The 56835-nt window shown below is 72.2% G+C and carries 50 protein-coding genes (2 of these 50 only partly in view); 16 read left to right on the top strand and 34 right to left on the bottom strand.

Annotation, left to right across the window (positions count from 1 at the left end; translation table 11 throughout):
- On the bottom strand, nt 1–443 hold the 5' portion of the coding sequence (locus tag E1211_RS00505) for an alpha/beta fold hydrolase (protein WP_132344160.1). Its footprint begins 313 nt before the window's first position; only the first 443 of its 756 coding nucleotides appear in the window; the start codon lies at nt 441–443; its stop codon lies off the left edge, out of view.
- A 222-nt stretch (nt 444–665) separates the two neighbouring features.
- Nucleotides 666–1706, bottom strand: coding sequence for an aldo/keto reductase (locus tag E1211_RS00500; protein WP_132344158.1), 1041 nt, complete (start codon nt 1704–1706; stop codon nt 666–668).
- Between the two features lie 263 nt (nt 1707–1969).
- Between E1211_RS00500 and E1211_RS00495 the strand changes: the two genes are divergently transcribed.
- Nucleotides 1970–3346, top strand: coding sequence for an NAD(P)/FAD-dependent oxidoreductase (locus E1211_RS00495; protein ID WP_132344156.1), 1377 nt, complete (start codon nt 1970–1972; stop codon nt 3344–3346).
- Between the two features lie 4 nt (nt 3347–3350).
- Here the strand turns inward: E1211_RS00495 and E1211_RS00490 are convergent, their stop codons facing one another.
- Entirely contained in the window at nt 3351–3983 is a 633-nt protein-coding gene (locus tag E1211_RS00490) for a hypothetical protein (protein ID WP_132344154.1), read from the bottom strand.
- A gap of 63 nt (nt 3984–4046) precedes the next feature.
- Nucleotides 4047–4961, bottom strand: a complete 915-nt coding sequence (locus tag E1211_RS00485) for a LysR family transcriptional regulator (RefSeq protein WP_132344152.1) — start codon at nt 4959–4961, stop codon at nt 4047–4049.
- A 124-nt stretch (nt 4962–5085) separates the two neighbouring features.
- On the opposite strand from E1211_RS00485, the gene E1211_RS00480 reads away from it, so the two are divergent.
- From E1211_RS00480 to E1211_RS00465, 4 genes are all read left to right on the top strand, one after another.
- Entirely contained in the window at nt 5086–5787 is a 702-nt protein-coding gene (locus E1211_RS00480; RefSeq protein ID WP_132344150.1) for a type 1 glutamine amidotransferase domain-containing protein, read from the top strand.
- Nucleotides 5788–5812: 25 nt separating this feature from the next.
- Complete coding sequence (locus tag E1211_RS00475) at nt 5813–6607, top strand: SDR family NAD(P)-dependent oxidoreductase (protein WP_132344148.1); 795 nt, start codon at nt 5813–5815, stop codon at nt 6605–6607.
- Between the two features lie 144 nt (nt 6608–6751).
- On the top strand, nt 6752–7708 hold the full coding sequence (locus tag E1211_RS00470; RefSeq protein WP_132344145.1) for an NAD(P)/FAD-dependent oxidoreductase: 957 nt from the start codon (nt 6752–6754) through the stop codon (nt 7706–7708).
- Between the two features lie 121 nt (nt 7709–7829).
- Nucleotides 7830–8915: an alkene reductase gene (locus E1211_RS00465; protein ID WP_132344143.1), complete on the top strand. Its 1086-nt coding sequence runs from the start codon at nt 7830–7832 to the stop codon at nt 8913–8915.
- A gap of 2 nt (nt 8916–8917) precedes the next feature.
- On the opposite strand, the gene E1211_RS00460 is transcribed toward E1211_RS00465, so the two are convergent.
- From E1211_RS00460 to E1211_RS00440, 5 genes are all read right to left on the bottom strand, one after another.
- The gene (locus tag E1211_RS00460) at nt 8918–10090 is read right to left on the bottom strand and encodes an alanine racemase (RefSeq protein ID WP_132344141.1); all 1173 of its coding nucleotides are present in this window, start codon (nt 10088–10090) and stop codon (nt 8918–8920) included.
- On the bottom strand, nt 10087–11685 hold the full coding sequence (locus E1211_RS00455; protein ID WP_132344139.1) for an IucA/IucC family siderophore biosynthesis protein: 1599 nt from the start codon (nt 11683–11685) through the stop codon (nt 10087–10089). Before E1211_RS00455 ends, E1211_RS00460 begins: the two co-directional genes overlap by 4 nt.
- Nucleotides 11682–13310: an IucA/IucC family protein gene (locus tag E1211_RS00450; RefSeq protein ID WP_132344137.1), complete on the bottom strand. Its 1629-nt coding sequence runs from the start codon at nt 13308–13310 to the stop codon at nt 11682–11684. Before E1211_RS00450 ends, E1211_RS00455 begins: the two co-directional genes overlap by 4 nt.
- Nucleotides 13307–14476: an acetyl-CoA carboxylase biotin carboxylase subunit family protein gene (locus tag E1211_RS00445; RefSeq protein ID WP_132344135.1), complete on the bottom strand. Its 1170-nt coding sequence runs from the start codon at nt 14474–14476 to the stop codon at nt 13307–13309. Before E1211_RS00445 ends, E1211_RS00450 begins: the two co-directional genes overlap by 4 nt.
- Nucleotides 14477–14648: 172 nt before the next feature.
- The gene (locus E1211_RS00440) at nt 14649–15359 is read right to left on the bottom strand and encodes a siderophore-interacting protein (RefSeq protein WP_132344133.1); all 711 of its coding nucleotides are present in this window, start codon (nt 15357–15359) and stop codon (nt 14649–14651) included.
- A 173-nt stretch (nt 15360–15532) separates the two neighbouring features.
- On the opposite strand from E1211_RS00440, the gene E1211_RS00435 reads away from it, so the two are divergent.
- Both E1211_RS00435 and E1211_RS00430 read left to right on the top strand, forming a co-directional pair.
- Nucleotides 15533–16096 carry a GNAT family N-acetyltransferase gene (locus tag E1211_RS00435; protein ID WP_132344131.1) on the top strand — a complete coding sequence of 188 codons (564 nt, stop codon included), beginning with the start codon at nt 15533–15535 and terminating at the stop codon, nt 16094–16096.
- Between the two features lie 257 nt (nt 16097–16353).
- Nucleotides 16354–17073 carry a VOC family protein gene (locus tag E1211_RS00430; protein WP_132344129.1) on the top strand — a complete coding sequence of 240 codons (720 nt, stop codon included), beginning with the start codon at nt 16354–16356 and terminating at the stop codon, nt 17071–17073.
- A 174-nt stretch (nt 17074–17247) separates the two neighbouring features.
- On the opposite strand, the gene E1211_RS00425 is transcribed toward E1211_RS00430, so the two are convergent.
- The 9 genes from E1211_RS00425 to E1211_RS00385 form a co-directional block, all read right to left on the bottom strand.
- Nucleotides 17248–18273 (bottom strand): LacI family DNA-binding transcriptional regulator, encoded by a 1026-nt coding sequence (locus E1211_RS00425; RefSeq protein WP_207915113.1) that lies wholly within the window; start codon nt 18271–18273, stop codon nt 17248–17250.
- A gap of 125 nt (nt 18274–18398) precedes the next feature.
- On the bottom strand, nt 18399–19904 hold the full coding sequence (gene araA, locus E1211_RS00420; protein WP_132344127.1) for an L-arabinose isomerase: 1506 nt from the start codon (nt 19902–19904) through the stop codon (nt 18399–18401).
- Nucleotides 19905–19920: 16 nt separating this feature from the next.
- Nucleotides 19921–20931: a galactofuranose ABC transporter, permease protein YjfF gene (gene yjfF, locus E1211_RS00415; protein WP_132344125.1), complete on the bottom strand. Its 1011-nt coding sequence runs from the start codon at nt 20929–20931 to the stop codon at nt 19921–19923.
- Nucleotides 20928–22001 (bottom strand): ABC transporter permease, encoded by a 1074-nt coding sequence (locus E1211_RS00410; protein WP_132344123.1) that lies wholly within the window; start codon nt 21999–22001, stop codon nt 20928–20930. Before E1211_RS00410 ends, yjfF begins: the two co-directional genes overlap by 4 nt.
- Nucleotides 22002–22077: 76 nt before the next feature.
- Nucleotides 22078–23622 (bottom strand): sugar ABC transporter ATP-binding protein, encoded by a 1545-nt coding sequence (locus E1211_RS00405; RefSeq protein ID WP_132344121.1) that lies wholly within the window; start codon nt 23620–23622, stop codon nt 22078–22080.
- Nucleotides 23623–23811: 189 nt separating this feature from the next.
- A complete protein-coding gene (locus E1211_RS00400) occupies nt 23812–24819 on the bottom strand; it encodes an ABC transporter substrate-binding protein (protein WP_132344119.1) in 1008 nt (335 codons plus the stop codon).
- 150 nt (nt 24820–24969) lie between these two features.
- Entirely contained in the window at nt 24970–25668 is a 699-nt protein-coding gene (locus tag E1211_RS00395; protein WP_243709244.1) for an L-ribulose-5-phosphate 4-epimerase, read from the bottom strand.
- Entirely contained in the window at nt 25665–27362 is a 1698-nt protein-coding gene (gene araB, locus E1211_RS00390) for a ribulokinase (protein WP_132344117.1), read from the bottom strand. Before araB ends, E1211_RS00395 begins: the two co-directional genes overlap by 4 nt.
- A gap of 345 nt (nt 27363–27707) precedes the next feature.
- A complete protein-coding gene (locus E1211_RS00385) occupies nt 27708–30803 on the bottom strand; it encodes a beta-L-arabinofuranosidase domain-containing protein (RefSeq protein ID WP_243709243.1) in 3096 nt (1031 codons plus the stop codon).
- Nucleotides 30804–31409: 606 nt separating this feature from the next.
- Here E1211_RS00385 and E1211_RS00380 point away from each other — a divergent pair.
- A complete protein-coding gene (locus tag E1211_RS00380) occupies nt 31410–32600 on the top strand; it encodes a cytochrome P450 (RefSeq protein ID WP_132344115.1) in 1191 nt (396 codons plus the stop codon).
- Nucleotides 32601–32630: 30 nt separating this feature from the next.
- On the opposite strand, the gene E1211_RS00375 is transcribed toward E1211_RS00380, so the two are convergent.
- The 7 genes from E1211_RS00375 to E1211_RS00345 form a co-directional block, all read right to left on the bottom strand.
- Nucleotides 32631–33620, bottom strand: a complete 990-nt coding sequence (locus E1211_RS00375; RefSeq protein WP_132344310.1) for a LacI family DNA-binding transcriptional regulator — start codon at nt 33618–33620, stop codon at nt 32631–32633.
- Nucleotides 33621–33870: 250 nt separating this feature from the next.
- Nucleotides 33871–34941, bottom strand: coding sequence for a LacI family DNA-binding transcriptional regulator (locus E1211_RS00370; RefSeq protein ID WP_132344113.1), 1071 nt, complete (start codon nt 34939–34941; stop codon nt 33871–33873).
- Nucleotides 34942–35308: 367 nt separating this feature from the next.
- A complete protein-coding gene (locus E1211_RS00365; protein ID WP_132344111.1) occupies nt 35309–35953 on the bottom strand; it encodes a TetR/AcrR family transcriptional regulator in 645 nt (214 codons plus the stop codon).
- Between the two features lie 12 nt (nt 35954–35965).
- Nucleotides 35966–37330, bottom strand: coding sequence for an MmgE/PrpD family protein (locus E1211_RS00360; RefSeq protein WP_165947116.1), 1365 nt, complete (start codon nt 37328–37330; stop codon nt 35966–35968).
- Between the two features lie 244 nt (nt 37331–37574).
- Nucleotides 37575–38234: an RraA family protein gene (locus E1211_RS00355; RefSeq protein WP_207915111.1), complete on the bottom strand. Its 660-nt coding sequence runs from the start codon at nt 38232–38234 to the stop codon at nt 37575–37577.
- Complete coding sequence (locus tag E1211_RS00350) at nt 38231–38947, bottom strand: PIG-L deacetylase family protein (RefSeq protein ID WP_132344107.1); 717 nt, start codon at nt 38945–38947, stop codon at nt 38231–38233. The genes E1211_RS00355 and E1211_RS00350 overlap by 4 nt, the downstream gene beginning before the upstream one ends.
- Entirely contained in the window at nt 38944–39879 is a 936-nt protein-coding gene (locus tag E1211_RS00345; protein ID WP_132344105.1) for a DUF6282 family protein, read from the bottom strand. The genes E1211_RS00350 and E1211_RS00345 overlap by 4 nt, the downstream gene beginning before the upstream one ends.
- A 334-nt stretch (nt 39880–40213) precedes the next feature.
- Between E1211_RS00345 and E1211_RS00340 the strand changes: the two genes are divergently transcribed.
- From E1211_RS00340 to E1211_RS00330, 3 genes are all read left to right on the top strand, one after another.
- Entirely contained in the window at nt 40214–41230 is a 1017-nt protein-coding gene (locus tag E1211_RS00340) for an ABC transporter substrate-binding protein (protein ID WP_132344103.1), read from the top strand.
- An 18-nt stretch (nt 41231–41248) separates the two neighbouring features.
- A complete protein-coding gene (locus E1211_RS00335) occupies nt 41249–42028 on the top strand; it encodes an ABC transporter permease (RefSeq protein ID WP_132344101.1) in 780 nt (259 codons plus the stop codon).
- A gap of 110 nt (nt 42029–42138) precedes the next feature.
- Nucleotides 42139–43038, top strand: coding sequence for an NAD(P)-dependent oxidoreductase (locus E1211_RS00330; protein WP_132344099.1), 900 nt, complete (start codon nt 42139–42141; stop codon nt 43036–43038).
- A 96-nt stretch (nt 43039–43134) separates the two neighbouring features.
- On the opposite strand, the gene E1211_RS00325 is transcribed toward E1211_RS00330, so the two are convergent.
- The 9 genes from E1211_RS00325 to E1211_RS00285 all read right to left on the bottom strand — a co-directional run bounded on the left by E1211_RS00325 (nt 43135) and on the right by E1211_RS00285 (nt 52702).
- Entirely contained in the window at nt 43135–43515 is a 381-nt protein-coding gene (locus E1211_RS00325; RefSeq protein WP_243709242.1) for a hypothetical protein, read from the bottom strand.
- Between the two features lie 174 nt (nt 43516–43689).
- Entirely contained in the window at nt 43690–44862 is a 1173-nt protein-coding gene (locus E1211_RS00320; RefSeq protein WP_132344097.1) for a 4-hydroxybenzoate 3-monooxygenase, read from the bottom strand.
- 70 nt (nt 44863–44932) lie between these two features.
- A complete protein-coding gene (locus E1211_RS00315; protein WP_132344095.1) occupies nt 44933–46135 on the bottom strand; it encodes an MFS transporter in 1203 nt (400 codons plus the stop codon).
- Nucleotides 46136–46182: 47 nt separating this feature from the next.
- Nucleotides 46183–47643 (bottom strand): benzaldehyde dehydrogenase, encoded by a 1461-nt coding sequence (locus E1211_RS00310; protein WP_132344093.1) that lies wholly within the window; start codon nt 47641–47643, stop codon nt 46183–46185.
- A 44-nt stretch (nt 47644–47687) separates the two neighbouring features.
- The gene (locus tag E1211_RS00305; RefSeq protein ID WP_132344091.1) at nt 47688–49286 is read right to left on the bottom strand and encodes a thiamine pyrophosphate-binding protein; all 1599 of its coding nucleotides are present in this window, start codon (nt 49284–49286) and stop codon (nt 47688–47690) included.
- Entirely contained in the window at nt 49283–50122 is an 840-nt protein-coding gene (locus E1211_RS00300; RefSeq protein WP_243709241.1) for an ABC transporter ATP-binding protein, read from the bottom strand. The genes E1211_RS00305 and E1211_RS00300 overlap by 4 nt, the downstream gene beginning before the upstream one ends.
- Nucleotides 50119–50913, bottom strand: coding sequence for an ABC transporter permease (locus E1211_RS00295; RefSeq protein ID WP_132344089.1), 795 nt, complete (start codon nt 50911–50913; stop codon nt 50119–50121). Before E1211_RS00295 ends, E1211_RS00300 begins: the two co-directional genes overlap by 4 nt.
- Nucleotides 50910–51737: an ABC transporter permease gene (locus E1211_RS00290; protein ID WP_243709240.1), complete on the bottom strand. Its 828-nt coding sequence runs from the start codon at nt 51735–51737 to the stop codon at nt 50910–50912. Before E1211_RS00290 ends, E1211_RS00295 begins: the two co-directional genes overlap by 4 nt.
- Nucleotides 51734–52702, bottom strand: coding sequence for an ABC transporter substrate-binding protein (locus tag E1211_RS00285; RefSeq protein ID WP_132344087.1), 969 nt, complete (start codon nt 52700–52702; stop codon nt 51734–51736). Before E1211_RS00285 ends, E1211_RS00290 begins: the two co-directional genes overlap by 4 nt.
- Before the next feature lie 301 nt (nt 52703–53003).
- Between E1211_RS00285 and E1211_RS00280 the strand changes: the two genes are divergently transcribed.
- The 5 genes in view from E1211_RS00280 to pcaB are tightly spaced (at most 23 nt apart) and all read left to right on the top strand, a layout consistent with a single transcriptional unit that may run on beyond the window.
- Nucleotides 53004–53822, top strand: coding sequence for a CoA transferase subunit A (locus E1211_RS00280; RefSeq protein WP_132344085.1), 819 nt, complete (start codon nt 53004–53006; stop codon nt 53820–53822).
- A gap of 23 nt (nt 53823–53845) precedes the next feature.
- A complete protein-coding gene (locus tag E1211_RS00275; RefSeq protein ID WP_132344299.1) occupies nt 53846–54595 on the top strand; it encodes a CoA-transferase subunit beta in 750 nt (249 codons plus the stop codon).
- A complete protein-coding gene (gene pcaH, locus E1211_RS00270) occupies nt 54592–55344 on the top strand; it encodes a protocatechuate 3,4-dioxygenase subunit beta (protein ID WP_132344083.1) in 753 nt (250 codons plus the stop codon). Before E1211_RS00275 ends, pcaH begins: the two co-directional genes overlap by 4 nt.
- Nucleotides 55337–55906: a protocatechuate 3,4-dioxygenase subunit alpha gene (gene pcaG / locus E1211_RS00265; RefSeq protein ID WP_132344081.1), complete on the top strand. Its 570-nt coding sequence runs from the start codon at nt 55337–55339 to the stop codon at nt 55904–55906. Before pcaH ends, pcaG begins: the two co-directional genes overlap by 8 nt.
- Nucleotides 55881–56835, top strand: the 5' portion of a protein-coding gene (gene pcaB, locus E1211_RS00260) for a 3-carboxy-cis,cis-muconate cycloisomerase (RefSeq protein ID WP_132344079.1). 386 nt of this gene lie beyond the right edge of the window; 955 of the gene's 1341 nt are visible here — the first part of the coding sequence; it begins with the start codon at nt 55881–55883; its stop codon lies off the right edge, out of view. Before pcaG ends, pcaB begins: the two co-directional genes overlap by 26 nt.

The raw sequence follows: 56835 nt of genomic DNA, 5'->3' as shown, positions 1-56835 counted from the left end.
TTGCCGGTGGTGAGGTCAATGATGGCGCGCCGGTTTCCCGGGTCGGCCGCCGCGCCGTCGAAGAGCGTCCAGCTCTGCAGGTCGAAGGGGACCCCGCCGGCGGGGACCGGGCTGATGCCGACGAGGCGCTCCACCCGCTCCGGCGCGTCGGCGAGCACCCGTTGAGCAGCGCTGCCGCCCATGGAGTGCCCGACCACGGAGAAGGTGCTCCAGCCGAGCGAGTCGGCCAGGTCGAGGGCGTCGCGGGAGATCTCCGCGATGCTGTGCTCGCCGGGGACGTCGGCGCGCTCGCCGTACCCGCGGTAGTCCAGGAAGACCCAGGTGAAGCGGTCGCCGTCGATCAGCTCCGGCAGCCAGCCCCAGCCACGGGCGGAGCCGAACCAACCGTGCAGCGCGAGCACCCGCTGCGGCCCGCGACCGACGCTGATGTGGTTGATCGTCATGACGACCCCTTCCGCTGCTGCGGCGCTACGCCGGGAGCTGGTGCACGTGGAAGCGACCGTAGTGCCCTCGGCAACCGAGCGGAAGGGAGCGGTCGCCGGCTGTACAGATCTCCGGTGCCGGATCCGCGACGAAGAGACCGGCCGGGGTCGATCGTCGGATCGACCCCGGCCGAGTGGAGGTTCGCCCTCGGGCGGGTGGTGGTCCCGCCGCGACGGTGGAGGCTACCCCTGGTTGGCGGCCGGGATCCGGACCGGCCCGAAGCTCTCCTGGATCCAGTTCGGGTAGGCCACCGGCGGACGGCTCACCGCGTCGAGTTCGGCGAGGTCCTGCTCGGTCAGCGTCAGGTCGGCGGCGGCGAGGTTGTCGGTGAGCTGGTCCATCCGGCGGGCGCCGACGATGACACTGGTGATCGCCCGCTGGGCGAGCACCCACGCGATCGCGACCCGGGCCGGGCTCACCTCGTGCCGGGCCGCGACGGCGCGCAGCACGTCGACGATCTGGTGGCCCTTCTCCTCGTCGAACTGGACGAAGTCGCCACCGACCTGGCTGCGCCGGGAGACCTCCGCGCTGTCGGTGCTGCCCGGCTTGAACTTGCCGGAGAGGAAGCCGCCGGCGAGCGGGCTCCACACCGTGAGGCTCACTCCCTCGTCCTCGGCCATCGGCACGAGGTCGCGCTCGGCGTCGCGGGACACCAGCGAGTAGTGGATCTGGTTGGCGACGAACCGGGCCCGGTCCTGTCGTGCGGAGATGCCCAGGGCCTTGCTGACCTGCCAGGCCGCGAGGTTGGAGCTTGCGATGTAGCGGACCTTGCCCTGACGTACCGCGTCGTCGAGGGCGGCCAGCGTCTCCTCCATCGGCGTCAGGTGGTCGTAGTTGTGGATGTGGTACACGTCGATGTAGTCGGTCTGCAGCCGGCGCAGGCTGTCCTCCAGCGCGCGCATCACGTGCAGGCGGGTGAGGCCCTGATCGTTGGGGCCGGGCCCGACGGGGGCGAGGAGCTTGGTGGCGAGGACGATGTCGCGCCGGCGCTGCTTGATCGCCCGGCCCACCATCTCCTCGCTCTCGCCGTCGGCGTAGACGTCGGCCGTGTCGATGAAGTTCACGCCGGCGTCGAGGGCCACGCCGAGCATCCTGTCGAGCTCTTCCTGCCCGAGCGCGCCGAGCTTGCCGAAGACCGGGTGTCCCTCGCCGCCGAACGTCATCGTCCCGAGCGAGATCTCGGAGACCCACACGCCCGTACGCCCCAAAAGCCGATACTTCACCTAACGCTCCAATTGGTCGTCTTCCGCCGCGCGCATGTGCCGTGCGCCGAGCACGCGGACACAATGTCGGACATGGTGTCCGGCCGAATGCTACACGCGGCTGACGGTGGCTGCCGAAGCCGACAAAACGACCAATGCTCTGGAAGCTGTCCAAAGGTCGCCGGATCGAGGTCGATGGAATCAGCCGCGCTGCCCGGCGACCTGGTCTGCCATCGGCCCTGAGAGGATGCGGGAGCGCAGCACCCCCACCCTGGAGGAGAAGGATGGCACCCTCCCCGGCCCGGATCTTCGCGGAACTGAACGCGGTACGGCCACCGGAACAGGCACGTCCGATCATGGGTACGGCCGCCGTGGTCGGCGGCAGCGTCGCCGGGTTGCTGGCCGCCCGGGTGCTGTCCGAGCACGCGGAGAGCGTCGTCATCATCGACCGCGACGACCTGCACACGACCGGCGCCCGGCCCGGCGTGCCACAGGGGACCCAGCTGCACGCCCTGCTGCCCGGCGGATTCCTCCAGCTCGAGCACCTGTTCCCGGGCTTCCGCGACGAGGCCCTCGACCAGGGGGCGATCGAGGCGCCACCGGCGAGCAGGCGGAACTACCTCGACGGCCGGAGAAAGGTCGTCGTCCCCGACGACGCGGACAGCCTGGCCGGCACCCGGCCCTTCCTGGAGGGGCTGATCCGCCGTCGGGTGCTCCGGCTGCCCAACGTGAAGACCGCGACCGCCCGGGCCACGGGCCTCGTCTTCGACGGCGCCGCGGTCACCGGAGTCCGGATCGACGACGGCGGCGCGCCCGGCGTCGAGAGCGCCGACCTCGTGGTGGACGCCATGGGACGGTCGAGCCGGCTCTCCGACTGGCTCGCCCAGGCCGGCTGGGAGCGGCCTGTCCTGCGACGGATGACCGTCAACCTGAACTACGCGACGGCGATGTTCCGGCGACGCGAGCCCAACCCGCGGCCCGCCCTCGCCCTGGCGCTGCACAGTCCCCGCGTCTCGTCGGACGTGGCCGGGGCCGCGTACTTCGCCGTGGAGGGCGACCGGTGGATGGCCATGATGGCCGGTTACGGGGAGAACCGCCCGGGACGCACCGCGGCGGACTTCGTCCGCCGGATGCGCGAGCAGTTCCCGCCGGAGTTCGGCGCGGTCGTCGAGAACGAACTGCTCGGTGACGTCCAGACGTACCGCCACGCCGACAGCCGGCGGCGTGACTTCCACGCGCTGGCGCGCTTCCCCGCCCGGCTCGTCGCCGTCGGCGACGCGGTGGCGTCGTTCAACCCGGTGTACGGGCAAGGCATCACCGCCGCCACCCTGCACGCCGCCTGCCTCTCGACGTACCTGCGGTCGGCGCCCGACCTCAGCGAGCCCGCGCGGGCGTTCCTCGCCCTGCAGGAGGTGGTGGTCGACGCCGCCTGGTCGACGTCGACCTCCGCCGACCTCGCGCTGCCGCACGTCGACGGCCCCTATCCGCGCGCCTACCGGCTCCGTAGCTGGCTCAGCGGGCAGATCGTCGCGGCGACCGTGACGGACGTGGCCGTCGCCCGGCGGTTCAACCAGGTCGTCTCCATGCGGGAACACCCGAACTCGCTGATCACTCCGGGCGTGATCCTGGGTGCCCTCCGGGCGAACCGGCGGGCTCGCTGACCGGTCAGCGCGGCGAGACGTACGCCAACGGCAGCGCGGCGGGCTGTCCCTCCCAGGACCCGGTCAGCCGGCTTCCGGGCAGCTCGGTGTGCTCGCCGAGGCGCCGGACCACGGCCAACTCGACCGCCTCGCCGACGATCCGGGTCGGGTCGCCCTCCTGCGCCTGCTCGATCGGGCCGAACTCGGGTACGGCGACCGGTCGCGGGCCGTCCGCGACGATTGTCATGCTCTGCGGCCGTACCTCGCGCACCCCGTCCACCTCGAAGTACTCCTCGACCTGTCCCGCTCCGGTGAGGACGGCCCTCGCGAGGGCCGCGGCGTAGACCGGGTCGCCGCAGGCGTCGTAGACCCACCGGCGTCCGAGGACCGAGTGCTCACACGTGCCGACGAGCCACCGCCGCGCAGCGTCCAGCGGCGCGCCGCGGTAGGTCAGCGGCACCTGGTGGACCGGCCCGGCGCCGGCGCGTACCAGCAGGGTCTCGATCCCGACCTCGCCCGCCGGGTCGTCGAAGCGGTACGCGGCAACCCGCTCCAGCTCGGCGCCCGCCTCCCCCTGGAACCAGGGGCGGTCGGGCAGCCAGGCGGCGAGGAGTTCGAGCTTCGTGGGGCGTACGTCCGCCCGGTGCAGCAATGCCATGTGCCGGATCATAGGGACGGCCGCGCGAGGCGGGTGCACCGCGAGGCAGGGTGTGCCCGGGAGTCACCACTCGCGGGCGGCCTGCCGGATCGCGTCGCGCACCCGGAGCACCTCGGGGCGCAGTGTGGTGGTCGCGCGTTGGGCGATGAATCCGGTGTTGATCGGCGGATCCTCCGGTTCGAGCAGCGCGACAAGCGCCCCCGTGCGCAGCTCCTCCGTGCAGAGGTAGCGCGGCAGCACCGTGACGCCCGCGCCCGCCACGGCCGCGGCCAGCACGCCCCGCAGGTCGGGCACCACGAGAGCGGGCCGCGCGCTCAGCCGCTGGCGGAAGACGTGGCGCCAGTAGCGGCGCAGGATCGGCACGTCCTCCGCGTAGCTGATCAGTGGTACGCCGTCGAGGGCGGTGGCGTCGTCCGGGCCGAGCGGGCCGATCCGTGCGTGCCACGCCGGCGCGCCGACGAGAACGAACTCCTCGTCCATGAGCGGCGCTGCCAGCACGGAGCGCCCGCGCGGCCGGAGAGCGGACAGGACGAGGTCCAGGCGCCCCGCGCGCAGGCCGTCGAGCAGGTCGTCGGCGAGTCCCGGCGTGACACGTAGCCGTACGCCCTCGGCGACGAGCGGCGCGAGCACGGGCAGGATCCGGACGGCCAGCAGCTCGGCGGGGCCGCCCAGGTGCACCGGCTCGGTGGGCGCCGAGGCGTTCCGGTCGGCCACCACTGCGAGTTCGTCCAGCGGAGCCGAGATCCGGGCGGCGAGGTCGGTGGCGACGGCGGTCGGTACGACCCCACGCGGCAGCCGCTCGAAGAGCTGGCGATCCAGTTGCTGTTCGAGCGCGCGGATCTGACCCGTCACGGTCGGCTGCGCGAGGCCGAGACGGCGGGCGGCCTCGGTGAGGGAACCAGCCCGGTAGACGGCCAGGAAGGTGCGCAGCTGGGTGAGGTCCAGCTGGTGCGAGCCATCGGAATTCTTTGGGGCCATGCCGGTAATCCTATTGGCTGACTGAGCGCACGTCGGCCTAGCGTCGAGCCCGTGAACAGGCGCGATCAGCGCCGAGGACAGGACTCCGGGCCCTCGGTCCGGAACGAGCAACGGAGTGAGTTGAGTGGCAAAGATCTTGTTCGTCATGACGGGCGCCGACCACTGGACCCTGGCCGACGGTGAACAGCACCCCACCGGCTTCTGGGCCGAGGAGTTCGCCGCCCCGTACCGCGCGCTCACCGAGGCCGGGCACGAGGTGACCGTCGCCACGCCGGGCGGAGTGGTGCCGACCGTGGACCGGGTCAGCCTGGCCCCCGAGTTCAACGGCGGCCCACAGGGCGCCGAGGCGGTCGCCGCGGTCCTCGACGGCGCTGCGGCGCTGCGCCGGCCGCTGGCGCTGGCCGACGTCCACCCGGCCGACTACTCGGCGGTCTTCTACCCGGGGGGTCACGGCCCGATGGAGGACCTCTCCGGCGATCCCCGGTCCGCCCGGGTGATCATCGAGACCCTGGACTCCGGCCGGCCCCTGGCCCTGGTGTGCCACGGCGTGGCGGCCCTGCTGGCGACCGAGGGCCCGGACGCCGTCTCGCCGCTGCGCGGCTACCGGCTGACCGGCTTCACCCGGGCCGAGGAGACCCTGACCGGGTTCGCCGACCGCGCCGAGTGGCTGCTCCAGGACCGGCTGGTCGCGCTCGGTGCGCACTTCATCGAGGCCCCGGCGTGGTCGTCGCACGTGGTGACCGACCGCAATCTCCTGACCGGCCAGAACCCCGGCTCATCGGCCGAGCTGGCCGCCGCCCTGCTCGGACGGCTCGGCCCGGCCTGACCGTCGCACCCGAAGGACTCGGAACATGTCACTGATCTTGATCACCGGAGCGTCCGACGGCCTGGGCCGTGCCCTGGCCGAGGAGCTCGCGGCCGGCGGCTGGCACCGGCTCCTGCTGCACGGCCGCGACGCCGACCGGCTCGCGGAGGTCGCGCGGGCCACCGGCGGGATTCCGCTGCGGGCCGACTTCTCCTCCCTGGACGAGGTGAAGCGCCTCGCCGCGGAGGTCACGCGGGAGCACGACCGGCTGGACGTGCTGGTCAACAACGCCGGTGTCGGCTTCCACGTGGACGGCAGGACCCGTCAGCTCTCCCGGGACGGGTACGAACTGCGCCTCGCCGTCAACTACCTCGCACCGGTGCTGCTGACCCGGGAACTGCTCCCACTGCTGCGCCGCAGCCCGGCGGGCCGGGTGGTGAACGTGGCCTCGATCGGCCAGCAGCCTATCGACTTCGACGACCCGCAGTTCGTACGCGACTTCCACGAGCCGGCCGCCTACAGCCGCGCCAAGCTCGCGTTGATCTGCCACACCCTGGATCTGGCCGACGAGCTCGCCGGCACCGCCGTCACCGCGAACAGCGTCCACCCGGCGTCGTACATGCCGACGAGCATGTCGACCCGTTCGGGGATGGAGTTCGTCGACACCCTGGAGAAGGGGGTGTCGGCCGTGCGGCGGCTGGTCGACGGAGTCGAGCTGGCCGGCGTCACCGGCCGCTACTTCGACAGCGGGCAGGAGGCGCGCGCCGCGGCGGCGGCCTACGACCCCGAGTACCGGCGGCGGCTCCGGACACTGACCGGCGACCTGCTGGCCGGCCGCTGACCCTGCCCCGGTCGCGTCGGGATAAGGGGGATCTTGGACGGTTCGTGCCCGTCTGGGACCCGGCACGTCCAAGATCCCCTGGGCGATTTGCTGATCTCGCAACTCGGTTTGCAGCTGGGGCCCACGCTGACGCACCGTGGGCGCATGAACGAGATTTCTTGGGACGTGGCCGTGATCGGCGGCGGGAGCGCGGGGCTGAGCGCCGCCCTGATGCTCGGCCGAGCCCGCCGGCGGGTGGTCGTCCTCGACGCAGGCACGCCTCGCAACAGATTCGCCGCACACATGCACGGCGTCCTCGGCCACGACGGCCGACCGCCCGCCGACCTGCTGTCCATCGGGCGGCGCGAAGTCGAGTCCTACGGCGGCACGATCCTCACCACGACGGCGACGCTCACCCGCCGGGACGGCGACGGATTCGCCGTCGAGACCGCCGACGGTGCGATCGTCCGAGCCCGCACACTCCTGGTGACGACCGGCGCTCGCGACGAGCTCCCCGAACTCGACGGCCTCGCCGAACGCTGGGGCCGAGGCGTCGCCGTCTGCCCCTACTGCGACGGGTACGAGGTCCGTGACCGGCGGATCGGCATCCTCGCCACCGGCCCGGCCAGCGAATTCCAGGCGCAGCTGCTGCGACAGTGGTCGCCGTCGATCACCTACCTCGCGGACGCCGTCGGCGCCCCCGGCGGCGAGACCCGGTCCGCGTTCGACGCCCGGGGCATCCGCGTCGAGGAGGGCCCGGTACGGCGGGTCGTCTCCCGTGACGACCGGGTCGCCGGGGTGGAGATGGCCGACGGCCGGCTCATCGAGCTGGACGCGATCTTCACCATTCCGCGTCTGGTGCCCCGGGACGAACCGCTGCGGCAGCTCGGGGCGGAGCGGACGGAGCACCCGTGGGGGTCGTTCGTGACCGTCGACGAGAACGGACGGACCAGCATCGACGGGGTCTGGGCGGCCGGGAACGTGGTCAACGCCATGGCCAACGTCTCCATCTCGATCGGCGCCGGCGCGCTCGTCGCCGGAGCGATCAACCACGCGCTGATCCTCGACGACGTCCGCCTCGCCGTGTCCGCCGCCACTCCCGCCCCCGCCCGACACGAGTAGCACCGCGCGCTGCCGCGCGAACGCCGAGAACCCGCTGCCCCCGCCCGGACGAGGCCGTGTCCGGCCGGTGACCGGTCGGCCGATCCGCCGCGGGGGCACCCTCACCGAGAGACAACGGACCATGAACCTGTTCACACCCACCGACCTGGGGGCCCTGAAACTGCGGAACCGCCTGGTCATGGCACCCATGACCCGGCTCCGCGCCGACGCGGCGGGAGTGCCGACCGACCTCCAGTCCACGTACTACGCCCAGCGGGCCGGCTTCGGACTGGTGATCACCGAAGGCACCTATCCCAGCCCCGAATCACGCGCCTATCCCCACCAGCCCGGCATCGTCACCCCACGGCAGCGCGACGGCTGGAGGCGCGTCGCCGACTCCGTCCACGCCGCCGGCGGCAGGATCGTCCTGCAACTCATGCACGCCGGGCGCGTCTCCCACCCCAGCATCACCGGAACCGACCGCATCGTCGCGCCCAGCGCCGTCGCGGTCACCGGTGAGGTGCACACCGCCCACCGCAAGCGGCCCTACCCGACACCGCACGCGCTCACGCCGTCCGAGCTGACCGCCGTACGCGACGAGTTCGTGGCCGCGGCCCAGCGGGCGATCGACGCCGGACTCGACGGCGTCGAGCTGCACGCCGGGAACGGGTACCTGCTGCACCAGTTCCTCGCGCCCAGCGCGAACCGCCGCACCGACGAGTACGGCGGCAGCCCGCACGCGCGGGCACGCTTCGTCGTCGAGGTCGCCTCGGCCGTGGCCGAGCAGATAGGCGGATCCCGGGTCGGCATCCGGCTCTCGCCCGCGGTGAACATCCAGGGAGCCCTGGAGACCGACCCCGCCGACGTACGCGCCACCTACGACGCGCTCGCCGACGGGCTCGCGCCGCTGGGCCTCGCCTACCTCAGCGTCGTGCACCCCGAGCCGGCGTCGGCGCTCGTGCAGCGGCTGCGTACCCGCGTCGGCGCGCCACTCGTCGTGAACACCGGCTTCTCCACGACGAGCACCCGGGACCGGGCGGCGGCCGTGATCGCACAGGGCGACGCCGACGCGGTGGCCGTCGGGCGGCCGGCGATCGCGAACCCCGATCTCGTCGAACGCTGGCGCGACGAACTGCCCGAGACCGATCCGGACCCGGCGACGTTCTACACCGGAGGCGCCAACGGCTACCTCGACTACCCGCGCTCTCGGGCGGTGGTGCCGAGCTGAGCTCAGGGGCTGCGGCCCGGGCGCCGGGAGTACGGGTGAAGCGGCCGGGCGGACCACCGCGTGGCGAGTTCCCGGGGATCGCCGCTGCGGAACTCGGGTGGGTCGTGGAGCAGGAAGTCGCGGTGGCTGATGTTCCAGGCGTACGCGCCGGCCATGGCGAAGACCAGCACGTCGCCGACGCCGATCACACCCGCCGAGCTGGACCGGGAGAGCACGTCCTTCGGGGTGCAGAGTTGTCCGACGACGGTGACCGCCCCGCCGTCGGTGCGGGGGCCGTCCGCACCGCGTCGCCGGTGCACGGTGAAGGGTTGCGGGTGCCCCTTCGCCGCGGGGGTACGCAGGTGGTGCGTCCCGCCCGCCACGATCACGAACCATTCGCCCCGGGACCGTTTCACCTCGATCACCTCGGTCAGGTACGCCCCGCAGTAGGCGGTCAGCGACCGGCCCGGCTCGATACGCAGCCGCACGTGCGGGTGGGCGTCGAGCAGACCGGCAAGCGTCCGCCCGTACCCGGCCCAGTCGAACCGCGCGCTCGGGCGGAGGTAGTCCACCGCCATGCCCCCGCCGACGTCGACCTCCGTCGCGCCCAGCTCGGTGACCGACCAGCGGACCACGTCGGCGGCGACCGCCCCGGCGAGTTCCGCGTCGAGTCCACTGGCGAGGTGGGCGTGCGCCCCCAGCACCTCGACGCCGGCGGGCGGCCGGCGGGCACACTCGATCGCGTCGTCCGGGTCCATGCCGAACGGGCTCGGTCGGCCGCCCATCACCAGGCTCGCGCCGGGCGCCGTGACGGGCAGGTTGACCCGGAGCAGTACCCGTGCCGGTCGCCGCGCGGCCACGGCCAGCGCGGCGAGGCGTCGCAGCTCGGCCGGCGACTCGACGTGGATCCGGTGCACCCCGGCCGCCAGGGCGGCGGCGAGGTCGTCGTCGGTCTTGCCGGGCCCGGCGTACGCGGCCGCCCTCCGGTCGGGCAGCACCTCGGCCAGTCGCCGCAGCTCACCGCGGCTGGCGGTCTCGAATCCGTCGACGAGCGGGGCCAGGGTGCGCAGCACACCCGGGTCCGGGTTCGCCTTGACCGCGTAGAGCAGCTCGACCTCGCGCGGCAACGCCGCCCGGATCGACCGGAGGTGGGCCGCCAGCGCGTCGAGGTCGTGGACGTAGACCGGCCGGGTCATCGTGGCCCGCCGAACGGGTTCGGCACCGGCACGAACGGGGCGCCCCGATCGGCCTCGCGCCGCCACCGGACGAGCAGGTTCGCCTTGGCGGTCAACGGCTCCCCGCTCAGCAACCGGCCCAGCTCCGGTGGATCGCCGAGGTCGGCGGCGACCGCCGCGACGACCGCCCGCACCTCCCGCCAGAGCTGCGGCTCGATTCCCGTCGACCCGTCGGCGAGCGCGCCGCAGATCCCCGCCAGATGGTTGACGAAGAGGCAGTAGACGACGCGCCGGCGGGCGGCCTGCGGACGGTAGCCGGCCTGCGACGGAACCCCGTCCGGCCAGACCGTCCACCGGTCGGTGTCCAGCTTCACGCCCTCCAGGTCCCGCAGCAGCATCCGCACCGGGCGGTGGTCCCGGTCGAGCACCACGACCACGTTCTGCAGGTGCGCCTCGTGCACCACCCCGTGCGCGAGCCAGCAGCGCAGCACCGCCGGGACGAGCAGCCCGACGTACGCCCGCCACCAGGTCACCGGGTCGGGCGGGGTGAGCGGCGCGGCGGCGAGCGCGGCCGCCAGCACGGGGGTCTCCCCGGGCCGCAGGTGCGGGCGCAGCCCGGTGCGCAGGATCGTCCCGTATGCCTCGTCCGCGCCCGGGGTGTCGACAGTGCGGTAGGCGGGTTCGGTGAGCAGGGCGACGCCGGCCGGCAGCGGTATCCGCGACAGCAGGGCGGTCAGGGCGACCGCGCCGCCGAGTTCGTACCGCGCGTTCTTGCGGAGGCAGTTGGTGATGCGTACGTGCAGGCTGGTCTTGACGAAGAGGTCGGCGGCGGGGGAGTAGAGGGTGCGCACGCTCGCCGTGGGTCGTACCGGGACGCCGGCCGCGCCGAGCCGGCGGACCGGGTAGGGCGCCGGGGGCACGAGCGTCAGCTGCCACGGGTGTACGGGCAGGACCCGGTGCCCGGCCGGCGGTCGGGGCGGGTCGAGGGCCGCCACGAGCGGGTCGAAGGGCCCGGCGTCGGCGACCAGCTCGTCCGGGACCGCGAGCCAGTGCAGCCGGAAGGCGGTGCGCAGCTCCGGTGCGTAGCAGCGCCAGGTGTCCGGATCACCGCTGCGCCACTTCGGGGCGGGATGGTGCGGGTGGCCGAAGACCAGCGACTGTTCGGACTCGACATAGCTGTCGACGGCGGGGTCACCGGTGGGGGCCGGGTCCCGCACCGGCCGTTCGGCCAGCAGGTGTGCCACCGCGTCGCGACTGGCCCGTACCTGATCGAGGAACTCCTCGTTGGCCTGGCCGGTGCGCGCGGCGAGTTCCGCCGCGACGAGATCGGCCAACCGCGCTGTGTCCAGGTCCTCCCACTGCTCGTCACCGACCTGCCGCTGCACCGGACCCGCGTACCGGTGGGCGCCGAGCGGCGAACGGCGCGTGACGGCGCAGCGCAGCGTCACGTCGAGGTGGCGCAGCCGCAGACGTGCCTCGCCGTCGGTCGCGGTCGCGTCGCCGTCGGGCAGCGCGATCTCGCGCAGGAGGCAGCCGAAGACGGCGTGGGCGGCGGAGAGGTCCGCCCGACGGTCGGTGTCCCGGTGCCGCCGGGAGCGCAGCCCCGTGCCGGTCATCGCGTCTCCCGCAGGTAGTTCGGGCCGGTCCGCCGGTAGTACTTGTTGACGTCGGTGCAGCCGAGGCGCTGCTTGGGCAGGAGGGTGCCGGCGGTGACCATCGCCTTGACCGGGAGCCGGGCGGCCCGCAACACCCGCTCGGTGAACATCCGAGCCGTGGACCCGTCGCCCCACCGGTCCCGGGCCGCGGCCAGGCGGGACGTCAACGCCTGCGCCGGTGTCGGTACCCGTACCCCTCGGGCGGCGAGCGCGAGCAGGGGAGCGGCCGCCGCCAGGTGGAGCGTGATGGTGATGAACACGTCGGCCAGTTCCTGTGGGTCACCTGCCCACATCCGTTCGTCGCGCAGCGACAGCCGGCCGGGACCCCGGTGGCGCGGGTCCAGCCGCGCTCCGTCGTTATCCTTGTAGAGCAGACCGACCGTCCCGTCGCCGTGGAGCAGCAGGTGGATGTTCTGCGGGTGGGCCTCGAGGGCCACCCCGTACCGTAGCCACAGGCAGACGTGCCAGTCGAGCAGCAGCTCCAGATAGGACGCGAGCAGCGCCGCGGGGTCACCCGGGCTGACCCGTTCGAGCACGGTGCCCGCGACGGGGTCCGGGGCGGCGAGCGCCGCGACCGGGACCACCTGCACGTCGGCCAGGTCGCGGGGAAAGCGGCGCAGCAGGAAGCTGCGCCGGTCGTCGTCGCCGACCTGCCCGTAGGTCCCCTCGTCGGCGTGCCGGATCCGGCCGGCGAAGGCCGGTTCGGCGGCGGCGGTCCGGTCGAGCAGACCAGCGACCGCGGCGCCGTCGGCGAGGGTGTCCGGGTGCAGCGTCCGGCGGTTGCGCGCGCCGAGGGTCGCCGTCGGCAGCGGCAGCTTCAGGTGCGTGTACGGGTCGTCCGCGAGCGCCACCGTCCGCATGGAGAGGGTGGGCCGTACGTGCACGGGCGGCGGGTCGACCAGCGGCAGGTCACCGCGGGCGGCGGTGAGCGGATGCACCGGCACCAGGATCGTGTCCGGGTGCGGGGATCGCGGCCACCAGGCGGGAAGCTCACCGGTGAGCCGCAGCGCCGCCGCCGGGGTAAGGCTCCAGCACAGCGCGAAGCGGGGCGCGTGTTCGGGGGCGTAGCGGCGCAGCTCGTCGTCGCTGAGCCCGTGCCGGCAGCGGTCGGTGGGGTAGACCGGATGCCCCGCGTACGCGGCGAGCACGTCGTCGAGCAGCGCGGCCGGCATCCCCGTGGGCGCGGCGGCCAGCTCGGCGGCGACCGAGGCGAACACCCGGGGCCGGGCCCGGGCGGCGAGCCGGCGTGCCCGCAGGTCCGCCCGGCACTCGCCGGTGAAGACCGCCCAGCCCGCCTCGGCCTCCGCGTCGTCCTGCGGCGCCAACAACGTGAGCAGCCCGTCCACGGTGTCCACGCGGTAGCCGTCACCGATGGCGGGCTCGACGTGCAGCACGGCGGCGGCGCTGCGGAGAACCTGCTGGAAGCCGTCCGCGCGGACCGGGATCCGGAGCAGCCCGTCGCGGTGCGGAGCCTCCCACCACCGCGCGCCCCGCGGCCTGCCGTTGCTGGTCAGGCCGAGATGGTCTTCGCGCAGCAGCGCGTCGAGCACCCGGGAGAAGACCTCCCGCTCGCTGTCGTCGGTCATCCGTCGATCGTCCACCGGAGGTCGTCTCGGAAGGCCATGAGCGCGGCCCGGACGGTGTCCCGGTCGGGGCCGATGCCGTGCAGCACCGCGAGGTAGTCGCGGTTGGTGCCGGTGCGTTCGGCGATGCTGCCGACCTCGCGCAGCGGCCGGCAGCCGAGTCGGACACCGTCGTGGACGGCGTCGAAGCGCCCGGGGGCGGCGGCGAGCCGTCCCGACCGGTCGGCGCAGACGTACTCGACGCGGGCGTACCTGCCGACGCCGGCCGGGTCGGGCAGGGCGAGGGCGTTCAGGGGCTCACCGAGGTGCAGCCGGATGACGTGTTCGAACAGCGGCACGCCGAGCAGTTCGGCGAGGATCAGGTCCATCCGGTCGCCGATCAGACGGTAGTTCACCTCGATCAGCCGTACCCGGCCGTCCTGCACGACGTACTCGGTGTGGCAGGCGCCGAAGCCGACACCGAGCGCGTCGAGCCGGGCCCGGAGCTGCCGGTCGTGCCGAGCCGGCGGCGGCGACCAGTCGAGGCTCAGCTCGGTGAAGGTCGGCGGCGGGCCGAGGCCGGTACGCCACCCGCCGAGGATCGTCCGTCCGGTCGCGTCGCCGAGGGTGTCGTAGGTGCGCAGCTCGCCGTCGAGGTACTCCTCGACGACCAGCGCGACGTCCGGCCGACGTCCGCGGATCTGTGCGATCCGGGCGGTCAGCTCGTCGCGTCCCGCCACCAGGTACACATCCTCGCTGGCCACGCCGTCGCGAGGCTTCACCACCGCGGGGAACATCGCCTCCGGCGTCGAGGGCAGGGTGCCCGGCCCGACGGCGACGGCGCGTACCACGTCGAGTCCCCGTGCGGCGATCACCTGGCGGGCGGCGACCTTGTCCTTGCAGATCCGGGCGGCCCGTAGGTCCTTGCCGGGCAGCCCGAGTGTGCGCGCGGCCGCCGCGGTGGCCTCCTGGAGATGGTCGCTGTTGGAGAGCAGGGCGAGCGGTCCGGTGGCTGCGGCGACCACGGCCGCCGGGTCGCGGACCGCGCAACGCGCCACCGGCACCCCGGCCGGCCACTGCTCGGGGCGGTCGGTCAGCACGGTGACCGGCAGCCCGAGCCGGGCCGCGGCGGGCAGGAATCCGTCCAGGACCGCGTCGGTGGGGTTCAACGCGGTGAGGTACAGCGGCATCCCGCCTCCGTCGATGCAACGAGTCGCTGATGGGTTCACCTAGCGTGCCCGTCCGGACCAGCTCACGCGGCGACCGCCGGGTCACCGGCCGGGGCGGCTACCACCCGCCCGCGGCCGGACGGATCGTGAGGGCGGGTGGCGCAACGGGTGCGGCGAGCGTCGCAGCCGTGCGTCACGCGGCTCTCCAGTAGCCGAGCGAGGTCAGTTGCCGCTTGTCGACGCCGAGGGTGCGCCGGATGTGCCGGGTGATGCCGCGGGTGCTGGCCGCCTCGCACGCCACCCAGTAGTGGGCGGTGTCGCTTTTGGGCAGGGCGGCGCAGACGGTGTCCACCAGGTGCTGACCACCGTCGCGGCGCGGCACCCAGGTGACGTCGTGGTGCGCGCGCGCCCGGGGCGTGAGCGTCTGCTCGCCCTCGTGGGCGTACTCCAGCCAGATCGTCGCCGGGATGTCGGCGGCCGTGTCGAGCAGGCTGTTCACCGCCGGCAGGGAGGCGGCGTCCCCGACCAGGTAGAGATGTTCGGGCGCGGGGTCCGGGAGTTGGAAGGCGCTGCCCTGCACGGTCGCGTCGATGGTGTCGCCGATCTTCGCGGTGGTCGCCCACCGGGCGGCGCAGCCGTCGTGCAGCGCGAACTCGAGACCGAACCGGCCGGTCGTGGGGTCCGGGTCGACCAATGTGTACGCACGCTGATGCGCCCGGCCGCCGTCGTCGAACCAGAGGCGGATCCACATGGTGGGGTGCACACCGCAGGCCTGCAGCAGCCCACCGTCGTCCACGATCAGTCGCTGGTAGTGCCCGTGGACGGACTCGGTGGCGCGCACGGTCAGCCGAAAGTCCCGGCCGCCCATGGCCCGGAGCACCACAGCTTCCCAGTTACGTTTCACGCGCCCTCCAGTTAAGGTCAGCCTTAGTTAGGCCAGGCTAACCTAATACCGCGCCGGACGGAACGTCGGCCCACACCTCGGCACCCGCGCGACGACGACCCGGCCTCGCGGACCACCCGAGCCGGCGTCGACCGCCAGCCGATCCACCTCACCTCACCCAAGGACAGGGCACCATGACCTACCAGGAGAAGATCCCCGACCTCGGCGAGCTGTCGCTCGTGACCGTGAACCCGGACGCGCACGCGGACCTGCTGCACGCCTGGGTCAGCCAGCCCCGTAACTCGTTCTGGGGGATGGGCACGCACAGCGTCGACCAGGTACGCGAGATCTACGAGTTCATCGACGGCCTGCCGACCCATCACGCGTACCTGATCACGATCGACGACGAGCCGGTCGGGCTGTTCCAGACCTACCAGCCCGACGCGGACCCGGTCGGCGAGCGGTACGACGTCCAGCCCGGTGACATCGGCATGCACCTGCTGCTCAGTCCCACCCGCCGCTACCTGCGAGGCCTCACCACCGCGATCGGGCCCGCCCTCGCCCGGTTCCTGTTCGCGGATCCGACCGCCCGGCGGATCGTCGTCGAACCCGACGTACGCAACCATCGGGCCCTGCACCGGCTGGAGATGGAAGGGTTCGTCCTCGGCCCCGAGATCGACCTGCCGGAGAAGCGCGCCCAGCTCGCCTTCCTCGACCGCGCCCGCTTCGAGGCGACGCAACGCCCGCAAGCCGGGTGACGCACGGGGGCGTGGTGCGCACCCTAGCCGGTCGTGCACCACGTCCGCGTGGTCACCGCCGCACCGCCGTCCGCGCAGTGTTGTCTGCGGCAGATCCGGGCACCTGATCCTGACGAGCCGTATGGCAGGCAGGAATGCACCGCCGATGGCTCGGGCGGGCAGCGGGGCGTTCTGGGACATCAGCCGATCGGATGGCCGAAGGTGATGATCGGCTATTTCCATGTGCGACGGACCCCCGCGATGCCTAGAAAGGGGGCATGACCAACGAGGTGACAGTTCCCCTGCTGCCGTGCGCATCCATCGACGACATCGAAACCTTCTACGGAGTTCTCGGTTTCCGCACCACGTACAAGCAACGCAAGCCCAACGCGTGTGTGGCGGTGCAGCGGGAAGACCTGCATCTGCAATTCTTCGAGATCGCCGGATTCGACCCGGAGCAGTCCTATGGCTCCTGTCTCGTAATCACCGCGGACATCGAGGGACTACATCGGGCATTCGCAGCCGGTATGCGCGCCGCGTACGGCAAGGTGCTGGTGTCCGGAACGCCGCGGATGACCCGGCCCAGGGTACGGAAGAACGCCGACGGGTTGGGCGGATTCAGCGTCATCGACCCGGGCGGCAACTGGATCCGCGTCTTTCGGGACGCCGCCGCCGCGCCCATGCCGGCCGCCACGCCTGCCGGGCGGCTGGCCAAGGCCCTGGCGAATGCCGTCGTGCAGGCCGATTCCAGGGGAAGCGTCGGACAGGCCGTCCGGATCCTCGACAGCGCGTTGGCCCGCCCGCAAGCCGACGACGACCCGGTCGAGCAGGTAGAGGTCCTGGTCTATCGCGCCGAACTAGCGATGGTGCTGCACGATCCAAAGACCGCAGCCGAGATGCTGGCCCGCGCTCAGTCCGTCACGCTCACCGAAGACGAATCCGAAAGGGCGGCATCCGCGTTCGACAACGCCGCCGAACTCGCTGCGGCACTGAGGTGAGTTCCCATACGAACGCCTCCGTCATCTCGGCCAGATCCGCGCACTGCCGTGCGGCAGCGCCCGGAGGACCGGACCGGCCGCGGGATGCCCTGGCATGGGGGCTGGGAAGTGCGGCGTGCCTTCCAGGCCGGGGAATCCCCCCCCCCCCCCGGCTCGGCGAGGCGAACTCCTCGCTCAGGAGGGCCGGGCGCCGCTGCTGGCCCGCACGACGAGGATCGGCTCCACGGGCGACGGGCGCGAGGCCTCCGCCGAGCCATTCAGCAGATCCAGCAGCGCCGCCACGCACCGGTGGCCGACCTCGTCGAAGTCCTGACGCACGGTGGTCAGGGGTGGGGTGAAGTACTCGGCCTCGGGAATGTCGTCGAAGCCGACCACGCTGACCTCCTCCGGCACCCGTACCCTGCGCTGGTGCAGGGCGCGGAGCAGGCCGAGCGCCTGGTGGTCGTTGGCGCAGAAGACCGCGCTGACGTCCCGTCGCTCGGCGAGTGACTGGCCGATCTCGTAGCCCGCCCGCGGGCTCCAGTCGCCGGTGATGACCGGTGGCACCCGCCGCCCGGCGGTCTCGAGGGCCAACCGCCACCCCTCGAGGCGGTCGCGGGCCTCCAGCCAGTCCCGCGGCCCGGCGATGTGCAGGACCGTCTCGTGCCCGAGGGAGAGGAGGTGCTCGACGGCCAGGCGGGCGCCGGCCACCTGATCGACCGAGACGCTCGGAAGCTCGCCGTCGACGCCCGGCTCGACCAGCACGGCGGGTACGCCGGTGGGCAGGCCGTGCACGGCCACGGCGGCGCTGACCATCGGTGCGATGAGCACGACCCCGGCCACCGACTGCTCGCTGAGGGCGTCGATCGCGGCGGCCACCCCGGAGCGGTCCAGCCGTTCGAGGGTGACGATGTTGATGCCGTAGCCGGCCGCGCGGGCGGCGCGCTCGATGCCGAGGAGGGTGGCGGCCGGGCCGTAGAGGATGGTGTCGAAGCTGATCACGCCGATGACCTTCGACCGCCGGGCCGCCAGCCCCCGGGCGAGGGCGTTTGGCCGGTAGTTGAGCTGGTGCACGGCGCGCAGGACCCGCTCGCGGGTCTCCTGGCGGACGCTCGGATGGTTGTTCAGGACCCGGGACACGGTCTGGTGCGAGACGCCGGCGAGCCGCGCGACATCGCTCATGACCGCGGCGCGAGCGGCCGGCTGGTGTTGCATCGTCATGTCCCCCTCATGGTCATCGTAGCCCCGCCACCGTCGACGGAATCGGCCTCCTGCCAGGGGCGGAACCGTCGGTGCGCCCCCGTCACGGGGGCGCACCGACGGGCGATCGACGGCAGCGGATCCGCTCAGAAACCCTTCGCCAGCCGGTAGTAGGCCTGGTTCCAGCGGATCTCGTTCGCCAGCTGCCGAGGGGTCGTCCCCGCGTCGATGACGAGGAGCTCGGTGCCGGTCATCTCGGCGAGGTCGTGCAGCTCCTCGGTGCCGACGGCCTGCGAGAGGACCGTGTGGTGCGGCGCACCGGCGGTGAGCCACGCCTCCGCGGAGGTGGCGAGATCCGGGCGGGGCCGCCACACCGCACGGGCGACCGGCAGCTTCGGCAGCGGCTGCGTCGGGGCCACGACGTCGATCTCGTTGGCCACCAGGCGGAACCGGTCGCCCATGTCGGCCAGCCCCAGCACCACACCCGGACCCGGCTGGGCGTCGAAGACCAGCCGTACCGGGTCCTCGCGTCCGCCGATGCCCAGCGGGTGGATCTCCACGTTCGGCGTCCCGGCGGCGATGCTCGGGCAGACCTCGAGCATGTGGGCGCCGAGCACGACCTCCTGCCCGGGGGTGAGGTCGTAGGTGTAGTCCTCCATGAAGGAGGTGCCGCCGCTGGTGCCCACCGACATGGCCTTGAGCGTGTGCACGAGCACCGAGGTCTTCCAGTCGCCCTCGCCGCCGAACCCGTAGCCGTCGGCCATCAGCCGCTGCACGGCGATGCCGGGCAGCTGCCGGAGCCCGCCGAGATCCTCGAAGTTCGTGGTGAAGGCCCCGAAGCCGCCGTCGGTGAGGAACTGCCGCAGCCCGGCCTCGATGCGGGCCGCGTAGCGGAGCGAGTCGTGCCGGTCGCCGCCAGGCCGCAGCACGGCGTCGAGACGGTAACCGTCCTCGTACTCCTTCACCAGCTCCTCGATCCGGGCGTCGGCGACCGCGTCGACGGCGGCGACCAGGTCGTTCACCCCGTACGTGTTGACCGAGACACCGAAGCGCAGCTCCGCCTCGACCTTGTCGCCCTCGGTGACCGCCACGTCGCGCATGTTGTCGCCGAAGCGGGCCAGCCGCAGCGACCGCATCGCCGTGTACCCGACGGCGGCCCGGGTCCACGCCGCGATCCGCGAGACGACCTGCGGGTTGCTGACGTGCCCGGCGACCGTCTTGCGGGCGACCCCGAGCCGGGTCTGCACGAACCCGAACTCGCGGTCGCCGTGCGCGGCCTGGTTCAGGTTCATGAAGTCCATGTCGATCTCGGACCAGGGCAGCGCGACGTTCGCCTGGGTGTGCAGGTGCAGCAGGGGCGTGCGCAGGGCGTCCAGACCGGAGATCCACATCTTCGCCGGCGAGAAGGTGTGCATCCAGGCGATCACCCCGACGGCGCCCTGGACGGCCGCGTCGCGGCAGACCGCCAGGATCTCCGCGCTGGAGGTCAGCACGGGCTTCCAGACCACCCGGGCCGGGATGGCCGGATCGGCGTCGAGCTGCGCGGCGATCTGCTGCGACTGGGCGGCCACCTGCTGCAGCGTCTCCGGGCCGTAGAGCCCCTGGCTGCCGGTGAGGAACCAGACCTCGGGGGCCGGTGATGGGCGAGTCATGCGGTTTGCCTTCCGATCAGCGAGTGGAGAGCGACTTCTTGCGGAAGCCGAGGAGCCGTTGGAGCACGATGAACGCGAACAGCAACCCACCGATCACGATCTTGGTCCACCAGGAGTTCAGGGTGCCGTCGAAGGTGATCAGGGTCTGGATCACGCCGAGCACCAGCACACCGAGCACGGTGCCCAGGACGTAGCCGGCGCCGCCGGTGAGCAGGGTGCCGCCGATGACCACGGCGGCGATCGCGTCCAGCTCCATGCCGACGGCGATCAGCGGGGCCCCGGAGAGGGTGTAGAAGGACAGCAGGATGCCGCCGATGGCCGAGCAGAGCCCGCTGATGGTGTAGACGGCGATCCGGGTACGGCCCACCGGCAGGCCCATCAGCAGCGCGGACTGCGGGTTGCCGCCGATCGCGTACACGTTGCGCCCCAGCCGGGTGTACGCCAGCGTGTACGCGGCCACCGCGACCACCGCGACCGTGATGAGAACGCCGACGGTCAGGAAGTTCTCGCCGATGCGGATCCGTTCCTGGGCCGCGCTGGTCCAGAAGCCGTCGGTGATGGGGATCGACGACGAGCTGATCCAGGTGCAGAGGCCGCGGGCGAAGAACATCCCGGCCAGGGTGACGATGAAGGGCTGGATCTCGAAGAAGTGGATGACGCAGCCCATCACGAACCCGAGCGTCGGGCCGATAAGCAGCGCGATCAGCAGGACGAGCGCGGGCGGAAGTCCGTCGCGCAGCAGCGCGGCCGACACCATCGCGGTCATCGCCACCACCGAGCCGACCGACAGGTCGATGCCGCCGGTCAGGATCACGAAGGTCATGCCGACCGCGACGACGAGCAGGAACCCGTTGTCGATGAAGACGTTGAAGACGACCTGGATGTTCGAGAACGCCTGGTACTGCGAGACGCCGATGCCGTACATGACCAGGAGCAGGGCGAGGCTGACCAGCACCGGTAGCTGCCGGCGTGGCAGCCGCCACCGTGTCGTCCGGTCCGGTCGCTCGACCAGTTGGCTGGTGCTCATGCCGCCACCTGCTCCTTCCGCTGCTCGCCGGTCGGGGCCGTCGGCCCCCCTGTGGTGGCCCGCCGCCGCCGGAACTTGGCGCGGAAGGCGGGTGCCTGGACGAGGCACACCGCGATCACGACCATCGCCTTGAACAGCAGGGCGGTCTGCGGGTCGATGTTCATGGCGTAGACGGACGTGGTCAGGGTCTGGATGAGCAGCGCGCCGACGATCGTGCCGCCGAGGTAGAACCGGCCGCCGGCCAGTGACGTCCCGCCGATGACCACGGCGAGGATCGCGTCGAGCTCGACCCAGAGGCCGGCCGCGTTGCCGTCTGCGCTGGAGACGTTCGCGGTCATCATGAAGCCCGCGACGGCGGCGCACGCGGCACTCACCACATAGGCGAGGAGGGTGATCCGCCGGGCCCGGATCCCCGCCAGCCGGCTGGCCTCCGCGTTGCCACCGACCGCCTCGACGATCATCCCGAGGGCGGTGCGGCGGGTGAGCACGGCCACGAGCAGGGTCACCGCCAGGGCGAGGACGATCGCGAACGGCAGGGTCAGCACGTGCCCGACCCCGATCATCCGGTAGGGGTCACTGTTGATGGTGATGATCTGGCCCGAGGTGATCAACTGGGCCAGGCCCCGCCCCGCGACCATCAGGATCAGGGTGGCGATGATCGGTTGAATGCCGATCACCGCGACGAGTGTGCCGTTCCAGAGGCCGAGCAGCAGCGACACCCCGAACGCCATCGCCAGCGCGACCAGCACGCCGCCGAGGCTGTTCTGGTCCGGCTGCCGGCTGATGTGCAGGCAGGCCACCGCGCCGCTGACCGCGACGACGGAGCCGACGGAGAGGTCGATCCCGCCGGTGGCGATCACGAGCGTCATGCCCAGGGCGACCAGGATGAGCGGAGCGCTGAGCCGCACGATGTCGACGAGGCTGCCGTAGAGGTGACCGTTCTTGATCTCGACGGTCAGGAAGCTGGGCCGGTAGATCGCGTTCGCCGCCACCAGCAGCACGAGAACCACCACGGGCCAGAAGAGCCGGTGACCGGTGACGGCCGGGAGGCGTGTTCGCCAGCCGCTCATGCGCGTATCCCCTTCCCCGCGACGCTGTCGGGTGGTGTCGACGCGACGTGTGCCACGGCGCGTGCGCTGCGTTCACTCATTGCCTCGTCCCGTCCTTCTGCTCCGCTCCGCCGGCGATGACACGCATGACGCGGTCGGCGTCGAGGTCGTCGTCGTTGGCGAGCTCGGTGACCAGCTGCCGGTCCCGCATCACGGCGACCTTGTGGCTGAGCCGCAGCACCTCCTCCAGCTCGGCGGAGATGAACAGCACCGCCATGCCGCCGTCGGAGAGCTGCACCACCAGGCGTTGGATCTCCGCCTTCGCGCCGACGTCGATGCCCCGCGTCGGCTCGTCGAGGATCAGCAGCCGCGGCTCCGTGATCAGCCACCGGGCGAGCACGACCTTCTGCTGGTTGCCCCCGGAGAGGTTGCGCACCGGCATCTCCGGATCGGCCGGGCGGATGCTGAGCGCGTCGATGTAGCGCCGGACCAGCTCGTCCTGCCGCCGCCGCGGCACCGGCCGCAGCCAGCCGCGGGCGGCCTGCAACGCCAGGATGATGTTCTCCCGCACCGACAGCTCGCCCACCAGGCCCTCGGTGCGTCGGTTCTCCGAGCAGAACGCGATGTCGTGCTCGATGGCCGCGACCGGTCCGCGGATGGTGACGGGGCGGCCGTCCACCGCCAGCCGGCCGTGGTCGGCCCGGTCGGCGCCGAAGAAGAGGCGGGCGGCCTCGGTACGTCCCGAGCCGAGCAGCCCGGCCATGCCGACCACCTCACCGCGGTGGATGGTCAGGCTGAACGGCTCGACCGACCCGGACCTGCCGAGGCCGGTCGCCTCGACCACGGGGGTGCCCGTCTCGACGGCGGCCAGGTCCCGCCCGGCCTGCTCGTCGAGGCGCTCCAGCGCGTCGAGATCCTTGCCGATCATCTTCTCCACGAGCGCGAGCTGGGGCAGCTCCGCGGTGGGGTACTCGCCGACGAGCCGCCCGTTGCGCAGCACCGTGATCCGGTCGGCGATCTCGTACACCTGGTCGAGGAAGTGCGTGACGAAGACGATGGCGATGCCCTCGTCCCGCAGCTGGCGCATGATGCGCATCAGCTGCTTCACCTCGTCGGTGTCCAGGCTGGAGGTGGGCTCGTCGAGGATCAGCACGCGGGCCCGCACGTCGACGGCCCGGGCGATCGCCACCATCTGCTGCACGGCGAGCGACTGGTTCCCGAGCAGCTCGCCGACGTCGAGGTCCGGGTTGAGGCGGGCGAGCACCGCCGACGCGCGGCGGCGCATGTCGCGCCAGCGCACCGCGCCGAGCCGCCGCGGCTGGCGTCCGATGAAGATGTTCTCCGCCACCGAGAGGTTCGGGCAGAGGTTCACCTCCTGGTAGACGGTGCTCACCCCGGCCTCGGTGGCCTGCATCGGGCCGGAGAAGGAGACCGTCTCGCCGCCGAGGGTGATGCTGCCGCTGTCGTGGCCGTACACGCCGGTCAGCACCTTGATCAGGGTGGACTTGCCGGCGCCGTTCTCGCCCATCAGGGCGTGCACCTCGCCGGGGAAGAGGCGCAGGTCGACGCCGTCGAGGGCCCGCACCCCGGGGAAGAACTTGCTGATCGCGGTCATCGTCAGGACCGGATTCGTATCCGACATCCCACCAGACCTTTCGTGATTGTCGTCAGGCGCGCGGCCGTCGGAGGCCGCGCGGCGCTCCCGCAGCGGGGGTGCGGGGGAGAGGACGGAGTGGCCGGGCCGGCGGTGCTGTGGACACCGCCGGCCCGCTCCCTCGCGCCGGGCGACCGCTCGCCGCGAGGCACGACACTGCCCGAGGGCTCCGGCCCGTCAGTACTTACGGTTGGGCAGGGCCTCCTTGGCCGTCTGCTGGGTGAAGGTGGTCTCCTCGGTCTCGATGCGCGCGGGGACCTCCTCGCCGGCGTGCACCTTCTTGGCCAGGTCCATCAGCTGGGGGCCGAGCAGCGGGCTGCACTCCGCGATGAAGTTGAACTTGCCGTCGGCCAGGGCCTGCATGCCGTCCTTGACCGCGTCGATCGTGATGATCTTGATGTCCTTGCCGGGCACCTTGCCGGCGGCCGTGATCGCCTCGAGCGCGCCCAGGCCCATGTCGTCGTTGTGCGCGAAGAGCACGTCGATCTTCGGGTTGGCCTTGAGGAACTGCTCCATCACGGCCTTGCCGCCGGCCCGGGTGAAATCGCCGCTCTGCGAAGCGATGATCTTCAGGTTCGGGTTGGCGGCGATCGCCTCCCCGAAGCCCTTCTTCCGGTCGTTGGCCGGCGCCGAGCCCGTGGTGCCCTGCAGCTCCACGATGTTCACCGGACCGGTCGCGGACTTGGTCTCCTCGAGCAGCCACTCGGCGGAGAGCCGGCCCTCCTTCACGAAGTCCGAGCCGAGGAAGGTCTTGTAGAGCGTCTTGTCGGCCGAGTCGACGGCCCGGTCGGTCAGGATGACCGGGATCTGCGCGTCCTTGGCCTCCTTGAGCACGGTGTCCCAGCCCGACTCCACCACCGGCGAGAAGGCGATCACGTCGACCTTCTGCTGGATGAAGTTGCGGATGGCCCGGATCTGGTTCTCCTGCTTCTGCTGGGCGTCGTCGAACTTCAGCTCGATCCCGGCCTCGGCCGCGGCCTCCTTGACCGAGGTCGTGTTCGCGGTACGCCAGCCGCTCTCCGCGCCGACCTGCGAGAACCCGAGAACGATCTTGTCGTCGCCGGCCGCGCCACCGGCGTCGCCGGTGTCGCTGTTGGCGCACGCGGTCAGCCCGGTCGCGAGCAGCCCGGCGGCCAGGACGGCGCCGAAGCCGCGGCGGGTGAGGGTGTTGCCCGTGATTCGCATGTGCGGACTCCTTGTCGGGGGTGAGATGGGCCTTCCTTGCGGTGCCTGCGCCGCCGGCGGGCCGCCGGGGCAGGCGATCGTGGTGCGTCACGGAGGTGCGTTCCACCTGCCGGCGCCTGGGGGAGCGAGCCGGCCGGGGTGTCGGGGGCGCTACCGGCGCGGGGACGGGACGGTGGTCTGCCCGTAGGCGTTCTGGTAGCGCGCGTGGAGCGAGTCGATGTCCTCGGCGGCGATCGGTAGCGGCTGGCCGAGCGCCCGCGCCAGGTGGGCGGTGCGGGCGACGTCCTCGCACATCACCGCCGCCTTGACGGCCGCCTTCGCGTTCGAGCCGATGGTGAAGACGCCGTGGTTGCGCATCAGCACCGCCGGCGAGCGGTGCCCGGAGAGGGTGGCCACGATGCCCTTGCCGATGTCGTCGCCGCCGATGAGTGCGAACGGCCCGACCGGGATCTCACCGCCGAACTCGTCGGCCTGCGCGGTGAGGTAGCAGGGGATCGACTCGCCGCACGCGGCCCAGGCCGTCGCGTAGCCGCTGTGGGTGTGCACGACCCCACCGACGTCGGGCATCGCCCGGTAGACGTAGGCGTGCGCGTCGGTGTCGCTCGACGGCGACAGGTCGCCCTCCACCACGACCCCGTCGAGGTCGCAGACCACCATGTTGTCGGGCCGGAGGTCGTCGTAGGAGACCCCACTCGGTTTGATCACCATCAGGTCGTGCCCCGGCACCCGCGCCGACACGTTGCCGGAGGTCCAGGCGACGAGGTTGTACCGGACCAGTTCGGCGTGCAGGGCGGCGACCGTTTCGCGCAGCCGCGCCACCGCGTCGTCCCTGCTGTGCTGTCCGCTCACGCCATCACCTCCAGAGAAAGCGCCGCCTCGCCGGCCGGCGCGGGCACGGCCGCCGAGCGGGCGGCGTTACGGATGGAGCGCAGGCGCAGCAGCACGTCGTCGCCGCCCCTGCCGAAGTGGTCGTGCAGCCGCCGGTACTCGGCGTACAGCGCGTCGTAGGCGCGGACCCGCTCCGGGTCCGGCAGGTACGCGTCGCGGATGACCCGGCCCATCGCCGCCGCGGCCGCCGGCACGTCGGCGTGGACCCCGGCGGCGACCGCCGCGTGGATCGCCGAGCCCAGCGCCGGCCCCTGCGTCGAGCCGATGATGCTCAGCGGCCGGTTGGTGACGTCCGCGTAGATCTGCATCAGCAGCCGGTTGCCGGTCAGCCCGCCCGCGACGACCAGCTCGTCCACCGGTACGCCCGCCTCGGCGAACGCCTCGATGATCATGCGGGTGCCGTACGCGGTGGATTCCAGCAGCGCCCGGTAGATGTCGGGTGGACGGGTGGCCAGGGTGAGTCCCACGATCACCCCGCTCAGGTCGTGGTTGACCAGCAGCGACCGGTTGCCGTTCCACCAGTCCAGCGCCACCAGCCCGTGTGCGCCCACCGGCTGCGCGGCGGCCTGCGCGGTCAACGACTCGTGGGAGGCGTAACCGTCGGGCGCGGCGTGCTCGACGTACCAGCCGAAGATGTCGCCCACACCGCTCTGGCCGGCCTCGTAGCCCCAGTGGCCCGCGCTGATGCCGCCGTCGACGACGCCGCACATGCCGGCCACCTCGGCCAGCTCGGTGCCGTTGACCACGTGGCAGGTGGAGGTGCCCATGATGGCGACCAGCCGGCCCGGCTCGAGCGCCTGCGCGGCCGCGGCGGTGACGTGGGCGTCCACATTGCCGACCGCCACGGCGATCCCCTCGGGCAGCCCGGTCCACGCCGCGGCCTGCGCGGTCAGCCCGCCGGCGCGCTCACCGAGCGCGACCAACGGGCCGTCGATCTTCTGCACGAAGCCGGCGAAGTCCGGGTTGAGCGCGGCGAGGTAGTCCTCGGACGGGTAGTGCCCGTCCTGGCGGAGGCCCTTGTATCCCGCCGTGCACACGTTCCGGGTCTCGACGCCGCAGAGCTGCCAGACGATCCAGTCGGCGGCCTCGATCCACCGCTCCGCCCGGGCGTAGATCTCGGGATCCTCCTCGAGCAGCTGCAAGCCCTTCGCGTACTGCCACTCGGCGGAGATCTTGCCGCCGTAGCGACCGATCCACGGCTCGCCCCGTTCGTGCGCGAGGGCGTTGATCCGGTCGGCCTGCTGCTGGGCGGCGTGGTGCTTCCAGAGCTTGACGTAGGCGTGCGGGCGGGTGCGCAGGTCGGGCAGTTCGCACAGGGGCGTGCCGTCGGCCAGCGTGGGCAGCACGGTGCAGGCGGTGAAGTCGATCCCGATGCCGACGACCTGGTCGGCGTCGACGCCGCTGGCCGCGAGGGCCGCGGGCACCGCGTTCCGCAGCACCTCGCGGTAGTCGTCGGGGTCCTGCAACGCCCAGTCGGCCGGCAGCGGTTGGCCGTCGGCGGCCAGCGCCGAGTCCATCACGCCGCTGCGGTAGGCGTGTACCGCAGTGCCCAGCTCGGCGCCGTCGCGGACGCGTACCACCAGGGCCCGCCCGGACAACGTTCCGAAGTCGACGCCGATGACGAACCGGTCGTCCGGCTCCGCCGAAACGCTCATGACATCCTCCGCTCACATCCTGGCCATAGTGTTAGCGCTCACATAAACATCCGTCAAGGCCCGGGTGGAAACATGCGGGTAACGGTCTGGCACACACCGCTGACCGGCCATGATGGCCCGCCGCACCGCCGTGGTCGAGGTGTGGACGTATCCGTGGTCGCGGGCGACGTGCTCCGAACCCGGCCGGGCCGTACCGAGGTGTGCCACCTGTTAGCGCTCACAGCCGCAGCGCGCCGACCCGGGCGGCGCGAGGTGCCGGGCACGGTCGCGGGGCGGCGGCCCGGTCGTCGACCGGACCGCCGCCCACGGGTGAGACTCTCGTGCGTCAGTCGCCGGTACGCCGGCCTACGGCTCGAGCTCCCGGTTGGCCCGGGCCGCGCCCGAGACCACCCGCGCCAACTCCACCGCCGTGAAGACCCCCGCCCGGCGGAACGACTCGGCGATGAGGGTCACCGTCGACACGAACTGACCGTGGTTGGCGAAGGGCGCCCGGTCCCACACCAGGTCGAGGAAGGTCGGGCCGTCGGTGCCGGGCGAGGTGATCCCGTCCACGGGCACGTCGTAGTTGGGCAGCCCCTCGTTGCGCTTGCGGTTCGGCACACCGGTGTCGACGGACCCGAACACGATCGTCGGCTCGACCCGGCGGAAGTACGACGAGACCGGCTGGGTGTCGCTGATGTAGTACGGACGCAATGTGAGGTCGTGCGTGGTGAAGAGCGGGTCTCCCGCCGCCGTGGTGCTCGCGTGCGTGATGGCCGAGCGGGCGTAGTCGCCGTCCCGCTTCAGCTGGCCGTAGAGGGAGAGCTCGCGGTAGGTCCCGTTCCCGGGGTTGCCGAGGATCTGGAGCAGGACCGGTCCCCAGAAGATCGACTGGGTGTCCGGACGGTCGATCGCCCGCTCGATCCGGATGCTGAACGGCATCCGGATGTCGATGGTGTCGCCGCGTCGCCAGGTACGGCTCAACGTCAGGTAGCGCCCCGGCTTGGCGTCGACCTTCTGCGCCTTGCCGTTGATCGAGACGAAGAAGCCCTTCTCCACCCAGCCCGGCACCCGCAGCTTGATGTCGAGCCGGCCGCTGCCGTTGACGGTCAGCCTGGTGTGGTCCTCCCGCGGGTAGTTCGTCTCCTGGACGACGGTGAAGCCCTTCTCCGCCCAGGTCAGCGTCGAGGCCGCGTAGAGGTTGACCCAGAGCGTCCGGCCGTCGGCGGACTTGAAGTAGATCGTCTCCTGGTACTTGGTGTGGTTCTCCAGGCCGGTCCCGCCGCAGCAGGTTCCGGTGTTGCCGTAGCTGCGGTTGGCGCCCGGGGTCAGCGGCTGGAAGTAGGTGACCTGCGGGTTGCTGACGCTCGTGCTGTCGGCGCGGGAGCCGGTGATCATGTTGATCAGGCCCCGCTCGTAGTAGTCCATGTACGCGGCGTCGTGCTCGTGCAGGAAAAGGTTGCGGGCCAGCTTGATGAGGTTGTACGTGGTGCAGGTCTCCGCGCCGCCCTGCGCCATCGCGTTCGCGATGTTGCCCCGGTTCTGGAACATCTCGATGTTGTTGTTGGAACCGGGGTAGTTCCCGCCCGTGCCGCCGTGGGCGAACATGCGGTGCGGCACGACCATCCCGAAGAAGTTCTTCGCCGCCTGGAAGTACTCCCGGTCGCCGGTGTGCTCGTAGACCCGCATGTACCCGATGAACTGCGGCACGTGCGTGTTGGCGTGCAGCCGGTCGGGCCGGCGACGACCGGGCCGGTTCGCCGGGGTCACCACGAGGATGTCGCGGTTCTGCACGCAGGCGTCGAAGAGCGACTCACGGTTGTCGAAGCACTTGGCGGTCTCCAGGTGCTTCGCGTCGCCGGTGAGCGCGTAGATCTCGGGGAACACCTCGTTCGCGCCGCCGGACTCGCCGGCGATGTAGAGGTCCCACATGTAGTTCAGGTTGTCCCGGGTGATCGGGCCCGTGTAGTCGGGGTGGTTCTTGTCCCCGACGGTCAGCGCGAGATGGGCCCAGTTGGCCATCTTCACCACCACGTCGAGCGCCTTCTGGTTGTCCGTGTGGTAGTAGGCGTCGAGCAGGCCGCGCATGATCTTGTGTTGGGTGTACCAGGGGGCCCAGGTGTTGGTGTCCTTGTTGCCGCCGTAGACCGCCCACCTCGGCGGGCCGAGGCGGAGCACGGCGTCCTCCGGAATGGCGCCCACGTAGCCGGGGTAGGTCGGGATCCACAGCTCGGTCTCGTTCCGGGTCGCCACGACGCCCGCGTCCCGGCCGTTGGGCGAGGAGTCCTTGAGGGTGGAGCCGCCCTCCTCGTCGAACCGGTACCAGGCGATCGTCCCGCCGCCGGTGGTGCCCGCCGCCGAGTCCAGCAGGGACTGGACCTCCTGCTGGCTCAGCGCCCGGTCGAAGATGTGGAACTCGTCGAGGGTCGCGTCCAGGAAGGCGTCGCCGTACTGGGACCGCCCGATCCACCGGTTCCCGGGGTTGCCGAGGTGCGACGGGTTGAGGGTCATGTTCGAGTTCGTGCCGGCCGCCCGGCCGTTCACGTAGAGCGTTCCGGTGTTCTGCGTGAGCGTGACGGCCAGGTGCACCCACTCGTTCGTGGGCAACGCCGCGTCGCCGTTGATCTGCTGCTCCCCACCGGAGCCGCCGGTCGTGATGGCGAACCGCGGGGCGTTGCCGGTGACGCCCGCACGCGCGGTCAGGAACATGTTGACTGTGGTGTTCTGGCCGAAGTCGAACACCCGGCTCCAGTTCTGGGTGGAGGCGAGGTTCACCCAGGTGGCGATCGTGAAGTCGGTGAGCTGGCTGATCGCCTCCTGCGGGAGGGTCACGTGCTGCGCCGCGCTGGGGCCGTTCAGCCGGAGCCCGCTGCCGAACCTGCCCGGCGTGCGGCCGATCTCCGGCTCCTCCGGATCGCCACCGCCCGGGCCGCCGCCGCTGCCCATCCGAGCCGTGATCGCCTCCTGACAGGCGGCGATCTCGTCGACCATCCAGTCGAGCTTGGTCTTGAAGATCGGCTCGCCCTGGTCGGCGTACGCCTGCGCCAGGCCGGTCATGAAGTGGCCGGCCCAGTGGCCGCTGAGCAGCCCGCCGTCCTCCCAGCCGCCGGGAACCGCGACGCCCGCGGGATTCGGGCGGCCGGCCTGGTTGTTGAAGAGCACCAGGAAGCGCCGCTCGTCGTACTGCCGGAGGTAGTCCTTCATCCGGTCGCGCTTCTCCTGGAGCAGGCCGTTGCCCAGCTTCACGTCGCGCAGCTGGAAGGGCCGGACCGGAGCGGTGCCGCCGGGGCCGGGATCGGGCGCGGCCGGGCCGGAGGGCGCCAGGCCGGCTGCCGGTGCGGCCTCCGGCGCCGCGGCGGCCGCTTCCGGGAGCGCGGCGACGCCGGCCACCGCGGCCGCGCCGACCGCCGAGGCCTGGAGTAGCTGACGTCGATTGACGGAGAGCTTGTCGGGTTGGGCCACTGAAGATCGTCCTTCCGCGTGGGGTGGCTGGGCAGACCACCTGGGCAGGGGTCTGCGCGGTGTCTGGATCCGCGGGACCGGTTGGTCTCTGCTCGCGTCGGCGCCGGCGGTTCGCCGGCTCGGGGCAAGTCGGGGTTCGGTCAGCTCCACGGCGATCGCCCGCACTGACACCTGTGCGGGCGGGGCGGGATCGGCACGAGGTCCGTGGCCGGTAGCGGACATCCCGCTGCGCCGCGCCTGGTCCGGGCGACCCGGGGCCGCCCGTCGTATCGGCTCTCTGGTGCACCGTCAGCCCATCGGGGCTCCTCCATCTGGGGCGTTGGCGGGATCCGTGGAAGCCGGTGTCGCAGATGGTCTCGCCCGCGGCGGCGCGCTGCCGCAGACGAGACCACCGTTGCCAGGGAGTGTGAACGTTCACTTACGCGACCGTCAATCCCTGCGCGCAAGTAAGTTCGATGTTTGACACGTTCCAGAAACGTATCTATGTTAACGCTCAACCAGCTGGTTCCGGCGGGCCCGACGGCATGTCCACACTGCTGCGAACAGTCGACGCGACGCCGCCGCGGCTGCGGTCGCCGGAGTGGACGCTCGGATCGAGGAGGCAGCGTGGCCGCCGGTTTCGACCTGTCGGAGCTGTGGGATCCGGCGGTCCGCAACGACCCGCACGGCTTCTACGACCGGGTACGCGAGGCCGGACACCCGGTGCTCCAGATCGACCCGGCGGGCAACCGGCTCTGGGTGGTGGCCGGACACGCGGACGTGCTGGCGGGCCTGCGCCACCCGGCGATCGGGCACGAGATCCACCGGCACCGCCCCGTCGCGCACCAACCCGACCGGCACCGCTCGGACGAGGTGGCCAGGATCGAGGCGCGACAGCTGATCAGCCTGGATCCGCCGGACCACACCCGGCTACGAGGGCTGGTCAGCGCCGGCTTCACGGCACGCGCGGTGGCGCGGCTCGAGCCCTGGATCCACACCCTGGCCGATCGGCTCGTCGACGACGCGCGACGGCGCGGCCGGATCGACGGCGTGGCGGACCTCGCCGACCCGGTGCCGGTGAACGTCATCGCGGAGCTCGTGGGTGTGCCCGAGCCGGACCGGTGGCAGTTCCGCGCCTGGTCCGCCGCGATCGTCTCGGCCAGCCCGGACGGTCCCAGAGCCACCGTCGAGTTCGGCGCCTACCTCGACGAACTCGCGGCGCGGCGGCGCGTCGAGCCGACCGGCGACCTGATCTCCGAGCTGGTGGCGCTGGAGGAGCAGGAGGACCGCCTCGACCGCGACGAGCTCGTGGCCCTCGTCCAACTCCTGCTCATCGCCGGGCAGGAGACCACCGTCGACCTGATCGTCAACGGAATCCGGCTCCTGCTCACCCACCCGTCACAGTGGCAGTCCCTGCGCGAGAACCCCACGCTGGCGGAGCTGGTGGTCGAGGAGACGCTCAGGTTCCGGGGACCAGTCGAGATCGTGCCGCCCCGCTTCGCCTTCCGCGACGTCGAGCTGGGCGGGGGAGTGGTGCCCGCCTTCGACCGGGTGGGGCTCTCGCTCTGGGGCGCCAACCGCGATCCGGCGGTCTTCGAGCGACCGCACGAGTTCGACATCCACCGCCCGGATGCCCGCAAGCACATCGCGTTCGGGCACGGCATCCACTTCTGCCTCGGCGCCCACCTGGCCCGGCTGGAGAGCCGGATCATGTTCGAACGGATCGCCCAGCAGCTGCCCGACCTGCGGCTCGCCGTGGATCCGGGCGACGTCGACGCGTTCCGGCTGCACCGCAACGAACTGCCGCTGCGCGTCTGAGCCGCAGGGCGGGACGCGCCGCGCCGCCGGTCAGCCGCGGGGCGGGCCGGAGCTCTCCCGCCGGACCAATTCGGGGGCCAGCAGCGTGTGCTCCCGCGGCTGACCTGCCGAGCCGATCTTGCGTAGCAGCATGTCGATGCTCCGGCGGCCCAACTCGGCGAAGTCCTGACGAACGGTGGTCAGCGGCGGCAGGAAGTACTCCGAGTCCGGCATGCCGTCGAAGCCGACGACGCTCACGTCCTCGGGCACCCGCCGCCCCGCCTCGTGCAGCGCACGCAGCACCCCCAACGCGATCTGGTCGTTGGCGCAGAAGATCGCTGTCACGTCCGGATCGGCGGCGAGCTGCCGGCCCTGCTCGTACCCCGATCGGGCGCTCCACTCCTGTGGCCGTACCGGTGGCACGACCGCGCCGGCCGCATACAGGGTGTCGCGCCAACCGTCGACCCGCTCCACCGCCTCCGGCCAGTCCGCCGGACCGGCGACGTGATGCACCGTGGCATGGCCGAGCTCCAGCAGATGCCGGGTGGCCAGCGCCGCGCCGACCCGGTTGTCGACCCGGACCGTGGGCACGCCGTCGTCGTCGCCGCCACCGCCCACCCCGACGCACGCCAGCACCGGCGACACCTGCACGAGCGCGTGGGTGACGGCCTGCTTCGGCGCGATCGCGATGATGCCCTCCACCGACTGCTGGGCGAGCCGGTCGACGGCGTCGAGCACCGACTGCCGGTCCAGGCTGCGCACCGTGGCCACGCTGACGAAGTATCCGGCGGCGCGGGCGGCGTCCTCGATCGCGTACAGCATCGACGCCGGACCGAACAGGGTGCTCTCGAAACCGACGATGCCGAGCGCCCCGGAGCGTCGGGTGACCAGCGTGCGCGCGGCGAGGTTGCGACGGTAGTTGAGCGCCTCCATGGCCTGGACGACGCGATCGCGGGTCTCCTGCCGGACGTTCGGATGGTTGTTCAGCACCCGGGAGACGGTCTGGTGCGACACCCCGGCGAGCCGCGCGACGTCCCGCATCACAGTGGCGCGGGGCCGACCCACGCTGCTGGTCCCCGCCTGACTCGGTGAGCCTCCCCGTGGCACCTGGTCCCACCTTCTGCTCGATGACACCGATCACTCTAACGGTGCGTGGCCGACCCTTCGTCGGCGTGCCTGCGACGAGCCACGGCGAGTCGGGCCGGGCCGGTGACCCCTCGGCGCCGCCGACCCTCTCACGGCCGCGCCCGGTCTGCAGCCGCCTGTGGCGGGCGTCGTCGCGGCGGCGGTGTCATGGCTGAGCCCGGTGTGCGTCCGGCTGCGGCGGGCGTCGCTGCACCGGTGGTGTCGCGGGGCCGGTGGACTCGCGGACGACCAGGCGGCAGGGTTGCCGGAGGACGCCGCGCGACGGCGTCCCGTCGAGCGCGGAGAAGAGGTGCTCGACCGCGCTCGCCCCGAGCTGCTCCAGGTCGACGTCGACGGTGGTCAGCGGCGGGCGGCAGTCGGTCGCGAAGTCCTCCCAGTTGTCGTAGCCGACGATCGCGACGTCCTCGGGAATGCGCCGGCCGAGGTCGAGCAGCGTCTGCGCGACACCTGTCGCGATCTGGTCGTTGCCGCAGAAGACCGCGTCGATGTCGGGGTCGGCGGTCAGCAGCAGGTGAGCCGCGTGGCGGCCCCACCGCTGCGACCACTCGCCGTACAACGGCTCCCGGCCGGCGAGCGGCAGCCCGTGCTCGGCCAGCACGGCGCGCAGCCCGGTGACTCGGTCGCGGGCCGCCCGGTAGCTGTGCGGCCCGGTGACGTGTGCGATCCGGCGGCGGCCCAGGGCGACGAGGTGCTCGGCGGCGAGGCGGGCGCCGCCCTCGTCGTCCGCCAGCAGGGAGACGTCGTCCGGGTCGGTGGACTCGCCGTAGACGTAGACGACCGGGACGGGGATGTCACGGGTCAGCGACGGCCGTACGTCGTTGCTGTCGCCCACCAGGATGAACCCGTCCACCCGGCGGGCGAGCAGCGTACGGATGTAGTGCTGCCGGCGGATGGCGTCGCCCCGGGCGTCGCAGAGCAGCACCGACATCTGCTCGTTGCCGAGGGCGTTCTCCGCGCCGAGCAGGATCGGGATGGAGAAACGGCCCCCGAGCTCGTCGGTGAGCAGGCCGATGGTGCGGGTGCGACCGGAGATCAGTCCCCGGGCGAGAGCGTTCGGTTGGAAGGAGAGCTCACTCGCCGCCCTGAGCACGCGTTCCCGCGTCGCCGGCGCCACCTCACCGCGGTCGTTGAGCGCCTTCGAGGCGGTGGCGACGGAGACGCCGGCTCGACGCGCGACGTCGCTCAACGTCACCGCCTGCGTGCGATGCCTTGCCATCGAAACCCTTTCGACGTGCTGTTTCGGGACCAATGCAGAGCTTAACGGTCCACAGTACGCCTTTCAGGTGGCTTGGTTGTCACCCGACAGGCCTCTTCTCGAAAAGGTTTTCGTAGACCAGGCCGGGCACGGCGTCCACTCGCCGCGTGGGCTGCGGGTGTGCGGCTCGACGCCCCGACCCGGCGACCGAACGCGGTGACCCGGTACGGCTCGCCGGACGGCGGGATCAGCGCGCCGGACGGTCCGGGCGCCGGGTGGGCCGGCGAGACGTCACCACAGGCCCGGCATCGTGCGCATGGTGAGGAGCACCGAGGCCTCCTCGAGATCGAGGTGCTCGAGGGCCGGCGGGTACGGTCGGCCGTCACGTTCAGTGAAGTCGCGGCGCTGTCGACCTTTCCTCCACGGCTTGCTTCGGCAGTGAGAGGGTGACCGATGCTGCCGGCGCGGTGGGAGAGGGGCCGCGCAGCCCGGCGAGCACGTAGCCGAGGTGTCGCCGCCAGGCGTCCGGCGCGGCCTCCCCGGCGGTGTGGATGATGCCGCGCAACGCCCAGATGGTCGCCGCGATGTCGGCGAGGGTGACGGATTGCTGGATCCCGCCGCCGCGCTGGGCGCGTTCGAGCAACTCGCCGGTTCGGGCCTCCAGTTCGGCGACGAGCTGGGCCGGCGCGAGCTCGCCCCACATGCCGTGCATGAAGCCACGCTTGCAGGCGAGCTGGTAGCCGACGGTCTCGAAGTAGACGTCGAGGCAGCGCTGTGGTGGCTCGCTCAGGGCCTGCCCGGCCAGCCCGACCAGTTGGCCGAAGAACGTGGCGAGGACCTCCCGAACCAGTGCGTCCTTGGTCGGGAAGCGCCGGTAGAGGGTGGCCGGGCTGACCTCCGCCGCGCGGGCGATCTCCTCCATGCTCGCCTCGGGCCCACGTTCGGCGAACACGCGCTCGGCGGCGTCGAGGAGGCGCCTCCGGTTGGCGGCGGCGTCCCGGCGCAGTGCGCCGGGAGCGGGTGGAGACGGCATGATCAACCCTTTCTACGGTCGCCGGAGCAGCGCCGTGAGCGACGGTACGGAATCCCCCTCGTGCAGCGTCGCGACGGTCCTGACGATTGCGGCGGCGGCCTCGTCGCCGAGCACACCCGCGACGTTGTCGGTGAACTTGCGTTCGATGTCGACCGAGGTGGCCGGGCGGGTCGGGTGGCCGCGGAAGCCGGCCTGGTAATGCTCCAGGTGGACGCCGTCACGCAGCTCGATCTCGACGCGGGCGCTGAACACCGGGTCACCTGCCGGGATGGGCATCGCGTACGGCTCGATCAGATCGCCGACGGCCAGGATCGCGGGGTCGTTCCACCGGTCCGGGTCGAAGTAGTCGGCGGGCGCGTTGCGACCGGTGACGAACTGCAGGCCGGCGCCGAACGCCAGGCTGAACTGGGCGGAGATCGCGTCGGTCGGCCGGGTGATGGCGGCGCCGTGGCCGACCGCGAAGTCGACGAGCCCGATCCGGATCCGCTCGATCTGCCGTGGGTCGATCGGAGTGCTCTCGCGCAGGTGACGGATCGCGTCGAGCGGGGCATGCACGGTGGCGACGGCCGGGTAGAAGCGGAAGATCGTGTCCAGTACCTGCCAGTGCTGCCACGCGGCCTCCGGGATGTCCGCACCCTCGGCGCCGCCGAAGAGCCCGAAAACGCCACGATGCCCCTCGAAGATCGTCGGCGGGCCGGTCAGACCAAGCTGGGCGAGTTGCGCCGCCTCCGTGCCGGCACGGGCCGCGGAGCCGGCGTGCAGGCGCTTGACCTCGCCGCCGCTGCGGTCGTACTCCATCGTGCCGGAGGCGTCGCTGCCGACGATCCCGAATGCCTGGGTCAGCTCGGCCGGGCCGAGCCGCAGGATGCGGCCGGCTGCGGCGGTCGCGCCGAACACCCCGAGAACCTTGGAACCGTGCCAGCCGGTGGCCAGCATGCCGCTGGTGGTCACCGCGCCCAGCAGTCCCATCACCTGGATCCCGGCGGCCACCGCGGTGATCAGTTCGCGGCCGTCGGCGCCGTCACGCTCGGCGAGCGCCAGCGCGGCCGGCACCACGGCCGAGGAGGTGTGCCAGGCGGCGCCGTGCGCGTCGTCGTACTCGCAACTGTGGCCGAGGGTGCCGTTGACGTACGCGGCCTGCGCTGCGGTGGTCTTCCGGTCGCCGCCGGTCACCGTGCTCTCGGGTGCGCCCGATGCCGCTGCGGCCAGCCGGCGCACCGGCTGGATGTTGGGCAGGGTCGTGCCGAGCACCTGCACCCCGAGCTGGTCGAGGATCACCTGCTCGGTGCGCTCGACAACCTCGGCGGGCAGATCCTCGAAACGCAGGCGGCTCGCCCAACCGGCCAGGCGTCCCGCGACAGTGTCTTCATCAGCCATAAATGACAGCATGCCCTCTCAAGTGAGAGATCGTCCTGTCACTTACATCACTCGGGCTAACAGATCTTGCTCAAGTCGTCGCCGCCGAACCGCCGTACGCCGGGGCGATACGCGCCGCCCAGGAGACCCTGGAGCGGGAACTGAGCACCGACGGCGCCGTCAGCCACCCACTGATCGGCTGAGCCCGTACCCGGCCTTCCGAACTCCTTGAGTCATTGATGTACCGACCTCGGGGTGCCCCGCGTCACCCGGCGGACTCGTCCTCGGCCCGCATGCCGTGCAGGTCGTAGCTGTGCGCACCGGCCTCCAGTCGAGCTCGCAAACCGGACTCCCGCCCGATCCGGGCGGTCGCCGCGGCCGCCACCTCGGCCGCCCGCTCCCGCGCCACCACCACGCCACCGTCGGCGTCGAGCACCACGACGTCCCCCGGTCCGACCGTGACGCCACCGACCCGTACCGGGACGTCGAGCGAGCCCCGGTGGCGCTTGGTGGCACCGCGCACCCGGCGCCACCGGGCCCAGACGGGCAGTCCGAGTTCCCGTAGCTCGGTCACGTCCCGCACCGCGGCGTCGACAAGTACGCCGGCCGCGCCCGCCACCCTGGCCTGGGTGGCCAGCAGCTCGCCGATGAGGGCCACCGGGGCCGGCTCCGGCATGGTGAGGACGAGCACCTCGCCGGGGCGCAACACCGTCATCGCCTCGTGCACGGCCCGGTTGTCGTCCTGGCCGCACAGGACGGTCCGGGCCGCCCCGGCGACCCGGGTGCCCGGCACGATCTGCACCAGGTCGACGTCGATCAGACCTCGCCGACCGGAGGCCTCGTAGACGGTGGCCACCCCGCCGGCGGCCAGCGTCTCGACCACCACCGGGTCGACGGCAGCCGTCGCGTCGTCGACCCCGCTCACAGCGAACCCACCACATTCGGGATCAGCCGCTGGAACGCCTCGGCCTGCCGGATGGCGGCGTCGCCGGTGACCCGGCGGGCGTGGTTCCCCCGTTGCTCGGCCCGCTGCGTGTAGTACTCGCGGAGGTAGTGCTGGGCGCTCATCGCCGCCATCGCCTCCTGTTTGGCGGCCATCACGTCGGTGATGTCGACGAAGACGGTGGGAACGAACCCGCAGAGCTCGGGCTGGTGCGGCTCGAAGACCAGGAACTCCGAGGGCGGCGCAGTCTTGAAGCCGCTCGACACGCCGGCGCCGGCGGTGAGCTGGCGCGCGGTCGCCGCCGCGGCGTGCGCCACCGGGTGATCGGGGTTGAACGGATCGCGGTCCGGATGGGTGAGCACCACGTGCGGGGCGTACTCCCGCATCAGCGCGGCCAGCCGGTCGACGTCCTCGTCGCCGATCCGCAGCGGGTAGTCGCCCAGGTCGAAGGCCTCGAACGTGGCGCCCACCGCGGCCGCGGCACGCGCCGCCTCGGCGTGCCGGAGTCGCTTGACGTTCTCGACCGTCTGGTTCGGGTCCTTCCAGAGCTCGCCCGATTCACCCCGCTCCCCGTAGGAGAGCGCCAGCACGACGGCCTCGCCCCCGGCCGCGGTGTGTTTGGCGACCGCTCCGGCGGCCCGCCACACGAAGTCGGCCGAGTGGGCGCCCACCACCAGCATCCGTCGTCCGCTCATGCCGGCACCGCCGTTCCCGGCATTGCCAGACGGCGGGAGTTGACCACGGCCATCGTGTGGATCTCCTCCTCGGTGAAACCGGCATCGAGCAGCCGATCGGCGAACAGAGCGAGGCCGTCCTCGACCGGTGGGTTGAAGGGCTGGCCCAGGTCGCTGGAGAGAACCGAGTGCTCCACGCCGGCCGCCCGGATGTTGGCGAACAGGTCCGCCCAGGCGACCTTCCCGCTGTGCGGCGTGGTGAAGCAGCGTTCCAGCAGCGCCCCCGCCTCGGCCAGCGACCGCTGCTGCGCAGGCGACAGTCGCTGCGAGGTGAACTCCGGATGGGTGACCACGATCCGGCGTACCCCGGCCTCGGTGGCGGCGCGGACCACGGCGAGGATCTCGGCGCCGCTCAGGTGGCCGGTGGCGAGCGCCATGTCGTGCCGTGCGATCACCCGCAGCACCTGGCGGACCCGGTCGAGCACCACCCCGTCGTCGTCGACGACCTCGACCACGTCCGGGACGATGCCCTCGGCGTGCAGGTCGGCCTGGAAGGCCCCCCACATCGCGGGTGTCGCACCCGGCAGATCGGCGGCGGTGCTGCGCCGCTGGTTCCCCGAGTCGACGGTGGGCAGCCAGACGATCCGGGCGCCCTGCCGTCCGGCGACCTCGACGGCGACCGGGTTGATGCCGCCCATGGCCCCGTTCAGCGTGATCGCACCGAGGACGTCGACCTCGGGCACCACCTTGCGGACCACCGCCGCCCGCTCGGCCGTCGCCACGTAGTGGGACTTGAGGACGAAGCCGGCGAGCCCGACGTCGGCGCAGCGGTACGCCAGATCGAGATCGTCGATCCGGCGCGCCATCACATCGGGGGCCACGTGCACGTGCGTGTCGTACGCCCCGGCGACCAGGGCGCGTGCGCGCGCGGACGGGGTGGGGTGATCAGACATCCGGCTCCTTCGAGGGCTCGCCACCGGCGCCGGCGCAGGAGGGCGGACCGAGCCGGTCCGGCCGGCCGCTCGGGAACCGATCCGCTCGGCCCGGGTGGCGCCACATACGACAGGGTCGTCGCCCGGATATCCGATGTCAACGATGACCTGTCGGCGGAATCCGTTGCACGGTAAGGGATTTCATGCCCCCGTGCTGCTTCTCGCGGTGACACCCGAGGCCCGGATAATCTACGATGCTCAATCAACGCGAGCCGGCCACGAAGAGGCTGCCACCGGATTCCGCCGACGCCGAGGTGCCGGCGACGGATCGACACGTCGAAGCTGGAGGCTTCACATGACCAAGCGCACCCGCGCGCTGGCGGCGGCCCTGTTGGCCACGGTGCTGGTCGTGACCGGCTGCGGCGACTCCGACGCCGGCAGCGGCGACCCGACCGGCAGGGACGCCGACCAGGTCGCCTACATCACCGCCTTCGGCGCCGTGGGCCGGGACGCCTTCGCGTGGGTGGCGAAGGAGAAGGGCTACTTCGCCGAGGCCGGCATCGAGGTCGACATCAAGGAGGGCGCCGGCAATCAGCAGAACCTGACCGCCCTCAAGGCCGGTCAGGTCCAGTTCGCGGCGCTCGACTTCACCGGCGCCGTCATCCAGGCCGGCAGGGGTGAGTTCACCGACTGGCGGGCGGTCGCCGCCGTGCACCAGCAGACGCTGATCTCGGTGATGACCACCAAGGACACCGGCATCAGCACCCCGAAGGACCTGCAGGGCAAGACGATGGCGACCGGCGCCGGCTCCGTGACCGAGCTGCTCTTTCCGGCGTACGCCCAACTGGCCGGCCTCGACCCGAAGACGGTGAAGATCGAGGGCGTGCAGGCCACCGCGCTCAACGGGCTCATGGCGAGCCGGAAGGTCGACGCGCTGGGCACCTTCCTGCTCAGTCGAGGCGCTCTCGAGACGGCCTCCCGGAAGGAGGTCGTCGTCCTGCCCTACAGCGACTACCTGAAGGACCTCTTCGGCAACGCCGTCATCACCACCCCGTCGCTCATCGAGAAGGATCCCGACCTGGTGCGGCGGTTCACCACCGCGCTGCTCAAGGGGCTCGCGTACAGCATCGAGCACCCGGAGGAGGCCGCGACGATCCTCAACAAGGTGAAGCCGACCTACACCGTGGCGGCGGGCAGGAGCGAGATCGAGGCGATGACTCCGCACGTCCGCCCCGCCGACGGCGCCCCGATCGGATTCCTCGACGAGTCACGGGTGAGCCGTACCATCGGCGTCCTCCAGGATTCCGGTCTGATCCGGCCGGGTCTCACCCCGTCGCACGTTGTCGACTCCAGCTTCGTGTCGAAGCCCTGACGACCCGGCGGAGTCGACGTGACCGACAACGTCCCGCCCCCGCGGCGATGGCGAAGTGCCGGGCTGCCCACCCTGGGCGCCGTCCTGGCGATAGCCCTCTGGTGGCTGGTGACGTGGGTCTTCGACATCGACCCCTTCTTCCTGCCCGCGCCCCCGGACGTGGTCGACGCGTTCGTCCGGCTCCCCGGCTACCTCGCCGAGCAGGCCTGGGTGACCCTCCTGGAAACGCTCATCGGGTTCGGGATCGCCGCGGCCGGTGGACTGCTTCTCGCCGTCCTGCTCGCCGCCTCGCGGACGGTCGAGCGGATGGCCCTCCCGTTCATCGCCGGGATCAACGCGGTGCCGAAGGTGGCGCTCGCGCCCCTGCTGCTGGTCTGGATCGGCTTCGGGTACGAAACCAAGATCGTGATGGTCGTCCTGCTCTGCTTCTTCCCGATCCTGGTCTCGACCATGGCCGGCCTGACCTCGACCCCCAGCGACCTCGGCGAACTCGCTCGCTCCCTCTCCGCCAGCTGGTGGCAGACCTTCCTGAAGGTTCGCCTTCCGTGGGCCCTGCCGCAACTCTTCGTCGGGCTGAAGGTGGCCAGCTCACTGGCGATCATCGGCGCGATCATCGGCGAGGTGATCAACCCGGAGGCCGGGCTCGGCTCGGTGATCGCCAGCTCCGGCCAGTCCGCCGACACCCCCCTCGCCTTCGCCGCGCTGACCCTGCTCGCCGTCATGGGCACCGTCCTCTTCTACCTGATGGCCGGCCTCGAACGACTCCTCGCGCCGTGGGCGAAGGCGATCTCGTCCTGATCCGCCACCGACGACGCCCGAACCGGCAGCGGCGGTTCCGCGGTGACCACGAACCGGGCGGGGCCGGACCCGGCGCCGGGTGAGCCAGGCGGCAGGAGAAGGATGGCGGCATGACCGACTCCGCCCCCGTACCCGTACCTCCCCGGCGCGTCGTCGTCACCGGGGCCACCGGCAAGCTCGGACGTGCCGTGGTGGCGCACCTGCGCGACGTGGGCGTCGACGTGCTCGCCGTCGACCGGACCGCCGGGAGCGACCCCCGCGACGTCGCCGGCGAATTCCTCCTCGCCGACCTGACCGACTACGGGCAGGTGCTGGAGGCGCTGCTCGGCGGCACCGACGAGCACGGCGGCCGGGTCGACGCGGTCGTGCACCTGGCCGCGATCCCGGCCCCCGGGCTGCTGCCCAACGCGACGACCTTCGCGAACAACTCGGCCGCGACGTACAACGTCTTCGCCGCCGCGCGGGCGGCGGGCGTCAAGCGAGTGGTGTATGCGTCGAGCGAGACCGTGCTCGGCCTGCCGTTCGACACCCCGCCGCCGTACGCGCCGGTCGACGAGGAGTACGCGCCGCGCCCGGAGACGACGTACTCGCTGAACAAGGCGCTCGAGGAGGAGATGGCCCGGCACTTCTGCCGCTGGGACCCCGAGCTGACCATGCTGGGCCTGCGCTTCTCCAACGTCATGGACGTCGAGGACTACGCGCAGTTCCCGTCCTTCGACGCGGACCCTCGGCTACGCCGATGGAACCTCTGGGGCTACATCGACGCCCGGGACGGCGCCCAGGCCGTCGAGCGGGCGCTCGCGTACGACCGGCCCGGCGCGGAGGTGTTCGTCATCGCCAACGCCGACACGGTGATGAGCAGGTCCAGCGCCGGCCTCATGCGGGAGGTGTACCCGGGCGTGGAGATCCGCAAGGAGCTCGGCGAGCACGAGACCCTGCTCAGCATCGACAAGGCCCGCCGGCTGCTCGGTTACGAGCCCCGGCACACCTGGCGCAACCACGTGAGCTGACGGCGGGCCGGGCGGGGGAGTCCGGCGAGAGGACGCCGGCCTCGGACGAGTGCCGGCGTCCTCCGTCCAGCTGTCACACCCGGGACGCGGGGTGGATCAGAGGTTGGTCTGGTTCGGGCACCACTTGCCCGATCCGTAGTCGTTCAGCAGGTCGTCACGGATCCAGCCGCCGACCTTCGTCTGGACGTTGACGACGTAGGTCCAGGTGTCGACACCGTTGATGTCCAGCGCGTAGCAGTGGTAGTCGAGCGACTGGCTGGGGTACGAGACGCCACTCTCCGCGCAGCGGGTGCTGGATCCCACCCGCATGTTGGCGGCATCGACGGTGTGGTGACCGCCGCTGGTGTCGATGTCGGGCGGGGCCGCCCTGCCGCAGCTCCAGTGGGCCGAGGCGGGTGCGGGGGCGACGATCGCGCCGGCGGCGACGAGCGCGATGGATGCCGCGGCGACGGTCAGGGGACGACGGGTTCTGCCCACTGCCTCTCCTTTGCCGGGTAGCTCGGGTGACTCGGTCCAGCCCAGCCAACGCCCCCTCTATTAACTTATGTTTATCGATACCTTGCGCCGAGGCGTCAGGTGACCGTCCGAATTTGTCCCGTCGCATAGTGTCGCTCATGCCGGGTCCGTGCCGACGGGTCGGTGCAGCGGCGTTCACATCTCGGGGAGCCCCACGTAGTTCTCGGCGAGGCTGGTGGCGTAGGCGGGGGAGGAGACGGCGTAACGCAACGTCGCCGCCTGCAGCTTCGTCTCGTACGGGTCGTCCTTTTCCAGCCGATGCAGCATCGAGGTCATCCACCAGGAGAAGTGCTGGGCCCGCCACACCCGGCGCAGCGCGGTGGCCGAGTAGGCCTCCAGCAGATCGGTCCGCTGCCGGCCGTACCAGGCGGCGAAGGCGTCGCCGAGCAGCGCGACGTCGGCGAGCGCGAGGTTCATGCCCTTCGCCCCGGTCGGCGGGACGATGTGCACGGCGTCCCCGGCCAGGAAGAGCCGCTCCCACTGCATCGGCTCGACCACGAAGCTGCGCATCGGAGTGATCCCCTTCTCCAGGATCGGTCCCTCGTTCAGCGACCAGCCCGGCACGGTCTCCAGCCGCGTCCGCAGCTCCGCCCAGATCCGCTCGTCCGGCCAGGCGGCGATCTCCTCGTCCGGGGCGACCTGGAGGTACAGCCGGGAGATCTCCGGCGACCGGAGGCTGTAGAGGGCGAAGCCCCGCTCGTGGTTGGCGTAGACGAGTTCGTCGACCGCCGGGGCAGCGGCGGCGAGCACGCCCAGCCACGCGAAGGGGTACGTCCGCTCGTAGGTCCGCAGCACCCCGTCCGGCACCGCGGCCCGGCTGACGCCGTGGAACCCGTCGCAGCCGGTCACGAAGTCGCAGTGCAGCTCCTCGTCCCGTCCGTCGCGGCGGAAGTGGATCACCGGCGAGTCCGAGTCGAGACCCGCCAGTCGTGCGACCTCGGCCTCGAAGAGGATCGAGCCGCCGGCCGCGAGCCGGGCGGCGATGAGGTCCTTGACCACCTCCTGCTGCCCGTAGACGGTGATCGCCCGCCCTGTCAGCTCCGTCATCGGCACCCGGTGCGACTCGCCGTCGAACCGTAGCTCGATTCCCTCGTGCCGCATGCCCTCCCGCTGGAGCCGCTCGCCGATCCCGGTGCGGCGGAGCAGGTCCACCGAACCCTGTTCGAGAACTCCCGCGCGGACCCGGTGCTCGACGTACGCCCGGCTGCGGCACTCCAGCACCACGGACTCGATGCCGTTCAGGTGCAGCAGGTGCGACAACATGAGTCCCGCCGGTCCTGCCCCCACGATGCCGACCTGGGTACGCATCCTTCGTCTCCTCCTCGTCCGAGATGTTCCGGTGCCGTCGCCGGTCGCCCCGCCGTCGGCCCTGGACAGGTCACACCTGCCGGTCGCGTCCGGCGGCGAGCGCGGCCACCGCCATCACCGCCACCGCGACGCACAGGGCGGTGAGCGGGAGCACCCAACCGCCGGAGCCGTCCCGCAGCAGCCCCACGAGCACCGGCCCGGTCGCGCCCAGCAGGTAGCCGACGGACTGCACCGTGCCGGAGAGGTCACGCGCCGACTCCGGCGTACGGGCCCGCAGCACGAGCAACGTCAGCGCCAGACCGATCCCGGCCCCCTGGGCGAGCCCGCCGACCGTGGCCCAGACCGGATACCACGCGGGCGCCGCGAGCAGCCCGAGCAGGCAGACCGCCCAGGTGACGCAGACCAGCAGGCCCAGCCCGCGCTGGTCGCGCAGCCGGGTCGCGAGCGCCGGCGTGAGCACCGCGGTCGCGATGCCGAGCAGGTTGAACAGGGCCAGCGCCCACCCGGCGTCGGCCGCGGAGACCCCGCCGTCGCGCAGCATCGTGGGCAACCAGGCGAGCGCCGCGTAGTAGGTCAGCGACTGCGCCCCCATGAACGCCGCGAGCGCCCAGGTGACCGGAGAACGCAGCACCGCCGTGCCGCCCACCCGGAGGGCCGGCACGACGTGCCGGCGGCGCAGCTGCGGCAACCAGACGGCCGCCGCGACGGCCGCCGGCGCGCCGACCACGAGCAGGGCGCCTCGCCAGCCCAGCCCGGTGTGCGCCAGCGGGGCGGTGACGGCGGCCGCGAGGGCCGCGCCGCCGGTCAGCGCGGCCGTGGTCGCGGCGGTCACCGCGCCCTGCCGCCGGGGGAAGTGCTGCTTGACGGCGCTGGGCACCAGCACGTTCCCGACCGTGATGCCGGCCCCGATCAGCACGGTGCCGGCGACCAGCCACCAGATCCCGGGCGCCGTCCGCACCAGACTCCCGGCGACGATGCCGAGCATCGCCACCAGGAGTGACCGCTGCACGCCGATCCCGCGTCCGAGCAGCGCCGCGACCGGGGAGATCAACCCGAAGCAGAGCACCGGCAACGTGGTGAGCAGCCCGGCCGTGCCGCTGCCCAGCCCGAGCTCGAGCCGTACGTCCGGCAGCAGCGGGGCGAGCCCGGCGATCGCCGCCCGGAGGTTGAGCGCCAGCAGCACGATGCCGAGCAGGGTGAACGACCCGGCCGGCGGACCCGGTGCGCTGGTCCCGGCCGGGTGTCCGCCCACATTCGACTGGCTGCGTGTCATCGGTCGGTGCTCGTCCCGCCCACCGCGATCGTCCTCTTCGTCCGGCGTCAGAACGGGTACCGGCTGATGTCGCCCCGCACCGTGAGCCACTGTGTCTCGGTGAACGCCTCGACGTTGGCGGCGGGCCCGCCGAACCGGGAGCCGGTGCCGGAGGCTCCGACGCCGCCGAACGGCGCCACCGCCTCGTCGCTCACCGTCTGGTCGTTGATGTGCACGATCCCGCTGGGGATCCGCTCGGCCAGCGCCATCGCCTTCATCACGTCGCGGCTGAGGATGCCGAGCGACAGCCCGTACTCGGTCCGCCCGGCCAGCGCGGCGGCCTCGTCGAGGTCGGAGAAGGCGAGCACCGGAGCGACCGGACCGAAGACCTCCTGGGCGTACGCCGGGGTGGTGGGGGTGACGTCGGCGAGGACGGTCGGGCGGTAGAAGAGCCCGTCGTAGGTGCCGCCGGCGGCGAGCCGCGCGCCCGCGTCGACGCTCGCCGTGACCAGTGACTGGATCTTGTCGCGCTGGTGTTCGTCGATGATCGGTCCGAGCGCCACCTGCTCCTTCGCCGGGTCCCCGACCGGCAGGTGGTCCGCCTTCTCGGCCAGCCGCTGCACGTACCGCTCGGCCAGGCTCTCGTGCACCAGGTGTCGGCCGGTGGTCATGCAGATCTGCCCCTGGTGCAGGAAGGACCCCCAGGCCCCGGCGGAGGCGGCGAGTTCCAGGTCGGCGTCGTCGAGCACGATCAGCGCCGAGTTGCCGCCGAGCTCCAGGTGCGCCCGCTTCAGGTGCCGGGCGGCGGCCTCGCCGACCCGGCGACCGGCGGCGGTGGAGCCGGTGAAGCTGATCACCCGTACGTGCGGGTCCGCCACCAGCGCCGCGCCGGCGTCGACGCCGCCGGGCAGGACGTGCAGCAGCCCCTCGGGCAGGCCCGCCTCCTCGAAGACCCGGGCGATCGAGACGCCGCCGGAGACGGCGGTGCGGGCGTCCGGCTTGAGCACCACCGCGTTACCGAGGGCCAGCGCGGGCGCGACCGAACGGATCGCCAGGACGAGCGGGAAGTTGAACGGCGCGATCACGCCGACGACGCCGACCGGCAGCCGTCGGGCCAGGCTGAGCCGCGGCTGCGCGCTCGGGACGATCTCGCCGAGCGGGTGCGAGGTGAGCGCCGCCGCCTCGTAGCACTCCTGCGCCGCGGTGTCGGTCTCCACGGCGGCCTTGGGTGGGATGGAACCCGCCTCCCGGACGAGCCAGTCGCCGATCTCCGCCGCGTGCTGCGCGAAGAGCTGCCCGGCCCGGCGCAGCACTGCGGCGCGCTCCGGATAGCTGGTGGCGGCCCAGGCGCGTTGCGCCTCGGCGGCCCGCCCGCACGCCCTCGCGACGTCGTCGGCGTTCGCCACGCCGACCCGCCCGATCTCCTCACCGGTCGCGGGCGACCGCACGGCCCCCGTGCCGCCGGTCGCCTCCGTCCAACCGCTGCTGTAGAGCGTGCCCTGCCACGTTGCCGCGTGCAGCAGTGTCATGGTGGTCCTCCCGTGAGGCGTGCGGCGCGGGGGCGCCGGAGGGGTCAGGGTTCGAAGTGCGGTTCGGCGCGGACCGGCACGTCCAGCAGGAGCGGCTCGGTCCGCCCGGCGAGGGTGGGGACGACCTCGTCGAGGATCGCGACGAGCTCCGGAAGATCGGTCACCCGGCGGGCGGGGCAGCCCAGGGCGCGGGCCAGTCCGTGGACCGACACGTCCTCGAAGGCGGGCCAGGGTGCCTTGCCGCCGACCCGGTCGGCGAGCCGGTCCATGACGGCGTAGCGGCCGTTGGAGAGAACGACGAAGAGCACTCCGCAGCCGTACCGCGCGGCGCTCCACAGGCCCTGGATGCCGTAGAGGGACGACCCGTCGCCGAGTACGGCGACGACCGGCCGGGTCGGGTCGCCCATCCGCAGCCCGGCCGCGGCGGGCAGCCCGAAACCGAGGCCGCCCATGGCCGCGCTGACGAACCCGCGGGGTTCGCGGGCGGGCAGCAGCCGGTGCAGGTCCGGCCGGGTCGACGGGGTCTCCTCGACCAGTACGACGTCCCGGGGCAGCCGTTCGGCGAGCGCGGCGAAGACGTGTGCGGCCCGCATCGGCTCACCGGCGGCCGGTGGTTCGACCGCCGGGGCGCGCGTCGCCGGCGGCGTGACCGGGCGCTGCGCCACCTGACCGGCCACGGCGGCGCAGAGCGTCGCCGGATCGGCGAGCACGGCGAGGCCGGCGCTGCTGTGGTGCAGTTCGTCCGGGTCGTCGGAGACCACCACGACGGTGAGCCCGGCCGGCACCAGCGGGCCGGGCTCGTACGGGTACTGCCGGAACGCGCCGGTGCCCACCACGAGTGCGACGTCGTGGCCGGCCAGCACGGACCGCAGCCGGGCACGACCGGCCGGCAGGTGTCCCACGAAGTGGGGGTGGTCCTGAGGGAAGCCGGCGCGGGCGCCGAACGCCTCCTGCCAGACCGGCGCGCCGAGCCGCTCCGCCAAGGTGACCAGCGCGTCCCACGTCTGCCGGTCGTCGGCTCCCGACCCGACCACGATGACCGGGTTCGTGGCGCCGTCGAGCAGGCCGGCCAGCTCGACGGCGACGGAACCGGGAGCCGACCCGGCGCTGCGGACGGTCGCCGGTGCGGCGAGCCCCAGCGCCGGGTCGACCCGCGCCGACCAGTCGTCCATCGGCACCACCACGATCGCCGGGCCACGATGCCGGTTCGCCTCGTGCCACGCCCGCCGCACCGCCGCGGGCACGTCCTGCGGCAGGACCGGCTGGTTCACCCAGACCGGGTACGGCCCGGCGAGCCCGTCGAGGCGACCGGCGAGGAACGGCTCCAGCGCCAGGTGACGGCGGTCCTGCTGACCGACCACCACGACCAGGGGAGCCCGGTTGACCCGCGCGGTGGCGAGGGCGCCGACGGCGTTGCCGAGTCCGGCGGTGGTGTGCAGGTTGACGAAGGCCGGCCGGCCGGTCGCGATCGCGTGGCCGGTGGCCATGCCGACCACCGAGCCCTCGTGCAGGGCGAGGACGAACTCCAGGTCGTCCGGCAGGTCGGCGAGGAAGGCCACCTCGGTGGAGCCCGGGTTGGCGAAGACGCGGTGCATCCCGCACTGTCGCAGGACGTCGAGGGTGGCCTCGCGGACGCTGGTCATCCGGCCACCGACGCCCCGCTGTGTCTCTTCGCCCGCTGGATCTGCGCGAACACGTGCCCGCGCAGCTCGGTGAAGCGGGTCGACGCGCGGGTGGTGAGCTGATCCCGCTGCGCCGGCAGGTCGATGGTCACGTCGTCGAGCACCACTGTCGGCGACGAGGAGAGCACCAGCACGCGCTGGCCCAGGTAGACCGCCTCGTCGATGTCGTGGGTGACGAAGAGCGTGGTGACGCCGAGCCGCTGCCACAGCGACCGCACGAGGTCCTCCAGGTCCGCCCGGGTCTGCGCGTCCACGGCGGCGAACGGCTCGTCCATCAGCAGGATGTGCGGCTCGTAGGCGATGGCCCGGGCGATGGCGACCCGTTGCTGCATTCCGCCGGAGAGCTGCCACGGGTACGCGCCGTGCACGTCGTCGAGGCCGACGGCGCTCAGCGCCTGGTGGACCAGCTCCGCCCGCCGCGCCTTCGGCAGCTTCTTCTGCTTCAGCGGCAGCTCGACGTTCTTCCGCACCGTCATCCAGGGGAAGAGGCTGCGGCCGTACTCCTGGAACACCACCGCCATGCCCGGCGGGGGACCGTCGACCGGCTCGCCGTCGAGGACCACCTCGCCGGCGGTCGGCGCCAGCAGGCCGGCGATGCACTTGAGCAGCGTGGTCTTGCCGGCGCCGGAGGGGCCGACCACGCAGACGAGGTCACCCCTGGCGACGGAGAAGGTCAGGTCGCGTACGGCCTCCACCGAGCGGCCCTGTCCCTCGTACACCTTGCGCACGGCACGGACGTCGAGCAGCGCCTCGGTCCGGGTACCGGCCTCGGTCCGGGTCTGGCTCATGGCACTCATCGACTCCCACCTCGCTGGGCCTGGCGCAGGCCGAAATACCAGTTGAGGACGTGTCGCTCGAACAGCCGCATGAGGGTGGCGAGCAGGAACCCGAGCAGGCCGAGCAGCAGGATGCCGGTCCACATCTCGGTGACGGCGAAGGTCCGCTGGAACTGGATGATGCTGAACCCGAGCCCGTTGCTGGCGGCGAACATCTCGCTGATGACCATGAGGATGATCCCGATCGACAGGCCCTGCCGCATGCCGGTGACGATCTGCGGGCTCGCCGACCGGACGACCAGGTGCCAGAGCCGGGCCGGGCCGCGTACGCCGTAGCAGCGCGACGTCTCCACCAGTACCTCGTCCACGGCACGCACCCCCTCGACGGTGTTGAGCAGAATCGGCCAGAGGCAGCCGGAGACGATCACCAGCACCTTCATGGCGTCGCCGATACCGGCGAAGAGCATCAGCACCGGCACCAGCACCGGTGGCGGGATCGCCCGCAGGAACTCCAGCACCGGCTCGCAGAACGCGCGCAGCCGGCGGGACGATCCGATCGCGACGCCGAGTGCGACGCCCAGCAGCACGGCCAGGAGGAAACCGCCGGTCAGGCGCAGCAGGCTCGGCGCGACGTCGACGCTCAACCGGTCGGAGCGCAGCCACACGTCGTCGACGTCGGCGAGGATCTCCGACAGTGGTGGCAGGTAGTAGCTCTCGCTGTCGGCGGTGAGCACCCACCAGAGAGCGAGCAGAACGGTGGGCAGCGCGAGGGCCGCCACGAGGGTGCGGACGATCCGGCCGGCGAGCCTCATGCCGCCGCCTCGCGTCGCAGCGACGGGTGCCAGGAGAGCAGCCACCGTTCCAGCCGCCGGGCCAGCGCGTTGACCGCGACGCCGAGCAGCCCGGTCACGACGACCAGCGCGTACATCCGGGCGACGGCGCCGCCGGACTGCGCCACGCCGATCTCGTTGCCCAGGCCGGGCGCGCCGATGACGAGTTCGGCGGTGATGGCGAGGATCAGGGCCACGGCGGCGGCGAGGCGGACCCCGGTGAGGACGTAGGGGAGCGCGGTGGGCCAGGTGACGTAGCGGATTCGGGCCCAGCGGCCCAGCCCGAAGGTGCGTGCGGTCTCGGCGGCGACGGGGTCGACGTCCTGCACGCCGTAGAGCACCTGGACCAGGACCTGCCAGAACGCCGCGTACCCGACCAGCAGCAGCACGGACCGCAGGTCGGTGCCGAATACCAGGACCGCCAGCGGGATGAGCGCGACCGACGGGATGGGGCGGAGGAACTCGATGGTCGAGGCGGTGAACTCGCGGAGCACGGGGACCGTGCCGACGACGAACCCGACGGCGACGCCGAGGGTGACCGCGATGGCGAGGCCGAGGAACCAGCCCCGCACGGTGTCGCCGAGCGCCGTCCAGAAGGCCGCCTCGGTCGCCAGCTCCGCCAGGGCGCCGGTGATCCGGCTCAGCGGCGGCAGGTACTCCTGCGAGACGATGCCGGCGCGCGGCACGGCCTCCATGAGCAGGAGGAAGGTCGCGAAGCCGAGCCCGCCGAGCAGGAGGTTCCCGCCGGCCCGCCGACCGGCCCGGGACTGCCGGGCCGGTGCGGCGAGCGTGGACGGTGTCGTCACGGGAGCAGTTCTCCGAGGTCGACCTTCTCCTTGACCAGACCGTCGGTGAGCATCAGGTCGGCGAGAGTCTGCACCGACGCCCGGTTGATCTGACCGGTCCAGGCGGGCAGCGTCATCTTCTCGGCGACCGTCGGGTCGATCTTCGCGTAGCTCGGCAGCACGGCTCGGGCCTCGTCCGGGTGCTGCTGCGCGTAGGCCAGGGACTTCTCGATCGCTGCGGTGAAGCGTTTCGCGAGATCGCCCTTCTGCTGGAGCAGCTTCTCGCTGGTGAAGTAGGCGGCGATGGTCAGGTTCGGCGCGGTGTCGACGAAGTTCGACGCGATCACCTTGGCGCCCTGGTTCTGCGCGACGGTGAAGAAGGGCTCGACGATCCAGGCCGCGTCGACCCGCTTGCCGTCGAGCGCCGCCGGCATGTCCGGGAAGGGCAGCTCGACGAACTTGACGGCGGCCGGGTCACCGCCGGCCTGGCGGACGGAGGCACGCACCGTGGTGTCGCCGATGTTCTTGAGGTTGTTCACGGCCACGGTCTTGCCGGCGAGCTGGGCGGCGCTGGTGATCGGGCTGTCCTTCGGCACGACGATGCCGCCGAAGTCCTTGCCCTGCTGGCCCGTCGAGGAGTTTCCCTCGGCGAGCACCTTCAGCGGCAGATTCTCGGCGCGCGCGACGATGAGCGAGACCAGGTTGCCGAAGGCGAAGTCGAACTCGCCGCTGACCACGCCCGGCACGGCTGCCGCGCCGCCGGTGGTGTTGACGACCTCGACGTCGATGCCCTGCTCGGTGAAGAAGCCTTTCTGGATGCCGAGGTGCAGGGGTGCCACGTCCACGATCGGGATCGCACCGACCTTGACCTTGGTGGTGCCTCCGGCCTGCCCACCGGAACCACCGGCGTCGTCGGAGGAGCCGCAGGCGGCGGTGGCCGTGAGTAGCGCTGCGGCGGTTATGGCGCTGATGACGAGACGGCGCATGCAGGTACTCCCGCGTCCGGCGGTCCCGCGCGGGGACCGGGGGGTGGTGGGCGTCCGATCCGGAGAGGCCCCCGGGGGGTGTTCGCTTACCGAACGGCTGTTCTCATTTAGAACGTTGGCACGTGACCTGACTCACGTCAACGGGTCGCCGCAACATTTCTACGCCGGTCCGGACGCCGGGATCCCGCGCGCCGCGGCCTCGTTGACGGATCCCACCGACGGGGATTACGTTCGGATTCAGTACGGCAGTCCGCATAGCGAACAGTTGTAATCGAGGAAGCTCGCAGAAGGCGGGGAGGCCATGGCGAAGCTCGTCTCGCTCTCGGACGGCGTGGCGGACCTGGTCCGTGACGGTGACGTGGTGGCCCTGGAAGGGTTCACGCACCTCATCCCGTTCGCCGCCGGTCACGAGATCATCCGTCAGGGACGGCGGGAGCTGACCCTGGTACGGATGACACCCGACGTCATCTACGACCAGCTCATCGGCGCCGGCTGCGCCCGCCGGCTGATCTTCTCCTGGGGCGGCAATCCGGGAGTCGGATCCCTGCACCGCTTCCGCGACGCGGTGCAGAACTCCTGGCCGGGACCGCTCGAACTCGAGGAGCACAGCCACGCGGGCATGGCGAACCGTTACGTCGCCGGGGCCTCCGGGCTGCCGTTCGCCGTGCTGCGCGGCTACACCGGCACCGACCTGCCCCGGCACACCGACAACATCCGGACCATCACCTGCCCCTTCACCGGGGAGACCCTCACCGCCGTCCCCGCCTTGCGCCCCGACGTGACAGTGGTGCACGCCCAACGCGCCGACCGGGCCGGGAACGTGCAGATGTGGGGCATCGCGGGCGTCCAGAAGGAGGCCGTGCTCGCCGCGCGGCGATCGCTGGTCACCGTCGAGGAGGTCGTCGACGAGCTCGAACCCGTGCCCGGTCAGGTCGTGCTGCCCGGCTGGGCCGTCACCGCGGTCGCCGAGGTCCCCGGCGGGGCACACCCCTCCTACGCGCAGGGCTACTCGGTGCGCGACAACGACTTCTACGTCGAGTGGGACGCGATCAGCCGGGACCGCGACACCTTCCGCGACTGGATCGAAGGGCACGTGCTGAAGGTCGAGGTGCAGGCGTGAGCCCGGACTACACCGCCGACGAGATGATGACCGTCGCCGCCGCCCGGCAACTGCGCGACGGCACGGCGTGCTTCGTCGGGATCGGGTTGCCCAGCACCGCGGCGAACCTCGCCCGGGCCACCCACGCCCCGAACCTCGTGCTCGTCTACGAATCCGGCTGCCTCGGCGCGAAGCCCGACCGGCTCCCGCTCTCCATCGGCGACGGTGTCCTCGCCGACACCGCCGACGCCGTGGTGTCCGTGCCCGAGGTGTTCAACTACTGGCTGCAGCCGGGCCGGATCCACGTCGGATTCCTCGGCGCCGCCCAGCTCGACCGGTACGGAAACATCAACACCACTGTCGTCGGCGGCGAGTACGACGACCCGAGGGTCCGCCTGCCCGGTGCCGGCGGCGCCCCCGAGATCGCCGCCTCCTGCGGCGAGGTCGTCGTGATCGTCCGGCAGAACCTGCGCACGTTCACCGAGCGCGTCGACTTCGTCACCTCCGTCGGATACGGTGCGGGCCCCGGCGACCGAGAGCGGCTCGGGCTGCGCGGCGGCGGCCCCCGCGTCGTCATCACCGACCTCGGCGTACTCGAACCCGACCCGGTCAGCTGCGAGCTGACCCTGACCCGTCTGCACCCCGGCGTCACCACGGACCAGGTACGGGCGGCCACCGGTTGGGACCTCGCCGTCGCCGAGCGGTTGACCACCGGCGACCCGCCGACCGCGCACGAACTCACGGTGCTGCGGGCCCTGGAGGCGACCAAGCGGGAGAAGCGAGGAGGAGCATGACCCAGGAGACCGTCGACCAGACCGGCAACGGCCTGGTCCTGCCGCGGTACCGGCGCGATGACGTCGACGCCCATCCGCCCCTGCTCAGCCCCGGCTACAAGTCGACGGTCCAGCGCGCGCCGCAGCGGCCGCTGACCTACCTGCCCCAGCGGCTGACCGAGATCACCGGCCCGCTGCTCGGCGAGGGACGGCTCGGCGAACTCGACCACGACCTCACCCGGCAGCACGACGGCGAGCCGCAGGGGCAGCGGATCATCGTGCACGGCCGGATCCTCGACGGCGACGGCCGACCGGTGCCACACACGCTCGTCGAGATCTGGCAGACGAACGCGGCCGGGCGCTACCGCCACGCGGTGGACAACTGGTCGGCGCCGCTGGACCCCCACTTCGACGGGGTGGGGCGGGCGCTCACCGACGACCGGGGCCGCTACCGCTTCGTCACCGTGCAACCCGGCGCGTACCCGTGGCGCAACCACGACAACGCCTGGCGGCCGGCCCACATCCACTTCTCCCTCTTCGGCCGCGCGTTCACCCAGCGACTGGTGACCCAGATGTACTTCCCGGGCGACCCGCTCTTCTTCCAGGACCCGATCTTCAACTCGGTCCGCGACCCGAAGGTCCGAGAGCGGATGATCGCCCGGTACGACCACGCCACGACGGTGCCCGAGTGGGCGCTGGCGTACGAGTTCGACATCGTGCTGCGCGGCCGGGAGAGCACCCCCTTCGAGGACGAGGACGACGATGAGTGAGCGGCTCGGCGCCACGCCCGCGCAGACGGTCGGACCGTTCCTGCACCTCGGCCTGCGCTGGCCCGACGGTCCGTACGTCGTGCCCGACGGCACCACGGGGGCGTTCTGGATCCGCGGTCAACTCTTCGACGGCACCGGCGCGCCGGTGGTCGACGCGCTGGTGGAGAGCTGGCAGGCCGACCCGGACGGTCGCTTCGACCACCCCGACGACCCGCGTGGCGCCCGGCCGTCCTCCGTACCGGGGTTCCGCGGCTTCGGGCGCAGCGAGACCGACGCGCAGGGAAGGTACGCGCTGCTGACGGTCAAGCCGGGTCCGCTGCCCGACCCGGACGGCGGCACCGAGGCGCCACACCTGACCCTCTCCGTCTTCGCCCGCGGACTCCTGCACCGCCTCGTCACCCGGCTCTACTTCCCACACGACCCGGCGAACGCCGCCGACCCGGTGCTGTGCGGCCTCGACGCCGAGCGGCGCGCCACGCTGGTCGCGGTCGCCGCGCCGGACGGATTCCGGTTCGACATCCACCTGCAGGGCGAGCATGAGACCGTCTTCTTCGCCGTCTGACGGTCTGCTCGGCGGGCTCTCCGGCGTCCCGGACGTGGACGCCGAGCTCGCCGACCACTCGCTGCTGCAGGCCATGCTGGACGCCGAGGCCGCGCTCGCCCGGGCCGCCGCCGACTGCGGCGTGCTGCCCGCGTCGGCCGCCGAGGCGATCGCCGCCCACTGCCGCGCCGAGCGGTACGACCCGGTCTCACTGGGCCGGGCCGCCGACGCCTCGGGCAACCCGGTGGTGCCGCTGGTCCGCGAGCTGACCGCCGCCGTGCCGGAGCACGCCCGGGCCTGGGTGCACGTCGGCGCGACCAGCCAGGACGTCCTGGACACCGCGCTGGTCCTGGTGACGGTGCGGGCGATCGAGCCGCTGCTGCGCCACCTCGACATCGCCGCCGACGCCGCGGCCCGGCTCGCCGACACCCACCGCCGCACCGTGCTCGCCGCCCGGACGCTCGGGCAGCAGGCGGCGCCCACCACGTTCGGACTCAAGGCCGCCGGCTGGCTGGTCGGCCTGGTCGAGGCGCGGGCCCGGCTGGTTCGCGCGCGGGCGGTCCTGCCCGCGCAACTCGGTGGCGCGGTCGGCACGCTGGCCGCGTTGGGGCCCACCGGCCCGGCGGTGACCGAACGGTACGCGGAGCGTCTCGGTCTCGCCGCGAGCCCGTTGCCCTGGCACACCCGCCGCCAGCCCCTGCTCGACCTGGCCGCCGCCCTCGGTGGCCTGCTCGCGGCCACCGGCAAGGCTGCGGTGGACGTCGGTCTGCTCGCCCAGACCGAGATCGGTGAGGTGGCGGAGGGCGGCGCCGGGCGGGGCGGCTCGTCGGCTCTGCCGCACAAGCGCAACCCCGTCGACTCGGTCCTCGTCACCGCCGCGGCGCGGCGCGGCGCGGGCCTGGTCGCGACCCTCTTCACCGCCGCCGTCCAGGAGCACGAGCGGGCGGCCG

The sequence above is a fragment of the Micromonospora sp. 15K316 genome (assembly GCF_004348525.1).
GTDB lineage: Bacteria > Actinomycetota > Actinomycetes > Mycobacteriales > Micromonosporaceae > Micromonospora.
This window is presented reverse-complemented; position numbering and strand designations above follow the sequence as displayed.

Excerpts from the sequence above, each read along its gene's own strand:
- E1211_RS00310 (WP_132344093.1), bottom strand. The coding sequence starts at position 47,643 with ATGACACTGCTGCACGCGGCAACGTGGCAGGGCACGCTCTACAGCAGC.
- E1211_RS00495 (WP_132344156.1), top strand. The coding sequence starts at position 1,970 with ATGGCACCCTCCCCGGCCCGGATCTTCGCGGAACTGAACGCGGTACGG.
- E1211_RS00280 (WP_132344085.1), top strand. The coding sequence starts at position 53,004 with ATGGCGAAGCTCGTCTCGCTCTCGGACGGCGTGGCGGACCTGGTCCGT.
- E1211_RS00305 (WP_132344091.1), bottom strand. The coding sequence starts at position 49,286 with ATGACCAGCGTCCGCGAGGCCACCCTCGACGTCCTGCGACAGTGCGGG.
- E1211_RS00465 (WP_132344143.1), top strand. The coding sequence starts at position 7,830 with ATGAACCTGTTCACACCCACCGACCTGGGGGCCCTGAAACTGCGGAAC.
- E1211_RS00475 (WP_132344148.1), top strand. The coding sequence starts at position 5,813 with ATGTCACTGATCTTGATCACCGGAGCGTCCGACGGCCTGGGCCGTGCC.
- E1211_RS00400 (WP_132344119.1), bottom strand. The coding sequence starts at position 24,819 with ATGCGAATCACGGGCAACACCCTCACCCGCCGCGGCTTCGGCGCCGTC.
- E1211_RS00300 (WP_243709241.1), bottom strand. The coding sequence starts at position 50,122 with ATGAGTGCCATGAGCCAGACCCGGACCGAGGCCGGTACCCGGACCGAG.
- E1211_RS00370 (WP_132344113.1), bottom strand. The coding sequence starts at position 34,941 with ATGGCAAGGCATCGCACGCAGGCGGTGACGTTGAGCGACGTCGCGCGT.
- E1211_RS00425 (WP_207915113.1), bottom strand. The coding sequence starts at position 18,273 with ATGACGATGCAACACCAGCCGGCCGCTCGCGCCGCGGTCATGAGCGAT.
- E1211_RS00485 (WP_132344152.1), bottom strand. The coding sequence starts at position 4,961 with ATGGCCCCAAAGAATTCCGATGGCTCGCACCAGCTGGACCTCACCCAG.
- E1211_RS00470 (WP_132344145.1), top strand. The coding sequence starts at position 6,752 with ATGAACGAGATTTCTTGGGACGTGGCCGTGATCGGCGGCGGGAGCGCG.
- E1211_RS00360 (WP_165947116.1), bottom strand. The coding sequence starts at position 37,330 with ATGGCTGATGAAGACACTGTCGCGGGACGCCTGGCCGGTTGGGCGAGC.
- yjfF (WP_132344125.1), bottom strand. The coding sequence starts at position 20,931 with ATGAGCACCAGCCAACTGGTCGAGCGACCGGACCGGACGACACGGTGG.
- E1211_RS00320 (WP_132344097.1), bottom strand. The coding sequence starts at position 44,862 with ATGCGTACCCAGGTCGGCATCGTGGGGGCAGGACCGGCGGGACTCATG.
- E1211_RS00315 (WP_132344095.1), bottom strand. The coding sequence starts at position 46,135 with ATGACACGCAGCCAGTCGAATGTGGGCGGACACCCGGCCGGGACCAGC.
- E1211_RS00375 (WP_132344310.1), bottom strand. The coding sequence starts at position 33,620 with ATGCGGGACGTCGCGCGGCTCGCCGGGGTGTCGCACCAGACCGTCTCC.
- E1211_RS00345 (WP_132344105.1), bottom strand. The coding sequence starts at position 39,879 with ATGTCTGATCACCCCACCCCGTCCGCGCGCGCACGCGCCCTGGTCGCC.
- E1211_RS00435 (WP_132344131.1), top strand. The coding sequence starts at position 15,533 with ATGACCTACCAGGAGAAGATCCCCGACCTCGGCGAGCTGTCGCTCGTG.
- E1211_RS00450 (WP_132344137.1), bottom strand. The coding sequence starts at position 13,310 with ATGACCGACGACAGCGAGCGGGAGGTCTTCTCCCGGGTGCTCGACGCG.
- E1211_RS00460 (WP_132344141.1), bottom strand. The coding sequence starts at position 10,090 with ATGACCCGGCCGGTCTACGTCCACGACCTCGACGCGCTGGCGGCCCAC.
- E1211_RS00350 (WP_132344107.1), bottom strand. The coding sequence starts at position 38,947 with ATGAGCGGACGACGGATGCTGGTGGTGGGCGCCCACTCGGCCGACTTC.
- E1211_RS00285 (WP_132344087.1), bottom strand. The coding sequence starts at position 52,702 with ATGCGCCGTCTCGTCATCAGCGCCATAACCGCCGCAGCGCTACTCACG.
- E1211_RS00330 (WP_132344099.1), top strand. The coding sequence starts at position 42,139 with ATGACCGACTCCGCCCCCGTACCCGTACCTCCCCGGCGCGTCGTCGTC.
- E1211_RS00405 (WP_132344121.1), bottom strand. The coding sequence starts at position 23,622 with ATGTCGGATACGAATCCGGTCCTGACGATGACCGCGATCAGCAAGTTC.
- E1211_RS00275 (WP_132344299.1), top strand. The coding sequence starts at position 53,846 with ATGATGACCGTCGCCGCCGCCCGGCAACTGCGCGACGGCACGGCGTGC.
- E1211_RS00295 (WP_132344089.1), bottom strand. The coding sequence starts at position 50,913 with ATGAGGCTCGCCGGCCGGATCGTCCGCACCCTCGTGGCGGCCCTCGCG.
- E1211_RS00455 (WP_132344139.1), bottom strand. The coding sequence starts at position 11,685 with ATGACCGGCACGGGGCTGCGCTCCCGGCGGCACCGGGACACCGACCGT.
- araB (WP_132344117.1), bottom strand. The coding sequence starts at position 27,362 with ATGAGCGTTTCGGCGGAGCCGGACGACCGGTTCGTCATCGGCGTCGAC.
- E1211_RS00410 (WP_132344123.1), bottom strand. The coding sequence starts at position 22,001 with ATGAGCGGCTGGCGAACACGCCTCCCGGCCGTCACCGGTCACCGGCTC.
- pcaH (WP_132344083.1), top strand. The coding sequence starts at position 54,592 with ATGACCCAGGAGACCGTCGACCAGACCGGCAACGGCCTGGTCCTGCCG.
- E1211_RS00430 (WP_132344129.1), top strand. The coding sequence starts at position 16,354 with ATGACCAACGAGGTGACAGTTCCCCTGCTGCCGTGCGCATCCATCGAC.
- pcaG (WP_132344081.1), top strand. The coding sequence starts at position 55,337 with ATGAGTGAGCGGCTCGGCGCCACGCCCGCGCAGACGGTCGGACCGTTC.
- E1211_RS00445 (WP_132344135.1), bottom strand. The coding sequence starts at position 14,476 with ATGCCGCTGTACCTCACCGCGTTGAACCCCACCGACGCGGTCCTGGAC.
- E1211_RS00490 (WP_132344154.1), bottom strand. The coding sequence starts at position 3,983 with ATGGCATTGCTGCACCGGGCGGACGTACGCCCCACGAAGCTCGAACTC.
- araA (WP_132344127.1), bottom strand. The coding sequence starts at position 19,904 with ATGACTCGCCCATCACCGGCCCCCGAGGTCTGGTTCCTCACCGGCAGC.
- E1211_RS00365 (WP_132344111.1), bottom strand. The coding sequence starts at position 35,953 with ATGCCGTCTCCACCCGCTCCCGGCGCACTGCGCCGGGACGCCGCCGCC.
- E1211_RS00340 (WP_132344103.1), top strand. The coding sequence starts at position 40,214 with ATGACCAAGCGCACCCGCGCGCTGGCGGCGGCCCTGTTGGCCACGGTG.